52 protein-coding genes and 2 pseudogenes (1 of these 54 running past the window's edge) are annotated in these 57671 nt (G+C 61.4%); 31 read left to right on the top strand and 23 right to left on the bottom strand.

Features of this window, described 5'->3' with window-relative positions; all coding sequences use genetic code 11:
- The 8 genes in view from JMV54_RS05590 to JMV54_RS05555 are tightly spaced (at most 34 nt apart) and all read left to right on the top strand, a layout consistent with a single transcriptional unit that may run on beyond the window.
- A protein-coding gene (locus tag JMV54_RS05590; protein ID WP_230972833.1) for a head maturation protease, ClpP-related crosses the window boundary here: on the top strand, nt 1-592 show its 3' portion. Its footprint begins 167 nt before the window's first position; the window shows 592 of its 759 coding nt (coding positions 168-759); its start codon lies off the left edge, out of view; its stop codon occupies nt 590-592.
- 21 nt (nt 593-613) lie between these two features.
- Nucleotides 614-1834 carry a phage major capsid protein gene (locus JMV54_RS05585; protein WP_129288964.1) on the top strand — a complete coding sequence of 407 codons (1221 nt, stop codon included), beginning with the start codon at nt 614-616 and terminating at the stop codon, nt 1832-1834.
- Nucleotides 1835-1868: 34 nt separating this feature from the next.
- Entirely contained in the window at nt 1869-2183 is a 315-nt protein-coding gene (locus tag JMV54_RS05580; RefSeq protein WP_201517953.1) for a head-tail connector protein, read from the top strand.
- 3 nt (nt 2184-2186) lie between these two features.
- Entirely contained in the window at nt 2187-2546 is a 360-nt protein-coding gene (locus tag JMV54_RS05575) for a phage head completion protein (RefSeq protein WP_129288962.1), read from the top strand.
- Nucleotides 2518-2955 carry an HK97-gp10 family putative phage morphogenesis protein gene (locus JMV54_RS05570; RefSeq protein ID WP_129288961.1) on the top strand — a complete coding sequence of 146 codons (438 nt, stop codon included), beginning with the start codon at nt 2518-2520 and terminating at the stop codon, nt 2953-2955. The genes JMV54_RS05575 and JMV54_RS05570 overlap by 29 nt, the downstream gene beginning before the upstream one ends.
- Nucleotides 2952-3296, top strand: coding sequence for a hypothetical protein (locus tag JMV54_RS05565; RefSeq protein WP_129288960.1), 345 nt, complete (start codon nt 2952-2954; stop codon nt 3294-3296). Before JMV54_RS05570 ends, JMV54_RS05565 begins: the two co-directional genes overlap by 4 nt.
- 19 nt (nt 3297-3315) lie before the next feature.
- Nucleotides 3316-3912 (top strand): major tail protein, encoded by a 597-nt coding sequence (locus tag JMV54_RS05560; protein ID WP_201517952.1) that lies wholly within the window; start codon nt 3316-3318, stop codon nt 3910-3912.
- Nucleotides 3913-3924: 12 nt separating this feature from the next.
- A complete protein-coding gene (locus tag JMV54_RS05555; protein WP_070454622.1) occupies nt 3925-4335 on the top strand; it encodes a hypothetical protein in 411 nt (136 codons plus the stop codon).
- A gap of 174 nt (nt 4336-4509) precedes the next feature.
- On the opposite strand, the gene JMV54_RS05550 is transcribed toward JMV54_RS05555, so the two are convergent.
- Nucleotides 4510-4917, bottom strand: a complete 408-nt coding sequence (locus tag JMV54_RS05550) for a hypothetical protein (RefSeq protein WP_065415362.1) — start codon at nt 4915-4917, stop codon at nt 4510-4512.
- Between the two features lie 55 nt (nt 4918-4972).
- Between JMV54_RS05550 and JMV54_RS05545 the strand changes: the two genes are divergently transcribed.
- The 7 genes from JMV54_RS05545 to JMV54_RS05515 all read left to right on the top strand — a co-directional run bounded on the left by JMV54_RS05545 (nt 4973) and on the right by JMV54_RS05515 (nt 13427).
- Nucleotides 4973-7669, top strand: a complete 2697-nt coding sequence (locus JMV54_RS05545; protein ID WP_230972832.1) for a phage tail protein — start codon at nt 4973-4975, stop codon at nt 7667-7669.
- Entirely contained in the window at nt 7669-8355 is a 687-nt protein-coding gene (locus JMV54_RS05540; protein ID WP_201517951.1) for a hypothetical protein, read from the top strand. Before JMV54_RS05545 ends, JMV54_RS05540 begins: the two co-directional genes overlap by 1 nt.
- Before the next feature lie 84 nt (nt 8356-8439).
- Nucleotides 8440-11355 (top strand): phage tail spike protein, encoded by a 2916-nt coding sequence (locus tag JMV54_RS05535; RefSeq protein WP_201517950.1) that lies wholly within the window; start codon nt 8440-8442, stop codon nt 11353-11355.
- Between the two features lie 15 nt (nt 11356-11370).
- Nucleotides 11371-11832: a DUF1617 family protein gene (locus tag JMV54_RS05530; protein ID WP_013888243.1), complete on the top strand. Its 462-nt coding sequence runs from the start codon at nt 11371-11373 to the stop codon at nt 11830-11832.
- Nucleotides 11825-12022, top strand: coding sequence for a hypothetical protein (locus tag JMV54_RS05525; RefSeq protein ID WP_042379003.1), 198 nt, complete (start codon nt 11825-11827; stop codon nt 12020-12022). Before JMV54_RS05530 ends, JMV54_RS05525 begins: the two co-directional genes overlap by 8 nt.
- A gap of 92 nt (nt 12023-12114) precedes the next feature.
- Complete coding sequence (locus JMV54_RS05520; RefSeq protein ID WP_070454616.1) at nt 12115-12585, top strand: phage holin family protein; 471 nt, start codon at nt 12115-12117, stop codon at nt 12583-12585.
- Nucleotides 12585-13427: an N-acetylmuramoyl-L-alanine amidase gene (locus JMV54_RS05515; RefSeq protein ID WP_201517949.1), complete on the top strand. Its 843-nt coding sequence runs from the start codon at nt 12585-12587 to the stop codon at nt 13425-13427. Before JMV54_RS05520 ends, JMV54_RS05515 begins: the two co-directional genes overlap by 1 nt.
- A gap of 83 nt (nt 13428-13510) precedes the next feature.
- On the opposite strand, the gene JMV54_RS05510 is transcribed toward JMV54_RS05515, so the two are convergent.
- Complete coding sequence (locus JMV54_RS05510) at nt 13511-13699, bottom strand: hypothetical protein (RefSeq protein WP_070454610.1); 189 nt, start codon at nt 13697-13699, stop codon at nt 13511-13513.
- A 210-nt stretch (nt 13700-13909) separates the two neighbouring features.
- On the opposite strand from JMV54_RS05510, the gene JMV54_RS05505 reads away from it, so the two are divergent.
- From JMV54_RS05505 to JMV54_RS05485, 5 genes are all read left to right on the top strand, one after another.
- Nucleotides 13910-14317, top strand: a complete 408-nt coding sequence (locus tag JMV54_RS05505) for a hypothetical protein (protein WP_201517948.1) — start codon at nt 13910-13912, stop codon at nt 14315-14317.
- On the top strand, nt 14314-14532 hold the full coding sequence (locus tag JMV54_RS05500; RefSeq protein WP_230972831.1) for a dihydroorotase: 219 nt from the start codon (nt 14314-14316) through the stop codon (nt 14530-14532). Before JMV54_RS05505 ends, JMV54_RS05500 begins: the two co-directional genes overlap by 4 nt.
- A gap of 19 nt (nt 14533-14551) precedes the next feature.
- The gene (locus tag JMV54_RS05495) at nt 14552-15988 is read left to right on the top strand and encodes a recombinase family protein (RefSeq protein ID WP_201517947.1); all 1437 of its coding nucleotides are present in this window, start codon (nt 14552-14554) and stop codon (nt 15986-15988) included.
- A complete protein-coding gene (locus JMV54_RS05490; RefSeq protein WP_201517946.1) occupies nt 15989-17575 on the top strand; it encodes a recombinase family protein in 1587 nt (528 codons plus the stop codon). It abuts the gene before it with no gap.
- Between the two features lie 61 nt (nt 17576-17636).
- Nucleotides 17637-18098, top strand: coding sequence for a GCN5 family acetyltransferase (locus JMV54_RS05485; RefSeq protein WP_129288954.1), 462 nt, complete (start codon nt 17637-17639; stop codon nt 18096-18098).
- A 464-nt stretch (nt 18099-18562) separates the two neighbouring features.
- Here the strand turns inward: JMV54_RS05485 and JMV54_RS05480 are convergent.
- The 5 genes and pseudogenes from JMV54_RS05480 to JMV54_RS05460 all read right to left on the bottom strand — a co-directional run bounded on the left by JMV54_RS05480 (nt 18563) and on the right by JMV54_RS05460 (nt 26434).
- Nucleotides 18563-19790, bottom strand: a pseudogene (locus JMV54_RS05480) (IS256 family transposase).
- Nucleotides 19791-20063: 273 nt separating this feature from the next.
- The gene (locus tag JMV54_RS05475) at nt 20064-21806 is read right to left on the bottom strand and encodes an ABC transporter ATP-binding protein (protein WP_070491505.1); all 1743 of its coding nucleotides are present in this window, start codon (nt 21804-21806) and stop codon (nt 20064-20066) included.
- 14 nt (nt 21807-21820) lie between these two features.
- Nucleotides 21821-23563, bottom strand: a complete 1743-nt coding sequence (locus tag JMV54_RS05470; protein ID WP_201517944.1) for an ABC transporter ATP-binding protein — start codon at nt 23561-23563, stop codon at nt 21821-21823.
- A 35-nt stretch (nt 23564-23598) separates the two neighbouring features.
- Complete coding sequence (locus JMV54_RS05465; protein ID WP_230972830.1) at nt 23599-25809, bottom strand: ATP-binding cassette domain-containing protein; 2211 nt, start codon at nt 25807-25809, stop codon at nt 23599-23601.
- Nucleotides 25810-25918: 109 nt separating this feature from the next.
- Nucleotides 25919-26434, bottom strand: coding sequence for an ECF transporter S component (locus JMV54_RS05460; protein ID WP_230972829.1), 516 nt, complete (start codon nt 26432-26434; stop codon nt 25919-25921).
- Between the two features lie 185 nt (nt 26435-26619).
- Between JMV54_RS05460 and JMV54_RS10765 the strand changes: the two are divergent.
- The 3 genes and pseudogenes from JMV54_RS10765 to JMV54_RS05450 all read left to right on the top strand — a co-directional run.
- Nucleotides 26620-26886 (top strand): annotated as a pseudogene (locus JMV54_RS10765) (recombinase family protein); the annotation flags it as partial.
- On the top strand, nt 26863-27846 hold the full coding sequence (locus JMV54_RS05455; RefSeq protein ID WP_269144491.1) for a recombinase family protein: 984 nt from the start codon (nt 26863-26865) through the stop codon (nt 27844-27846). The pseudogene JMV54_RS10765 and the gene JMV54_RS05455, both read left to right, overlap by 24 nt.
- Nucleotides 27847-29430: a recombinase family protein gene (locus JMV54_RS05450; RefSeq protein ID WP_201517941.1), complete on the top strand. Its 1584-nt coding sequence runs from the start codon at nt 27847-27849 to the stop codon at nt 29428-29430. It begins immediately after the preceding gene.
- Nucleotides 29431-29438: 8 nt separating this feature from the next.
- On the opposite strand, the gene JMV54_RS05445 is transcribed toward JMV54_RS05450, so the two are convergent.
- From JMV54_RS05445 to nrdH, 7 genes are all read right to left on the bottom strand, one after another.
- Complete coding sequence (locus JMV54_RS05445; protein WP_201517940.1) at nt 29439-30158, bottom strand: hypothetical protein; 720 nt, start codon at nt 30156-30158, stop codon at nt 29439-29441.
- A 26-nt stretch (nt 30159-30184) separates the two neighbouring features.
- On the bottom strand, nt 30185-33022 hold the full coding sequence (locus JMV54_RS05440) for a restriction endonuclease (protein ID WP_201517939.1): 2838 nt from the start codon (nt 33020-33022) through the stop codon (nt 30185-30187).
- 121 nt (nt 33023-33143) lie between these two features.
- Complete coding sequence (nrdF, locus tag JMV54_RS05435; protein ID WP_201517938.1) at nt 33144-34112, bottom strand: class 1b ribonucleoside-diphosphate reductase subunit beta; 969 nt, start codon at nt 34110-34112, stop codon at nt 33144-33146.
- A 65-nt stretch (nt 34113-34177) separates the two neighbouring features.
- Entirely contained in the window at nt 34178-34984 is an 807-nt protein-coding gene (locus tag JMV54_RS05430) for a siderophore-interacting protein (RefSeq protein WP_201517937.1), read from the bottom strand.
- 66 nt (nt 34985-35050) lie between these two features.
- The gene (gene nrdE, locus JMV54_RS05425) at nt 35051-37183 is read right to left on the bottom strand and encodes a class 1b ribonucleoside-diphosphate reductase subunit alpha (protein WP_201517936.1); all 2133 of its coding nucleotides are present in this window, start codon (nt 37181-37183) and stop codon (nt 35051-35053) included.
- A complete protein-coding gene (nrdI, locus tag JMV54_RS05420; RefSeq protein WP_201517935.1) occupies nt 37183-37596 on the bottom strand; it encodes a class Ib ribonucleoside-diphosphate reductase assembly flavoprotein NrdI in 414 nt (137 codons plus the stop codon). Before nrdI ends, nrdE begins: the two co-directional genes overlap by 1 nt.
- An 8-nt stretch (nt 37597-37604) precedes the next feature.
- The gene (nrdH, locus tag JMV54_RS05415) at nt 37605-37841 is read right to left on the bottom strand and encodes a glutaredoxin-like protein NrdH (RefSeq protein WP_201517934.1); all 237 of its coding nucleotides are present in this window, start codon (nt 37839-37841) and stop codon (nt 37605-37607) included.
- Nucleotides 37842-38245: 404 nt separating this feature from the next.
- On the opposite strand from nrdH, the gene JMV54_RS05410 reads away from it, so the two are divergent.
- From JMV54_RS05410 to JMV54_RS05400, 3 genes are all read left to right on the top strand, one after another.
- Nucleotides 38246-39802 (top strand): Mur ligase family protein, encoded by a 1557-nt coding sequence (locus JMV54_RS05410; RefSeq protein ID WP_201517933.1) that lies wholly within the window; start codon nt 38246-38248, stop codon nt 39800-39802.
- A 99-nt stretch (nt 39803-39901) separates the two neighbouring features.
- Nucleotides 39902-41122 (top strand): MFS transporter, encoded by a 1221-nt coding sequence (locus JMV54_RS05405; protein WP_201517932.1) that lies wholly within the window; start codon nt 39902-39904, stop codon nt 41120-41122.
- Nucleotides 41123-41194: 72 nt separating this feature from the next.
- The gene (locus tag JMV54_RS05400; RefSeq protein WP_201517931.1) at nt 41195-42019 is read left to right on the top strand and encodes an aldo/keto reductase; all 825 of its coding nucleotides are present in this window, start codon (nt 41195-41197) and stop codon (nt 42017-42019) included.
- Between the two features lie 79 nt (nt 42020-42098).
- Here the strand turns inward: JMV54_RS05400 and JMV54_RS05395 are convergent, their stop codons facing one another.
- The 4 genes from JMV54_RS05395 to JMV54_RS05380 form a co-directional block, all read right to left on the bottom strand.
- Nucleotides 42099-43739, bottom strand: coding sequence for a dipeptide ABC transporter ATP-binding protein (locus JMV54_RS05395; RefSeq protein WP_201517930.1), 1641 nt, complete (start codon nt 43737-43739; stop codon nt 42099-42101).
- Nucleotides 43736-44728 (bottom strand): ABC transporter permease, encoded by a 993-nt coding sequence (locus JMV54_RS05390; protein ID WP_201517929.1) that lies wholly within the window; start codon nt 44726-44728, stop codon nt 43736-43738. The genes JMV54_RS05395 and JMV54_RS05390 overlap by 4 nt, the downstream gene beginning before the upstream one ends.
- Nucleotides 44729-44730: 2 nt before the next feature.
- The gene (locus JMV54_RS05385; protein ID WP_201517928.1) at nt 44731-45822 is read right to left on the bottom strand and encodes an ABC transporter permease; all 1092 of its coding nucleotides are present in this window, start codon (nt 45820-45822) and stop codon (nt 44731-44733) included.
- A gap of 74 nt (nt 45823-45896) precedes the next feature.
- Complete coding sequence (locus tag JMV54_RS05380; RefSeq protein ID WP_201517927.1) at nt 45897-47543, bottom strand: ABC transporter substrate-binding protein; 1647 nt, start codon at nt 47541-47543, stop codon at nt 45897-45899.
- Nucleotides 47544-47771: 228 nt separating this feature from the next.
- Here JMV54_RS05380 and JMV54_RS05375 point away from each other — a divergent pair, with 228 nt between their 5' ends.
- The 3 genes from JMV54_RS05375 (at nt 47772) to trxA (ending at nt 50376) form a co-directional block, all read left to right on the top strand.
- Nucleotides 47772-48809 (top strand): DUF4349 domain-containing protein, encoded by a 1038-nt coding sequence (locus tag JMV54_RS05375; protein ID WP_201517926.1) that lies wholly within the window; start codon nt 47772-47774, stop codon nt 48807-48809.
- 77 nt (nt 48810-48886) lie between these two features.
- Entirely contained in the window at nt 48887-49819 is a 933-nt protein-coding gene (locus tag JMV54_RS05370; RefSeq protein WP_201517925.1) for a PRC-barrel domain-containing protein, read from the top strand.
- A gap of 170 nt (nt 49820-49989) precedes the next feature.
- Nucleotides 49990-50376, top strand: a complete 387-nt coding sequence (gene trxA / locus JMV54_RS05365; RefSeq protein WP_201517924.1) for a thioredoxin — start codon at nt 49990-49992, stop codon at nt 50374-50376.
- 84 nt (nt 50377-50460) lie between these two features.
- Here the strand turns inward: trxA and JMV54_RS05360 are convergent, their stop codons facing one another.
- From JMV54_RS05360 to JMV54_RS05340, 5 genes are all read right to left on the bottom strand, one after another.
- Entirely contained in the window at nt 50461-50754 is a 294-nt protein-coding gene (locus JMV54_RS05360) for a hypothetical protein (protein WP_201517923.1), read from the bottom strand.
- Nucleotides 50755-50830: 76 nt separating this feature from the next.
- Nucleotides 50831-51148: an ArsR/SmtB family transcription factor gene (locus JMV54_RS05355; protein WP_201517922.1), complete on the bottom strand. Its 318-nt coding sequence runs from the start codon at nt 51146-51148 to the stop codon at nt 50831-50833.
- A gap of 104 nt (nt 51149-51252) precedes the next feature.
- Nucleotides 51253-54123 (bottom strand): FAD-binding and (Fe-S)-binding domain-containing protein, encoded by a 2871-nt coding sequence (locus tag JMV54_RS05350; RefSeq protein ID WP_201518000.1) that lies wholly within the window; start codon nt 54121-54123, stop codon nt 51253-51255.
- Nucleotides 54124-54189: 66 nt separating this feature from the next.
- Entirely contained in the window at nt 54190-55002 is an 813-nt protein-coding gene (locus JMV54_RS05345) for an oxygenase MpaB family protein (protein WP_201517921.1), read from the bottom strand.
- The gene (locus tag JMV54_RS05340; RefSeq protein ID WP_201517920.1) at nt 55002-56390 is read right to left on the bottom strand and encodes a DNA methyltransferase; all 1389 of its coding nucleotides are present in this window, start codon (nt 56388-56390) and stop codon (nt 55002-55004) included. Before JMV54_RS05340 ends, JMV54_RS05345 begins: the two co-directional genes overlap by 1 nt.
- Before the next feature lie 71 nt (nt 56391-56461).
- On the opposite strand from JMV54_RS05340, the gene JMV54_RS05335 reads away from it, so the two are divergent.
- Both JMV54_RS05335 and JMV54_RS05330 read left to right on the top strand, forming a co-directional pair.
- Nucleotides 56462-56971, top strand: coding sequence for a methylated-DNA--[protein]-cysteine S-methyltransferase (locus tag JMV54_RS05335; RefSeq protein ID WP_201517919.1), 510 nt, complete (start codon nt 56462-56464; stop codon nt 56969-56971).
- Nucleotides 56972-57243: 272 nt separating this feature from the next.
- Nucleotides 57244-57627 carry a hypothetical protein gene (locus tag JMV54_RS05330; RefSeq protein WP_201517918.1) on the top strand — a complete coding sequence of 128 codons (384 nt, stop codon included), beginning with the start codon at nt 57244-57246 and terminating at the stop codon, nt 57625-57627.
- Nucleotides 57628-57671 lie beyond the last annotated feature (44 nt).

The raw sequence follows: 57671 nt of genomic DNA, 5'->3' as shown, positions 1-57671 counted from the left end.
CTATCCCGGACACGTGCGGGTGTGCATCGACGGGATCGCGGCCAGTGCCGCCAGCGTGATCGCCATGGCAGGTGAGGTTGTGGCGATGAGCCCGGTGTCGATGCTTATGATCCACAACCCGGCCACCCTCGCCGTCGGTGACGCCGACGAGCTGGGGCGTGCCATCGACATGCTCGCAGCGGTCAAAGAATCCATCATCAACGCCTACGAGCTGAAAACCGGGATGAGCCGGGCCAAGCTCGCTCGCCTCATGGATCAAGAGACCTGGATGGACGCACGCGCCGCGATCGCGATGGGGTTTGCCGACGACTACCTCACCGGCAGCCGTGCCCCGGCTGACCCGGACGACAACGAGGACGAGGACGAGGAGCCGGACAAGCACGCACCGTGGCCGCCGAATACCAGAAACCCCGCCCCGCTTGCCGATACCGCCAGCGGGGTGTGTTTTGCCCGCAAGCCCACAGAGCAGCGACTCGTCGCACACCTGACCGACACGCCACCTGACACCCAGCCACCAGACCCAGCGCCCGTACGGCTCACGGGTCGAAAAGTGGTGGACCTGTACGCCGCCCTGATCAATCACACCCACTAACCAAGCAAGGAGAACCTTTTCATGTCCACGATGACGATTTCTGACCTGCGTACCCGCCGCGCCGACACCTGGGAGAAGGCCAAGGCCTTCCTCGACGAGCGCCGCGACACCACCACCGGCTGCCTGTCCGCCGAGGACGACCAGACTTACGCCCGCATGGAAGCCGATATCGACAAGCTCACCAACGAGATCGCCCGCGCCGAACGCGCCCAGCGCCTGGACGCTGACCTGGCCCGGGCCACGAATGCGCCGCTGACCTCGATGCCCGGCCAGACCGGCGAGGAGACCGAACCCACAACCGGCCGCGCCACCGCCACCTACAAGCGGGCCTTCTGGGACGCGATGCGGCTCAACGCCTCTCCCATGGAGGTGCGAAACGCCCTGTCCGAAGGGGTTGATTCCGAGGGCGGCTACCTAGTGCCCGATGAGTTCGAGCACACCCTCGTGCAGTCCCTGGCTGAGCAGAACATCATGCGCGGGCTTGCCAACGTCATCCAGACCACCAGCGGGGACCGCAAGATCCCGGTCGTGTCCACCCACGGCAGCGCCGGGTGGCTCGATGAGGGCAAGCCCTACACCGAATCCGACGAGACCTTCTCCCAGGTCACGCTCTCGGCATTCAAGCTCGGCACATTCCTCAAGATTAGCGAGGAACTGCTCGGCGATTCGGTCTTCGACGTCGAGGCCTACCTCGCGGCCGAGTTCGCCCGCCGCATCGGGGCCGCTGAAGAGGAGGCGTTCCTGGTCGGTGACGGCAAGGGCAAACCGACCGGCATCTTCGACGCCACCGGTGGCGGCATCTCGGATGTGACCACCGCGAAGGCCACCGACATCACCGCCGATGAGCTCATCGACCTGCACTACAGCCTGCGCGCCCCCTATCGGGCCCGGGCGGTGTGGCTGATGAACGATGCCACCGTCAAGACCGTGCGCAAGCTCAAGGACAACCAGGGCCAGTACCTGTGGCAGCCAGCACTCACAGCAGGTGCCCCGGACATGATCCTGGGCAAGCCGGTGCACACCTCCACGTTCGCACCCGAGATCAAGGCGGGCGCGAAGACCGTGGCGTTCGGTGACCTGTCCTACTACTGGATCGCTGACCGGCAGGGACGCTCCTTCAAGCGCCTGAACGAACTGTTCGCCACATCCGGCCAGGTCGGTTTCCTCGCCTCCCAGCGCCTGGACGGCAAGCTCGTCCTGCCCGAGGCCGTCAAGATCCTCACCCAGAAGACCGGAGCCTAAAACCCCCGCACGCAACCACTAGGAGGTGGCAGCTATGAACCAGGAGCTTGTTGGCCAGGTCAAAGCCAATCTCATCCTCGCCCACGACGCCGACGACGAGCTGATCGCCAACCTGGTGGCCGCTGCCACCTCCTATGCCACCGCCTACCAGCACCTACCCGGCGACTATTACGAGACTCGCGAGATGCCAGGGTCGACCCGGCAGGCGATTGTGATGCTGGCCAGTCACTTCTACGAGTCGCGTGACGGCTCCACGGCAGGGTTCTGGTCCGACAAGCCCGATGCCGCCAAAGCCATGTGGGCTGCGGTGAATACGTTGCTGCGTCTTGAGCGCGAATGGAAGGTGTAACCCATGGCAGGCATTGGCAGTATGCGAGAGACCATCGACCTCATCACCCCCGTAGCCCGCAGGGACGCTGCGGGTTTCACGGGCAGCAGCGAGCAGGTGGTCGCCACGGTGCGCGCCTACCGGGAGATCCGGCACGCCAGCTCAGCGTGGGTTAACCGTGCGGCTTACACGCAGGCCACCGTGTTGTTTCGCATCCGCGTGATCCCCGGGCTCACCGTCTCGGAGGTCATGCAGATCGCCGCTGCCGATGGCCGCTTTGTCATCGACACCGTCGAGGCCATCGGCGGCTACATCGAGATCCTTGCCCACCGTCTGCAACCGGAAGGAGCCCATCATGGCGCGCGTCCAGATCCGACTGCCTAATAAGTACATTGACGCACTCGAGGCCACCTCACGCCTGCTGGACACTGCAACCGACGAAGTGCTGACAGCTGGCGCGAACGTGGTCGAACCACGCATGAGAGCCAACCTCGCATCCGCGATCGGGCGGGCGACCACGCTGCCGTCTCGGTCGACCGGGCAGCTCCTCGGGGCGCTGGGTGTTACGAGCGTGAAGGTCAACTCACGAGGCGATCACAACGTCAAAGTCGGTTTCGCTGAAAACCGCCGCGACGGCAGGTCGAACGCGCTCATCGCCAGCGTGTTAGAACACGGCAGAAGCAACCAGCCCGCACGCCCGTTTCTGGCACCGACGCGGTCGCAGACCAGACGGGGCGCGGTGGAGGCGATGAAAGCGGTGCTTAAAGCCAAGCTCGACGGGATCACACCATGAACGCCCCGCTTTTGGAAACCCTCACCGAGATCGCTGACCGGCTTGATCTGCCGATCGCGGTGAGCCTGTTTAGCGCCTCACCCGCACCGGACACCTATCTGGTTGCCACCCCGATCGCCGACACGTTGGAGGTGTTCGCCGACAACACCCCGAGCGTCGACATCGAAGAAGTCCGCCTCGGCTTGTTCACAGCAGGCAACTACCTGCCCTGGCGCGACCGGATCACCCACGCACTCGTTGATGCGGGTCTTGGGGTCACCGCCAGGCGCTACATCGGCTTCGAGGACGACACCGGCTACCACCACTACAGCTTCGATATCAGCTGCCACCACCCGTTTTAACGAAAGGACACTAATCCCCATGGCCACGATTGGTCTTGACAAGCTCTACTACGCCACGATCACCGAAAACCCCACCACCGGCGAGGAAACCTACGCCAGCCCGAAACCACTGGCCAAAGCGATCTCAGCGGAGTTGTCCGTCGAGGTCGCCGAGGCGATTCTTTACGCCGACGACGGGCCGAGCGAGATTGTCAAGGAATTCAAATCCGGTACGCTCACCCTCGGCGTGGACGACCTAGGAACAGAAGCCGCAGCGGCACTGACCGGTGCCATCCTGGATGCCAACGGGGTGCTCATCTCGTCCTCCGAAGACGGCGGCACACCGGTGGCGATCGGGTTTCGTGCCGCCCGCTCCAACGGCACCTTCCAGTGCTTTTGGCTCTACCGCGTCAAGTTCGCCCTGCCAAGTACCACGCTTGCCACCAAGGCCGACTCGATCACGTTTTCCACCCCGAGCATCGAAGGCACCATCCTGCGTCGCAACAAGCCCGATGCGAAGGGCCGTCACCCGTGGAAAGCCGAAGCCACCGAAGGCGACCCCAAGGTCAAGGCCGAGATCATCACCGGCTGGTACCAGTCCGTCTACGAGCCCGCCGCCACCAGCCCCGGCAAGTAAAGGAGCCCGCTCATGACAAATACATCAACGCTTGATGCTGCCGCTCGCAGTGCGAGAGTGACCATCGGTGGCAGCGAGTACGAGCTGGTGCTCACCACCAAGGCCACCCGGCTGATCGCCGAACGCTACGGCGGGCTGGACAAGCTCGGAGCCGCGTTGGAGACCTCCGAGGACCTCGGCCAGACGCTGACCGAGGTGATCTGGCTGATCACGCTGCTGGCCAACCAGTCGGTGCAGATCCACAATCTCACCCACCGCGACAACCCGCGCCCGCAGTTGACGGAGGACGAGGTGGAGCTTCTGACGGTTCCTGCCGATATCGCCGACTACCGGGGTGCGATCGCTGAGGCGCTGCAGCGAGGCACCCGCCGCGACATTCTCACCGAGCCAGCCCCAAAAGCGAGCCCGGCAGCGGACGGGTAGTCGAATCCGACCGGGCAGTATTCACCCGCCTGACCTACATCGGTTTAGCCCACCTTGGCCTACGGCAGGACGAGGTGGGCCTGATGGTCTTTGGTGAGCTCCTCGACTTGGTGGACTGCTGGCGGATCGAGACAGGACGCGCGAAACCAGCACGGGTGTGGTTCATCGACGACATCATCCCAGCCGGGATTTAGCCAGCTGTGCGATCAGTTCCCACGGTAGGTGTGAGCGGACAAATGCGCTGCGGGAGCGTCTGGGAATAGTCAACGCTTCGTCAGCCACACGCTGGACCAGGTCGGTATCTGCTCCGAGCGCCTCAGCGATCCAGACCAGCCCTTCGGGGTGTTGAAGGCGGTTATAGGTCGTTTTCGCCGACACATTCGGTTCTTGCCGCGTGAACGCTCCGCTGCCGGTCGTCGCTTGCGATGCGAACCATCTCGACATGTGTTCACGCTGCGAGGACCACCAGCGCCCATTCTTTTGTGGATCGGCTTGTTCCATCGCATCCGAAATCGGCAAATGCGCATCCAGCTTTGCGAGCAGTTTCGCGAACCGACGCACATCAATATCGGTGTCACTCACGTTGTGCTCCCTCGCAGCGCGGACGATTCCCACGGCCTAATTCTACTTCGAGGAGGTGACCTTCACCGTGGCTGATAGCTCGTTTGGTCTCAAGATCGGTCTGGAAGGTGAACGCGAGTTCAAGCGGGCCATCACCGACATCAACCGTGAAATGCGGGTGCTGGGCTCGGAGATGAAACTGGTGTCCTCCCAGTTCGACAAGAACGACAAGTCCACCCAGGCACTGGCCTCCCGCAACCAGGTGCTGACCAAAGAGATCGAGACCCAAAAGGCCAAGATCGAAACACTCAAGGCCGCACTCGAGAACTCGGCCGCATCGTTCGGGGAGAACGATTCGCGCACGAAGAACTGGCAGATCCAGCTCAACAACGCCGGTGCCGAGCTCAACGAGCTGGAAAAAGAGCTCAAGGCCAACAACGATGCGCTCGGCGAGTTCGGTGACGAGGCCGACGGGGCAGGCGACGATGCGAAAGACGCTGCCAAGGACGCCGGACGCTTGGAGGACGCGGTCGATGATCTCGGCGACGAGATGGACGACACCGGGGATAAGACCAGTGTATTCGGGGACGTGCTCAAAGCGAACCTGGCCGCCGAGGCGATCGTCGCTGGTGTCAAGGGCATCGGCAAGGCGATCGCGAGTATCGGCAGGGGTATGGCCGATGCTTTGAAGGACGGGGTGGAGTACAACGCCCGGATGGAGCAGTACACCACCAGCTTTACCACGATGCTCGGCGATCAGGCCAAAGCCCAACAGCTGGTCAACGACCTGAAAGCTCAGGCTGCGAAGACCCCGTTCGGTATGGGCGATCTGGCGGGCAGTATGCAAACCCTGCTGGCTTTCGGCATCAGCCTGGAGGATGCGAAGAAGCACCTGACCCACATCGGTGACATCTCCCAAGGTGACGCGCAGAAGATGGAGTCACTGACCTTGGCGTTCGCCCAAATGTCCTCGACGGGCAAGCTGACCGGCCAGGACCTGATGCAGATGATCAACGCCGGGTTCAACCCGCTGGAGGAGATCTCCCGCAAGACGGGTAAGTCCATCGGCGAGCTGAAAGAGGAGATGGCCAAGGGCGCGATCAGTGCCGACATGGTCGCTGACGCGTTCGCTTCGGCAACGGAGGAAGGCGGCCGTTTCCATGGGGCGATGGAAGCCCAGTCGAAAACCTTCACCGGACAGCTCTCTACCATGCGCGACGGGATCGACAATCTTAAAGGTCTGCTTGCCCGAGGTTTGACCGATGCGCTGGCTGGCACGGTCATGCCGATGGTGGGCGGGTGGATCGATGAGCTCACGGCAGCCTTCGAACAAGGCGGAGCCCCGGCCCTGATCGGCAAGCTCGGCGAGATCCTGCAAGAAGCACTCGCGTTTATCGCTGAGCAGCTGCCAATGGTCGTCGAGACCGGCATGTCGATCCTGACCGCGCTGCTGGAAGGCATCATCGAGGTGTTGCCGTCGGTTGCCGAGACAGCGGTGATGCTCATCGTCGCGTTGGTCGAGGCGATCATCGAGGCGCTGCCGTCACTGTTGGAAGCAGCCCTCCAGATCATCACCACCTTGGTCACCGGGATCGGTGAGGCGCTCCCGGAGCTTATCCCGGCGGCCGTGGAGATGATCGTCGCCCTGGTCCAAGGGCTGGTCGATAGCCTGCCGATGATCCTAGAGGCGGCGTTGCAGCTCATCCTCGGGCTCGCCCAGGGCCTGCTGGAAGCAATCCCGGTGCTCATTGAGGCGCTGCCGCAGATCATCACCTCGATTGTGGAGTTCTTGGTCGGCGCGATCCCGCAGATCATCGAGACCGGTATCGCGTTGTTGACCTCCCTGGTCGAAGCGCTTCCGGAGATCATCACCGCGATCGTGACGGTGCTGCCACAAATCATCACCGGCATCATCACCACGCTGCTGTCGGCCCTGCCGCAGCTCATCGAAGCTGGCGTCAAGCTCCTCACCGCGCTGATTGGGGCGCTGCCGCAGATCATCAGCACGATCGTGGCCGCGCTGCCGCAGATTATCGCAGCGATCGTCTCGGCGATCGGTGGGGCGATCCCGCAACTGGTCATGGCAGGCGTTGAGCTGCTGACGGCGTTGATTACGAACCTGCCGCAGATCATCTCGACCATCGTGGCGGCGATCCCGCAGATCATCACCGGGATCGTGGGCGCGGTCGGTCAAGGGGTCGGCCAGATGGCCTCTGCTGGCGCGGACTTGGTGCGCGGGCTGTGGGAAGGTATCCAGTCGCTGGCAGGCTGGCTGTGGGACCAGGTTTCTAACTGGTGCTCCGACATTTGGGATGGCATCACGGGCTTTTTCGGCATCAACTCGCCGTCCAAGGAAATGGCGTGGGTCGGTGACATGCTCACCCGAGGCCTGGCCGGAGGTATCGAAGACACCGGAAGCCGCGCAGTTGCAGCTGCCGAGGATGTTGCCGCTGACACCCTGGCGGCTATGAGTGAGCTCACCGGCGGTATCGACGTGCCGATCACCACCAGCCTGGACCCGGTCGATCTGACCCCAACCCACCTGCAACCACCGCCTGTAACCACCAGCAGTAGCGCTGTCGGCCAGGAGGCAGGGCGCGCAGGAGAGGTGGCGGGCATCGTCGACCAGACCGCCCGGACACTGCTGGAGGCCATGGACATTAAGGTCGTGCTTAACGACGGCACACTGGTGGGCAAACTCGCCCCCGGCATCAACCGCCAGCTGGCACGTATCAACTCCCACCACACGGTGCTCGCCACAGGAGGTGTCTAATGCACGGTTTCACACTCGACAAAACTGTGTCCTCAACGTCGCTGGGCCTGAGGCTCACCGGCCCGGTCGACCTACCGGTCGCCGAGCGGGTCACAGACGATATTGAGGTGGCGGGCAGGGCCGGGACGCTGACCCGCCTGGGCGGCTGGCATGACACGTCGATCACGTTGCCGCTGGCGATCACAGGCGGCCTGGCCGCCTACCACAAGGCCGCACTGGCGCTGGAGCGGGCGGCGACCATTCACCTGTCCACCCAGCCCGGGGCGTTCCACAAGGTCAAACACGCCTCCATCAGCCCGCTGCGCACGGACATGTCCTCGTGGGGATTCTTCGAGGCGCACCTGGTGTGCGAGCCGTTTAGCTACCTCGACTCCGGGCTTGTCACCCACACGCTCACCTCCTCCGGGCAGATCACCAACCCCGGGCTCGTGGATGCGGCACCGATCATCACGATCAGGGGCACCGGGGCGTTGACGCTGACGATCAACGGAACTACCTACCGCGTCCAGTCACCGGCAGGACAGATCACCCTGGACTCGGCCCGCCTTGTCGCACACGTCGCGGGCCGGGTACAAACCGACGCCCTGACCGGCACGTTCCCGATCCTCACCCCAGGGGTCAACCGGGTCAGTCTCAGTAGTGGCATCTCCAGAGTCGAGATCACCGGGAACTGGCGAAACCCCTAACCTGGCCCATCTCTTTGCTTCCAGTGCGCCCGTAGCCGTTTTGCTCTTGGCTGCGGGCGCACGTCTGTGAAAGGAACCCCACCGATGCTCACCGTTCATGCCCCGACTGCCACCACGTTCACCGCCACCGGCGAGGGCGTCCTCGACCCTGAACTCATCGACGCCCGTGTCATTGAGGAGCTCGGCGGGGCCTACCAGCTGACCGTCACCTACCCAGCCGACGGGCCGCTGGCCTCGAAGCTCGCAGTCGAGGCGATCATCGCAGCCCCTGTTCCCGGTACCACCATCCGGCAAGGGTTTCGTATCCACGAGGTCACCACGAGCCTGGACAGGCTGTTGGAGGTCACTGCCTTCCACCTGTTCTACGACCTGGCAGGCAACTTCATCGCCGACACCTTCGTGGTCAACAAGACTCCGAAGGCGGCCCTCGACCAGCTCCTTAGGTCTGCGACCACGAAGCACCGGTTCACCGCGACCAGCTCCGATACGGCCACCAGGGCCTCTGCGCGTGTGGTGCGAATGAACCTGGCCGCCGCGATCATGAACCAGGGCTCGGACAACACGTTCGCCTCCCGGTGGGCCGGAGAGCTCACGCGCGATAACTGGCACATCCACCACGCCGCCACACGCGGCGCAGATCGTGGGGTCGTGATCCGCGATCGCAAGAACCTCACCGGCTACACCTCGACCATCGATCTGACGAGCGTGGTCACCCGGATCGTGCCGGTCGGATTTGACGGGATCACCCTGCCCGAGCTCTACGTCGACTCACCACACGTGGATCACTACGCGATCCCGCATATCAAGGTGATGCGCTACCCGGACATCAAAGCGATCGCCGACGCCGAGAACCCCCGCGAGGACGAAGTACCCCTGCCGCAGGCGCACGCGCTGCTTCGTCAAGCCGCCCGGGCCGAGTACGCCACCAACCACATCGATACCCCTGCCGCGAGCTACACCGTCTCCTTCGTTGACCTCGCCTCGACGACCGAGTACGCCGACCTTGCTGAGCTGGAGACCGTCCTGCTGGGAGACACGGTGACGGTGCAGCACGCCGACCTGGGCGTGTCCCTGTCAGCGCGGGTTGTCGGCTACGAGTACGACCCGCTCCGACAGACATATATTTCGGTGGAGTTGGGGTCGGTTGCAGGGAAGTTCACCTCGATCACCCGCACCATCACCACCGCGCAGACGGCAGCCCAGATGGCCGCTGATCTCGCTGGCGTGGCGCTGGCATCAGCGGACGGGAAATCCACCAACCATTACGGCCCTACGCAGCCCGCTGCCGCCCGCCTGGGGGATACGTGGTTTAAGGACAATGGCGAGAGCATCGAGATCTGGATCTACCAGGTCACCGACACCGGCAAGCCCGGATGGGTCACCCTTGCCACCGATCTCAACCATGCCCAGGTCAGCGCTGAGCTTGCCGAGGCCCGCGCCGAGGTCGAGGCAGCGAAAACTGCTGCTGACGATGCCCAAGCCGCCGCTGCCGCTGTCGGTGCTCGTCTCACCGAAGCCGAAGCCGAGATCGGTCAGGCACGCGAGGCGGCCAGCCAGGCCGAAGCCACAGCACGGCAGGCTGAGGCGGTAGCAGGTGAGGCTGGCGTGAAGGTTGCCGGGATTGAGAGTTCAGTTTCCCAAGCCCGGCACCGTGCCGATACGGCCTACGAGACGGCACGGCAGGTTCAAACCAGCAGCGAGGCCCGGTTCACCGAGCTGGCGAACGCGGATAACAGCCTCGCCTCGTCGCTTTCAATGATGGCCAGCGACCTGAACCTGCGCGTGCGCTCAGGCGAGATCATCTCCCAGATCAACATCTCACCCGAAACCATCCTGATTGACGGTAAACGCATACACATCACCGGCCGAACCAGCATCGATAACGCCACGATCACCACCGCAATGATCGCCAACGCGGCGATCACCGATGCGAAGATCGCCAACCTGTCGGCAGCCAAGATCACTACCGGCACCCTGTCTGCGGGGAGGATCGCGGCCGGATCGATCACCAGTGACAAGCTCACGATCGCTGATGGGTTCATTAAGACGGCGATGATCGCTAACGCGGCGATCACGGACGCGAAAATCGGCTCATTGTCAGCGTCGAAGATCACCACCGGCACCCTGTCTGCGGGAAGGATCGCGGCCGGATCGATCACCAGCGACAAACTCACCATCGCTAACGGCTTCATCAAAACCGCGATGATTGCTGAGGCCGCAATCACCTCCGCAAAGATCGCGGCGTTGGATGCCGGGAAAATCACCACCGGGACCTTGAACGCTGCCCGGATTGGTGCCAAGTCGATCACTGCTGACAAGCTCGCGACTAACGCGATCCAAGTAGGACTGGCGGGCTGGACGAGTTCGATCCGGATTACGCCAACACAAATCTCGTGGTACTCCGGATCCTCGTTGGAGGGGACGATCACGTCGTCTGGTCTGCGGTTTTGGTACGGGACGCGTTACATCGGTGAAATGGCCCGCCGGGCGAAAAAGGATGCCACCGATATCCAAGGCATCGTCAACCAGTTGGCCTACCGGGGGGACTACGTCGCTTGGACGTATCAGACGACCTCCACCGGCGACTATTTCACGTGTCTGACGTTGGATCCGAAGGGCAAGTTCTATGGGCGGGCAGGGATCCACCTGGGCGCTGACCTGCGGATCAACGGGAACAAGGTCTACACCTCTGACACCCGCTACGTCATGTTTCAAGACGTAGCCTTCAGCGGGAAAGGCACCTACGCCACTTTGTCGGGTTCCAGCGGGCTGGCACGGATCGGCTTCCACACCTACGACCTGCTTATCACCACGAACGGCACGTTCTACAACATGTCGCGGGCCTTCGACCGGCTCAAAGACCTGATGACAAGGGTCAACGAAATCATCCGCCGCCTGAACTACGGCTGGATCGTCTCCATCTCCGGCTCCGGGTCGAACATCACCTGGACCAACTACAACAACACCGGCTTGTCGGCCATGTCCACCACCCTCGTCTAGAAAGAACCTTCACGCATGCGTGTACTGATCGCTAACCGTCACCTCGGACCCATCCACGATCTTCTCGAAACGATGTCTCTCAAGCCTGCTCAATCGCGGGCGCGCTCCAAACTGCTCGAGTTGGTCAAGAACGCGCAGTTGCGGTTCGGCCAGGACGAATATGACCTCGTCACCACCCACGCCATCCTCGACGAGGAAGGCAAGCCCGTCATCAGCGAAGACGGCACCTTTCAACTCGCCGGTGGCACCGACCTCGCCGAATTCCTGACACTGCGCGAGCAGCTGTTGGACTCAGTGGCTGAGGTGGATGGCCCCACTTACGCCACCCACCTCACCGATATCGCACAGCTGCTAGCCGACTACGACGAGCCCTTAGCCGGTGAGCAGGCGGAGGCATACAACGTTCTGTTCGACGCTGTAGAAGCAGCCCAACATGACGCAGTGAGGACGGCGGAGGTCGATGACACCGATGAGTGAGAAAACCTCAGCCGAAGCAGTTGATGGTGAGGAAGTGGTGATTCACCCGATCGAACCAGCCCAGCCCGACCCGGTGCCTGTCCCACCAACCGAAAACAGCCCCGAACACGTCGAGGAAGTCGGTCCGTCGACCGGCAGCCTCGACCTAACCGACACAGTCTTGGACGTCCTCACTAGCCCCAACCTGTAAACCACATCTGGCTTACCCCGAAAGTCCGTACCCCGACCACCTGGGTACGGGCCTTTGTCGTGTGCCCACAAACGGGAAGGAACCCACTTTCTATGTCGCTCAAAGCTATCTGGGCCACGATCCAAACCGGCCTGGCCGGGGTCGGGGCCGTCATCGGCGCGTTCCTCGGAGGCCTCGACGGCCTGGTATACGCGCTCATCGCCTTCGTCGTATTCGACTACATCACCGGCGTGCTCGCCGCAATCGCCGAACGCCGCGTCTCCTCATCCATCGGTTTTCGAGGGATCAGCCGCAAAGTCGTGATCTTCACCCTGATCGGACTTGCCCACCTGCTCGACGTGCACGTCATCGGAACACCCGGGGCGCTACGCACCGCCACCGTCGTGTTCTACCTGTCCAACGAAGGCATCTCCCTGATCGAAAACGCCACCCGGCTCGGGCTGCCCGTACCCGATCAGATGCGCCGCGCCCTGGACCTGGTCACCCGTGATGTGACCGGCAAACCCGACCTCGAACACCACCCCAGCCAAACCACCACCCCAGCAGAAAAGGAGAACCTCTGATGAAGAACTGGGCCACCCTCGAAGCCGACGAAAACCGGCTGATGAACAAGCACTACAGCGCCGGACGAAGCGGCCGGAAGATCAACAAGGTCATCATCCACCACAACGCAGGCAACCTCACCATCAAGTCCATCTGGGACGTGTGGCAGACCCGCCAAGCATCCGCCCACTACCAGGTCGACTCCAACGGCCGGATCGGCCAGCTCGTGTGGGATCGCGACACCGCCTGGCATGCAGGCAACTGGGATGCCAACACCACCTCCATCGGTATCGAACACGCCGACATCTCCTCCAAGCCCTGGCGCATCTCCGAGGCCTGCCTTGACAACGGCGCCCACCTCGTCGCCGCCATCTGCCACTACTACAAGCTCGGCCGACCCGTGTGGGCAAAGAACGTGTTCGGCCACAAGCATTTCTCTTCCACCGAGTGCCCGGCCTCCCTGGCAGGAAGCCAGCATGCGGCCTACATGGCACGCGCCCAGTACTGGTACGACCGCATGAGCGGCACCAAGCCCGCCCCGACACCACCGGCAAAGCCCACACCGCCCGCACCCAAGCCCTCCGCCAACATCGACGCTCTGGCTGATGCGGTCATCCGTGGAGACTACGGCAACGGCGAGGAACGCAAGCGCCGACTGGGAAGCAACTACGCCGCCGTGCAGAAACGCGTCAACGAAAAGCTCGCCGGACGAAGCCCCGCCAAGCCCTCCGTCAACATCGATGCCCTCGCTGATGCGGTGATCCGTGGAGACTACGGCAACGGCGAGGAACGCAAGCGCCGACTCGGAGCCAACTACGCCGCCGTGCAGAAGCGCGTCAACGAGAAGCTCGGCATCGGCTAACCCACACGAGAACACTCTCTGGCCCCGTCATCACCTTCATCGAGGTGGTGGCGGGGCCTTTTCTGCGTTTGCGGAGCTGGTGTTTACCGCGTGTCTTCGAACGGGTCGATGACGGACTGCACTCCACAGCTCGGGCAGATGAACGCGACCTTGATGCCTTGACCTTCGCCTGCAATAAACGGGTCAGGGACACAGACTGAGGTGCATTCTGAACAGGTTCGGTACGACTGGTCGTCGAGAAATACCGGGAGTTCACCGTCGTCGTCAGTCATCCTCACCCGCCCTTGCTCTGTCACGGTTCACACGTCGATCGCTCCACATTGTGAATTGAGCAAAGAATAACCGCCTTTTCCGAATAGGGGCGCGAACCCAGCCACGGGCGCGAACGCGGCCGGGAGGCTTTGTTTCTGCTGTCCGGTTTCGTCTGGTGCAACCGGCGTATGGGCGACCACCTTTCGCCTCGTTGCCAGGAGGGCCTGCTCATGGCTCTGAACCAGACTGATCGCCATCACATCCAGATGATGCGCGCTGCAGGAGTTGCCTACTCTCGTATCGCCGCGCACCTGGATCTCAACGCCAACAGCGTCAAGACCTATTGTCTGCGACACGGCATCACCGTCGACCCTGCTGTTGAGCAGGTCACGGACCCAGTTGGAGTGTGGTGCTTGCACTGCTGCAAGCCAATCGAGCTCCGGCAAGGATCGAAGTTCTGTTCCACTTCCTGTCGACGAGCCTGGTGGGCCACCCACCGCAGAGTGGTCACCGAAGAACTGGTCTGCGCGAACTGCCACCGACAGGTCACTGTGGCTCGCACGAGCCAGGTGAAACGCAAGTACTGCTGCCACCCGTGCTACATCCAGCACCGTTTCAACACCCGTGGCGGCAAATGATGAACATGGCAGCCGAGCTGACGGCTCATCACCAGCTCACGCAGGTCAAGCAGCTTCTCGAACGCGGCATCCTCACCCCACGCGAAGCCATCACCGTCTGCCAGCGCCTCGACGCCCCAGATGCGCCCTTGGCCGCCCTACAAAGAGCCAGTTTCGTTGACTATCTCGAGGGTTTGAGTGATGTATGGATACAACCTGAAACCCTGTCTGACTAGGAGAAATACCTTGAAGAGAATGGAGCAAATCACCCCGCCACCGATCAGTGCTTCTCCGCTTGTGAAAGTGGCAGCGTATGCCCGCATCAGCATGGAAACCGAGCGCACACCGCTGAGTTTGTCCACCCAAGTTTCCTACTACCAGCAACTCATTCACGACACTCCTGGCTGGACGTTCGCCGGAGTGTTCGCCGATTCTGGAATCTCTGGAACCACCACGCATCGACCCCAGTTCCAAGAAATGCTGGCCCTTGCCCGGAAAGGAGCGATCGACCTGATCCTCACCAAGTCGATCTCGCGCTTCGCTCGCAACACCGTCGACCTGCTCGAAACCGTTCGCGAGCTGAAAGACCTCGGGGTGGAGGTGCGATTCGAAAAAGAGAACATCTCCTCAACCAGCGCTGACGGAGAACTCATGCTCACCCTGCTGGCGTCTTTCGCGCAGGCAGAATCAGAGCAAATCAGCCAAAACGTGAAGTGGCGCATTTGGAAAGGCTTCGAAGAAGGAAAAGCGAACGGCTTCCACTTGTACGGTTACACCGACTCCGCTGATGGCACCGACGTGCAGATCATCGAAGAAGAAGCAGCCGTGGTGCGTTGGATCTTCGCCCAGTACATGAAGGAGACCTCGTGCGAAAAGATGGCCGCGCAGCTCATCGCTGACGGTAGGGTTCCGCATCTGGCTGATAACAAATTGCCCGGGGAATGGGTCCGTCACATCCTGAAGAACCCGCACTACACCGGCGACCTCTTGTTAGGGCGATGGTCCACTCCGGAGGGTAGGCCTGGACGAGCAGTGCGCAACACCGGCCAGTTGCCGCAATACCTGGTGGAAAACGCGATCCCCGCGATCATCGACCGCGACACTTTCGTCGCGGTCCAAACCGAGATTGCACGCCGACGTGAACTCGGGGCCCGGGCGAACTGGTCCATAGAAACTGTGGCGTTGACGTCGAAGATCAAATGCGTGTCCTGCAACTGCTCGTTCGTGCGCAACGTGCGCAATCCGAAAACCCAAAACTCGATCTCCACCGAGCACTGGATCTGCACCGAACGGAAGAAAGGCCGCAAAACCGGATGCGACACCTGCGAGATCTCTGACACGGCACTCAAAGGCTTCATCGCCCAAGTCCTTGACATCGAGACCTTCGACCAAGAGGTGTTCAACGAGCGTATCGACCACATCGACGTGCAGGGAAAAGACCACTACACGTTTCATTACACCGATGGCACCAACAGCTCGCACACGTGGCGACCAAACCTGAAGAAGAACTCGTGGACCCCAGCAAGAAAAGCCGCCTGGAGTGAACTCGTGCGGGCCCGCTGGGCCGAAGCCAAAAGGCTCGGGCTAGACAACCCACGGCAAGCACCAACACCACCAGAAGCATTGGCGAAGTACCGGGCCGTGGCCAAGGCAGAGGCTGAGCGCCTGCGCGCCGAGCGAGGCGAACGCTAAATGGCCCGCACCGTCACAGCAATCCCCGCCACCAGAGCTCTCCACACTGGCGCTCCACTTGGACAAACGACTCTGCGCAGGGTCGCCGGGTACGCCCGCGTGTCCACCGACCACGACGATCAGGTCACGTCCTACGAAGCCCAAGTCAACTACTACACCCGCTACATCAGCGACCACGCGGGCTGGCAGTTCGTGAAGGTCTACACCGACGAAGGCATCACCGGCACCTCAACCAAACACCGCGCCGGATTCCAGCAGATGGTCACCGACGCGCTCGACGGCAAGATCGACCTGATCATCACCAAGAGTGTGTCCCGGTTCGCCCGCAATACCGTCGACTCGCTCACCACCGTTCGAGCCCTCAAAGACAAAGGCGTGGAGGTCTTCTTCGAAAAAGAAGGCATCTGGACCTTCGACGCCAAAGGCGAGCTCCTCATCACCATCATGAGTTCCCTCGCCCAAGAAGAAGCCCGCTCCATCTCAGAAAACGTCACCTGGGGACACCGCAAACGCTTCGCCGACGGCAAAGTCACCGTCCCATACTCTCGCTTCCTCGGATACGACAAGGGTGAAGACGGCAACCTCCTCGTCAACCCTGAGCAGGCAAAACTGGTGCGCCGCATCTACGGCATGTACCTGGAAGGCCACTCCATCAGGCATATCGCGCACACCCTGACAGACGAGCCAGCAACCTACACGGCAGCAGGGAATAAAACCTGGCATTACCAGTCCGTGCGCTCCATTCTCACCAACGAGAAATACAAAGGAGACGCACTCCTGCAAAAGAGCTACACCGCAGACTTCCTCACTAAGAAGCAAGTCATCAACGAGGGCGAAGTACCCCAGTACTACGTCACCGGAAACCACGAGGCCATCATCAGCCCCGCCGTGTGGGACTTTGTCCAAGCCGAAATCGCTAAAGGCGCTAGAGATCAGCGAACACAGCACCGCACCCGCCCCTTCTCATCCACCCTCATCTGCGGCCAATGCGGACACTTCTTCGGATCGAAAACCTGGCACGCGAGTAGTAAGTACGAAAAGGTCATCTGGCGGTGCGGCCACAAATACTCAGGCCAGGAAAAATGCGCCACCGGGCACATCAGCGATCAACGACTCAAGGACATGTTACTTAAGGCCATTCGCCTTCGATTCGGCTCACCGACCGACACAGGCGTCAACCAAGCCGTTCTCGACGCCCTCGACACGAGTGACCTGGAAGTTGAGGCCGCCGGGCTTCTCGCACAGATCGACCAGGTATCGAAAAAGCTCCAATCGATGATCGCCCGCAACGCACGAGTCGCTCAAGACCAGCAGGTTTACGAGAAGGCGTTCAACGCTAGCCACGAACAGCACCAGACGCTGTTAGCTGAACACGCTGCCGTGGTCGCCGAGATCCAGAACAAAAACAACCGACTGGCCGCCTACCACTACTACAGGCAGGAGACCGCCAACCTTGATCTTGAACAGTTGGCCTTCAGTCCATACCTCTGCGTAGCTTTGCTCGATAAAGGCGTCGTCGACGTCGACGGCAACGTCACCTTTCAATTCCGCGACGGCAGCACCCAAGTAGTCGCCATCAAGCAGTAACCCAGTATCCACATCTAAGCGCCCGCCAGAACCTGGTGGGCGCTCGCGTAGTCTTGGAGTGGTGGATCGCTTACAACTGAAAATTCTTCAGCAAGTTGAGGACTACGTGACGCCGTTCCAGGTGGTCGAGGGATTCGATGACCGCTGGTGGCACCGCATGGCTGGACGAGTCGGCGACGACACCCTGGGTGGCAAAGAGTACATCCAGTTTCTTGCCGATAGTGTGGAAGTCGGGCGCGCTGAGGTGACAGATTGGCCGCTCTCCGATAGCTACATCGGAGTTGACTCGACGGTGCCAACCAAAGAAATCTGGTTCTTCGAAATCCGCCATGACCTTCGCCGACAGCACTACGGGGGTGAGTTTGCAAGGCATCTGGTCAGCCACTACGCAGGCTACCCTTTGATCGCTTTCTCCGAAGGCGCTGACGAGTTCTGGGCAGGAATCGGTTGGCACTATTACCCACGTAAAGATGGGGATCCCCATTACCGTAAGCTGTTCGTTTCCCAGAAGATTGGCAAGTGATCTTCACCCGCCGGAAGTGAACCAGTCAGGCGGCCAAATCGTAGTCCGCGCGCTTTTGTATCCAGCGTGGCATGAAAGTTTCGCACAACTGGTCACGATGGATACAAGACCCCAGGGCGGAGCAGGGCCATCGAACAGCTTCGATACCGGCTATGAACTGGGATTTCCGGCTGCCGCGGACGTTTGGAGATTAGCCTGCTGTACCGCTGAGTATCTGGCACGTCACTACCCGGCTGGCGTCCGTAGAGGGGGTGAACCAGTCGGGATCTCGCGCGCAAGAATAGACGCGGGGTCTCGACAAATGATGCGGGTAGCACCTCTACCTGTAGACGATACCGCTTGCTATTCGTTCTTGCAGGTGGGCCGACGACCATCTGCACTCCTAGCCAACTACAAAGCTTTTAGCAAGTTGGGGGTCAAGTCCCTTGTAGTGGTGTAACGGTGTTTTCCTCTCGTTTGGGGTTTTAGCCTGCGAGTGCGGGCATGTCGGCATCGGTCGTGGTTGTGGGTGTGGTGATCAGGTTGAGGCGGCTCTTGGCGAGGACTTCCAGGCCGAGGTAGCGGCGGCCTTCTGCCCATTCATCGGTTTGCTCGGCCAGGACGGCGCCGACGAGCCGGACAATCGCTTCCCGGTTTGGGAAGATCCCAACCGCATCGGTGCGGCGCCGGATCTCGCGGTTCAGCCGTTCGGTGGGGTTGTTCGACCAGATCTGCTGCCAGACCTCGGTCGGGAAGCTGGTGAACGCGAGAATGTCAGCGCGGGCGGCATCGAGGTGGTCTGCGACGTCGGGGAGTTTCTCGGCGGTGTAGTCCAGTAGCCGGTCGAACTGGGCGTGAACAGCATCGGCGTCAGGCTGGTCATAGACGGAGTGGAGCATGGCCTTGACCGCCGGCCACAAGCTCTTGGGAGTGATGCTCATCAGGTTCGCGGCGTAGTGAGTGCGGCAACGCTGCCAGACGGCACCGGGCAGGTTCGCCGCGAACGCTTCCACGATGCCTTGGTGGGCGTCGGAGGTGACCAGCCGGACCCCGGACAGTCCTCGGGCGACCGGATCGGCGAAAAACTTGTTCCAGGCCGGGCCGGTCTCGCTCGTGGCGACCCGCATCCCTAAGACTTCGCGATGCCCGTCGGCGTTGACCCCGGTCGCGAGCATGACGACCGCGTTGACCACACGACCTCCCTCGCGAACTTTCATCGTCAACGCGTCGGCGGTCACGAACGTGAACGGCCCAGCATCGCCTAGTGGGCGGTGTCGAAGCTCGGCGACGTGCTCGTCCAACTCGGCGGCCATGCGAGAGACCTGGGACTTCGACAGCCGGTCGATTCCCAACGTCTTGACCAACTTGTCCATCCGGCGAGTACTGACTCCAGCGAGATAGCAGTCGGCAACAACAGTGATCAATGCGGACTCGGCGCGCTTGCGACGCTCCAGCAGCCACTCAGGGAAATAGGTGCCCTGGCGTAGTTTCGGGACCGCGATGTCCAAGGTCCCAACACGGGTATCGAGAGGCCGGTGGCGGTAGCCGTTGCGCTGGGCCCGTCGGTCAGGATCTGGGCGGCTGTACTCGGCACCTGCAACCGCATCAGCATTCGCAGACAGCAACTCGTTGATCGCAGTCTGCAACAGGTGACGCCTCGGCAAGCAGTTCGCCAAGCAGCCCGGCAGGGTCGACAATATGGGTAGCGGTCATCGTGTGGCCTTTCGCGAGTGAGTTGTAGGGGACGAAACTCGAGGATCACGCGGTGACCGCCCTGCTGTCCAGCACGACCACCCCGCTACACCACTATGAGGGACTCAACTCCCTTGGTGATTAGTAGCGCCCTCGCTCATCAGCGAGATGCTGTTCGCGCATGATCTCACTAGCGCCATGTTCGCGACAGCACCACGTGTGCCAAACGTGTCGAGGTACTCCGATTCGAGCTGTGGGTTTAGGGCTTGGCGCCTGGCACCGGGACCGCGTCCGCTAATCTGAGGTGTGTCTCAGCTGCCAACGAGACGACGCATCGGCGGCAGCCACGAAATCGTGGAACCGTCCGGGCCGACTAGACAATTCCTTAGGCGTGCCGGTTTCGGCGACGATAGCACCGTCCGCTAAGGGTTCGAGGAAGACCACCTGATCGGCGCTATCTATGGTGGATAGTCTGTGCGCTACCACGATCACAGTGCGGCCCTCAGATAGTTGACTGATGACGTCGCTAATCGCCGATTCATTCTCGCCGTCCAGCGCCGAGGTAATCTCGTCGAGCAGCAGTATCGGAGCATCCTTGATGAATGCCCGAGCGATTGCCACTCGTTGGCGCTCACCTCCAGACAGGCTCTGCCCGGCAGGCCCCACTTCGGTATCCCAACCGTGAGGCAGCGCCTCAATCACCCGATCAAGTCTCGCCTTGCGAGCTGCCTCTTCCAACTCGGCGTCCGTCGCATTGGGACGGGCAATCCGCAGATTCTCCCGGATCGTGGTGTCAAACAGGTAGGTGTCCTGGAACACCATCGAGGTCAGCTCCATGATCCGCGTGGTTGGAATCTCGCGCACGTCCACCCCGCCGATGGTCACGCTACCGGCGTCGACATCCCAAAACCTTGCGGTGAGACGCAAGATCGTCGACTTCCCGGCCCCTGACGGCCCCACTAGTGCGGTGACTGCTCCCTGCGGGGCGGTGAGCGAGACATCGTCTAGGACAGGCCGGCCTGACTCGTAGGAAAACGACACTCCTCGGAATTCAATCGACGTCCCACGCGGTTCCCGTGCCTGCTCGGAATCAGGTTCGGCAAGTGGCGCGGCATCAAGGATTATTCCCATCTGGCGCAACGCCACTGCGGCGTTATCGACCTCAGATGCGTAGAGCGCGGCTTTTGTGAGCGGCAGCAGCATGCGCGCACTGACCGCCGCGATCACCAGATACGCAATCGGGTCCAGACGCGCTCCGGTCACGAACGACAGCCCCAAGGCGAGCACCACCGCGAAAGTCACGTTAGCGATGAGGTTGAATCCTTGGGCAGGTCGGCCCTTGATCCGAAGCCCGGCCAACGTCGCCTCAGAGTCGGCTTGCAGAGTCTCTTGTACGGGGTCCCACGACGTCGCGGCACCCGTGGCTCGAAGCACCGGTTGTAGCCTGGCGAACTCAATCAACCGGCCGGCTGCGGCGGCCGAGGTACGGTCTTCCATGTCATTGGCTCTGGTTGTTGCCGCCGACATTTTCCGCCACGTGAGAATAAACGGCAAGATCGACACTGCCATGACCACAGCTAACGGCCACTCAATGAATGCGGTGGCAACGAGCATCACCAACGGCACGATGAAGGCGTTGCACAGGTTCGGGATCACCATTGATGCCAGATGCGACAGGGTGTTGATCTCCTTGGATGTCGCATTAGCCACATCCGCTTCGCGTTTGGCATTAAACCACCCAAGCGGCAGCTGCAAGACATGATCTGCTATGCGATCAATTAAGGTATCGCATACTTCATAGACGCTGATCCGATAGGAGCGGTACATCGCGAAGGTGTCGACCGTCACCGTGATCGCGCCGAGGATGGCAACGACGACGAGCCAGGTGCCAAGGGTTTCAGAGCGGGAGAATAATGCCCGAAGGAAGGGGATCATCAACGCCAGTGTGATGCCTTGTAGGACAGCGGAGAAGGCGAACCAGCCCACCAACGTACGCAACTCGGCCCTGTTGACGACCCTGATCATTAGTTTCCACATGAGCGTGTCTCTCCTTAGGCCATGTAATGGAGTTCTTGGGCCCGCCACATCTCGCTATAGGTCCCCGCTTGGTCGACCAAGTCCTCGTGCCTACCACGCTGAGTGATGTGGCCGTCCTCAATCACGAGGATCTGGTCGGCGTCTCGGATGGTGGCGAGTCGATGCGCGATGATGATCACCGTGCGCCCGGATGCCAGGGTGCTGAGCGCTTCGTGGATCGCACGCTCCGACTGGGGGTCTGCTTGCGCGGTGGCCTCGTCGAGAATCAAGATCGGCGCATCCTGCAAGTATGCTCGCGCCAGGGTGATGCGTTGCCGCTCACCGCCCGAGAGGAAGCCACCAACCTCGCCAAGCACGGTGTCATACCCCTCGGGCAGACGCATAATGCGATCGTGGATGCATGCCGCACGGGCTGCTGCCTCGACCTCGGCGCGCGTTGCCGACGGTTTCGACAGCGCGATATTGGTATGGACCGAATCGTTCGACAACGTTACGTCCTGTAGGACGATCGCGACGCGGGAAAGTAGCCACGAAAAACTCGCCTCGCGCACATCCACACCGCTGATGCGTACCACGCCATCATTGACGTCGTAAAAGCGCGCAATCAGCCGGGCCAGTGTGGACTTCCCTCCGCCCGACGGGCCCACCAGAGCCGTGACCGTTCCGGGCTCAGCCGTAAAGGAGACACCGTGCACAACGGGCACGTCAGGCTCGTAGGAGAAGGAAACCTCACAGACCTCAACTTGGCCGGGGTTTGGGCCCTCTTCTTGGGTGCGGCTGCCTTCGGGCATGGGTTTCTCGGAAAGCAGCTCTGCCGTGGTGCGAGCCGCCAGCTGCGACTCATAGATATGCTGCATCAGACCGACTAGCACCGTGAACCCCTCCGGGATGCCGGGAGCGATCAGGAAGAATGGCAGCGTCGCCGACAGCGTGCTCCAATCCTGCGCGACGAATAGCGCCGCCAGTAACGCGACCGTGACGAAGACCGTGGCTGGACGCAGTAGCGAACCGAGCAGACTAATCGCTCTGCCGGAGCGACGAACCCAGTCGAAGGAGATGGCAGAAAATTGCTGGCGGGCGGCGTTAAAGCGCGTTCGGGTCGCATCGGTGGCCTGGAAATTCTTGATCTCCTTAATGCCCTCAAGCATTTCGACGGTGGCTGCGGCCAGTGCGGTCTGGGCATGTCCGAATCGCTCGGTGATATCGCTATAGCCGCGCATGGTCGTGCTGACGATGATCACGATCGCTACGGCCCACGTTCCAAAGAGCGCGAGCGCCAGTCGCCAATCGACCCACACGAGATACCCGAGGCCTACGACCATCAAGACCACGGCGTTGGTGACATCACCGGGAACATGCGCAACGAGAGTATGGATGGCTGCGGTATCGTCACACACCATCTTGCGGATGGCCCCGTGCGGCACCTGCGAGACCCTACCCAAGGGCAAACTGCCCAGCGCTTGGACCACATTGCCGCGCAACCGATGTCGGAGCTTGGCTTCTGCCTCGTGGGTGACACCCAATCCAAACAGGTAGAGCAATTGGCCCACGAACAGCGAAAGCACCGCTATCACGGCCCAAACCCACGGCTTTCCGGTCCAGCCGGTGCGCACCTGCCCGTCAAGCCAGATCGCGGCCATGTTGTGTAAGGCGACGAACGGCACCAGCGTGACGATAGCGCCTAAGGCTGTGAGGACTGCGGAAAGGACCATCGCGCCCTTGGCCGGGCGGATTAGTGCGGCGACGGAAATACTCACATCGGGCTCCTGTCGAGTCGAGTCTTTCGAAACGTTCATTGGCGCCACCACCACAGCAACGCAGTAACGGCCCAAAGGAGGCCCACCAGGCACCAATCTCGCACCTGCCACGGCGTGTGTTGGAGTTCCGTGCGCCGCGGATAGGCGCTAAAGCCACGTGAATCCATCGACAGGGCAACCCGTTCGCCGTGCTGGACGGCGAGGATCGCCAGCGGCACGAGGGAACCCACCCATCGAATTGCGGGCGCTAACGGCCCCCATGATGCCCCAATACCCCGCAATGCCCGCGCTGTGCGCAACAGCTGGAAATCTCGCCGGAAACGAGTGACGAAGGCGACAGCCGCAGTTCCCGCCGCAGTGACCCGATAGGGAAGCTTGAACGTCGTCGTCAACGTGCGAAGCAGCGCTTCCGGATGAGTGCTGATGCCTGAAAGCAGCATGAGGGACAACAGTGCCCCGATACCGCTCGCTGCCGCAAGCTCGCCACCGTAATTGTAGAGTGGGCTGACCTCTTCAATGGTGTAGTTGTAGCGGAACACCGGCAGTAGCACAGCTGCGATGACCCAGGGTGCTAGCAGTGACATGACCGTTCGAGCACGACTCGCTCTCGCGGCTACCATGGCCAAGCTCGCTGCGATGAGCACTCCAACATTGACGGCCGGGTCCTTGCATACGAACACCATGACCATCGCCGGGATTAGCGCCAATAGCAACGTCACAGGATTGAACGATGAGAAGAGTCCACGGGGCACGGACGGCGAAGGCGGGTTCGCTGGTGCTGCGGATGCGGCGTTTTCACGAGTTTCGCTAACGGCAGCAGGTAGCGCGATGATGTGGCTGCAGCGTGATAGGGCAAGTTCTAGGTCGTGGGTGGCCATGATGACGGTTCTGCCCTCAGCGCGCAGTTCGTCGATGAAGGCCATGAGTTCGCAGGTATTCGCCCAATCCTGACCGTACGTGGGCTCGTCAATGACAATCACATCGCGGCTCTCGGCGACCATCGTAGCCACCGATAGTCTACGAATCTGGCCGCCTGAGAGAGTCAACGGGTGTTGGTCTCGATACTGGGAGAGATGGAATTGCTCCACGATAGCCTCGGCTTTAGACGCGGAAACATCCCCCGTGGAGATTTCGCCAGCCACGGTAGAACAAACCATCTGATGTTCCGGGTTTTGAAACACGTAGCCGACCTGGTGCCGCCCTCGCCGCACAACCTCTCCGCAGACCGTAGCGCGTTGTGCCTTTGATGGTATGAGACCCGCCAGCGCCGCGAGCAGGGATGTTTTGCCTGCGCCATTCGGCCCTATAAGCGCGATAAACTCGCCACCCCGTAGCCGCATAGAGATAGCTGGGGAACGTCCGGGAACACAGAAATCTGCCAGCTCTACCGTGGCGCTGCCTCCACCGTCGAGCGTGTCAATCGCATCGATGGTTTCCCATCCTGCTTCGGTGCGCCGCTGATATTGCACCGAATCACCACAGATCTCCGTGATGCGGGGAACTCGAATGCCCGCCTGCTCACAGGTCAAGGCGTGGTGCGGGGATTCGTCGCGTAACGCACGGGGCAGCCACACTCCGCACGCCTCAAGTTCCGCGGTATGGCCGAGAAAAACCTCATGTGGAGTTCCCTGCGCGATCACCGCGCCCTGCGCGTTGAGCGCTATGACGTGATCGCACAGGGGTAGGACCGGGTCGAGGTCATGGTCGATCACCACGATGCCCACGCCATCGCTAACCAGCTGTTGGATGACGCTGTAAAACTCGTCCGTGCCTTGCGTGTCAATCATCGATGTTGGCTCATCGAGGACTAGTAAGCGGGGCTGCATAGCCAGAGCTACCGCGATCGCTAGGCGCTGGCGTTGGCCGCCCGATAATCTCCATGGGCTCTCCCACAGCTTGGTCTCCAGACCAACCGCAGCCAATGCCTCGCGTACCCGTCGATCAATCTCAGGAACAGGCAGGCAGAGGTTCTGCAGCGCAAACGCGACATCGTCATACACCGTACGGGTAATGACTGCGGCATCCGGATTTTGTCCCACGTAGGCGACATTGGTAGCGATCAACTGGACCGTGGCGTCGGCGATTTCGGCGCCGGCAATTTGAACGCTGCCGGAGTATTCGGACGGCAGACAGTGGGGCACAAGGCCGCACACGGCTCGGACGAAGGTAGTTTTACCGCATCCAGAGGGCCCAATGACGGCCGTTACCTGACCGCTCAGGTGGACCAGGCTTGGACGTTGCAGCACCCACCGGTCCTGACCCAAGTAGTGAACGGAAAGATCCTCAACCGCCAGGAGCGCCCGCGCGGACTCGCTCACAGACCGTTGCTCGCTGCTCAAAGTGGAGGCCAGCCTTTCACTCACGATGGTCTACGCCTACGCCTGCATTGTTGAGCAAACGGGTTAGTCCGACGACGGCCAAACCGCCAATGACGGACGACGTGACTCCCACCAGCACGATCAGTCCCGATACCGAGATTCCCACCGCGTGCTTGAGCAGCGTGAGGTACAACAGGCTGTTAAAGGCCCCGAAGAATGCGGCGGAGATCAGATACGCCCACCACGTCCACTTCCGGTACAGCATCAACGCCATGGGAAACTCAACCAGGAGCCCGCCAATGACGTTACCGACAATCGCGGCAGGCCCAGTGGGAGTAGTAAATACGCTCACAACTCCGATGATCAGCGCGGCCAGCAGCGAAGCGCCCGGCCTTCGCACAACGGCCAGAGGAAGGAGGTAGGGAATGACCCAAAGTCCGAGAAGGGACACCCCGAGCCAGACTGCGCTCTGCGAAGCCGCACCCGCCGGCGCGATGTAGTTCAGTGGGATGAGGATGATGAGGCCGACCACCGACAGGGAGGCCACCATCATGAGATTTCGGGTACCTAGAATTGAGTCGGTTAATCCTCCGCGAGCTGAGCGTCGAACTGTACCGGATCGGTCTGTCACAGCAAACCCCCTTTTACTTAGGTTAGCCTAACCTAACTCCCGACTGGGGTCAATTCCCTTGAGCTAGACGTTGAGCCTACGCAGAGACGCAGCCCACGCATCGACCCCAGTTCCAAGAAATGCTGGCCCTTGCCCGGAAAGGAGCGGTCGACCTGATCCTCACCAAGTCGATCTCGCGCTTCGCTCGCAACACCGTCGACCTGCTCGAAACCGTTCGCGAGCTGAAAGACCTCGGGGTGGAGGTGCGATTCGAAAAGGAGAACATCTCCTCAACCAGCGCTGACGGTGAACTCATGCTCACCCTGCTGGCGTCTTTCGCGCAGGCAGAATCGGAGCAAATCAGCCAAAACGTGAAGTGGCGCGTTTGGAGAGGCTTCGAAGAAGGCAAAGCGAACGGCTTCCACCTGTACGGTTACACCGACTCCGCTGACGGCACCGACGTGCAGATCATCGAAGAAGAAGCAGCCGTGGTGCGTTGGATCTTCGCCCAGTACATGAAGAAGACCTCGTGTGAAAAGATGGCCGCACAGCTCATCGCTGACGGTAGGGTTCCGCACCTGGCTGATAACAAGTTGCCCGGGGAATGGGTCCGTCACATCCTGAAGAACCCGCACTACACCGGCGACCTCTTGTTAGGGCGATGGTCCACTCCGGAGGGCAGGCCTGGACGAGCAGTGCGCAACACCGGCCAGTTGCCGCAATACCTGGTGGAAAACGCGATCCCCGCGATCATCGACCGCGACACCTTCACCGCTGTACGAACCGAGATCACACGCCGCCGTGAACTCGGGGCCCGGGCGAACTGGTCCATCGAAACTGTGGCGTTGACGGCGAAGATCAAATGCGTGTCCTGCAACTGCTCGTTCGTGCGCAACGTACGCAATCCGAAAACCCAAAACTCGATCTCCACCGAGCACTGGATCTGCACCGAACGCAAGAAAGGCCGCAAAACCGGATGCGACACCTGCGAGATCTCTGACACGGCACTCAAAGGCTTCATCGCGCGAGTCCTGGGTATCGAGACCTTCGACCAAGAGGTGTTCAACGAGCGTATCGACCACATCGACGTGCAGGGAAAAGACCATTACACGTTTCATTACACCGATGGCACCAGCAGCTCGCACACGTGGCGACCAAACCTGAAGAAGAGCTCGTGGACCCCAGCAAGAAAAGCCGCCTGGGGTGAACTCGTGCGTGCCCGCTGGGCCGAAGCCAAAAGGCTCGGGTTGAACAACCCACGGCAAGCACCAACACCACCAGAAGCATTGGCGAAGTACCGGGCCGTGGCCAAGGCAGAGGCTGAGCGCCTGCGCGCCGAGCGAGGCGAACGCTAAATGGCCCGCACCGTCACAGCAATCCCCGCCACCCGAGCGCTCCACACTGGTGCTCCACTTGGACAAACAACCCTGCGCAGGGTCGCCGGGTATGCCCGCGTGTCCACCGACCACGACGATCAGGTCACGTCCTACGAAGCCCAAGTCGACTACTACACCCGCTACATTAGCGATCACGCGGGCTGGCAGTTCGTGAAGGTCTACACCGACGAAGGCATCACAGGCACCTCAACCAAACACCGCGCTGGATTCCAGCAGATGGTCACCGACGCGCTCGACGGCAAGATCGACCTGATCATCACCAAGAGTGTGTCCCGGTTCGCCCGCAACACCGTCGACTCGCTCACCACCGTTCGAACCCTCAAAGACAAAGGCGTGGAGGTCTTCTTCGAAAAAGAAGGCATCTGGACCTTCGACGCCAAAGGCGAGCTCCTCATCACCATCATGAGTTCCCTCGCCCAAGAAGAAGCCCGCTCCATCTCAGAAAACGTCACCTGGGGACACCGCAAACGCTTCGCCGACGGCAAAGTCACCGTCCCATACTCCCGCTTCCTCGGATACGACAAGGGTGAAGACGGCAACCTCGTCGTCAACCCTGAGCAGGCAAAACTGGTGCGCCGCATCTACGGCATGTACCTGCAAGGCCACTCCATCAGGCATATCGCGCACACCCTGACAGACGAGCCAGCAACCTACACGGCAGCAGGGAATAAAACCTGGCATTACCAGTCCGTGCGCTCCATTCTCACCAACGAGAAATACAAAGGAGACGCACTCCTGCAAAAGAGCTACACCGCAGACTTCCTCACTAAGAAGCAAGTCATCAACGAGGGCGAAGTACCCCAGTACTACGTCACCGGAAACCACGAGGCCATCATCAGCCCCGCCGTGTGGGACTTTGCCCAAGCCGAAATCGCTAAAGGCGCTAGAGATCAGCGAACACAGCACCGCACCCGCCCCTTCTCATCCACCCTCATCTGCGGCCAATGCGGACACTTCTTCGGATCGAAAACCTGGCACGCGGGCAGTAAGTACGAAAAGGTCATCTGGCGGTGCGGCCACAAATACTCAGGCCAGGAAAAATGCGCCACCGGGCACATCGACGATCAGCGCCTCAAAGACCTGTTCCTCGACGCCATCCAACTGCGCTTCGATAAGCCAGCCGATGACAGCACAAGCCAGGCGTTATTAGAGGTACTCGATACTAGCGACCTGGAAGTTCAAGCCGCAGGTCTAGTCGCCCAAATCGATGAGGTGGCCAAGAAAATCCAAGCGTTGATCGCCCACAACGCACGCGTCGCACAAGACCAACACGCCTATGAGCAGAAGTTCAACGCAGTCCACCAGCAGCACCAAGCACTCCTCGCGCGACATGCCGAGGTATACGCCCAGATCCAGAGCAAACAGAATAGCCTCGCCGCTTACCGCTACTACCGGCAAGAAACTACCAACCTCGAGATCAACAATCTAACCTTCAGTCCCTACCTGTGCGTGACTCTCCTCGACCACGCCACCGTCAGCCAGCATGGCACAGTGACGTTCATCTTCCGTGACGGAAGCCAACAAGACATCGCCAAGGACTGACCAGCTCATCAGCTATTCCAGTTGGGCTGCGGCTGCCCTCTCCAGAGATCCATTGCCTGCTGCAGCCCGCTGTTGACGGAAGCGTTTGGAAGTTGAAGCTGTGGGAGTTTATTAGCAGCTATCCAGGCATACAAATCAGCCATACTCTCCTCCCACGCCAGCAAATTGTTGCTACTATTGAGCTCTCTGTAGCGTTGAACAATATCCGCGGCTGGTGCTGGATGGTAGAGGGCGTAGCAAATATGATCCCCTGAGGGTGCAAGTAGGAACTCTGCGGTATTCAGGGGCTCACCAACTGCCGAGGCTGGCGAAGTCAGCGACTTCCACAGTCCGCACTGGTTCCCAACGAGTGGCATCAAGCCAGACGGGCCGCGACGCTCGACAACATCGTCGAACTGCAGAACCGAGGCGTCAATAAAGTCGTCCTCCTCGGTGATAACTACAACGTGTCCATTAATGTTTCCCGCGCTGTCAAGCGTTGGGCATCTGTTTCCTCTCTCGAAGCGGGACCAAGAGACGCGTACGACAGCTGGAACCGCGATTGCCGGTATCTCGAACCTAGTCAACGCCGTGAGCATGGCAGACGCGGCAGGTACGCAGACCGCGCCAGACGTACTGGGAGCTGCGGTCAAGAAGAAGCAAGCCAGTCCGGCAGTGTGAAGGAGGCGTGGGGGAATCTCGGTAATGAAGCTTTCAAGCCTCTGACGGGTAGTTTGATTCAATTCCATTAGTCAATTCCTTCGGCGTGAACCAATCAAGCGGCTAAATCGTAGTTGGCGCGCGTTTGTATCCGTTGTGGCATGAAAGTTTCGAGAATGCGCACCCCTTCGTCTGACAGCGACTTACCAAACGCCGCCCGCAGCAGCACCTCAGCCGAACGCACAATGTAATCGACCACCGGCACCGGGGTGAACACAATGCCCAACCGGTCGGCAAGCCGCGGAAACGCCTTCGAAAAGAACTTGTCGTACAGCGTCAACAGCATCTGCTGCTTCGCAGCCATCCCCTGCAGGCCGCGAATGCGTGTGGTCACCTTCGCATAAAACCCCTCAAGCGGTTCAAGCTCGCGCGCAAACCCGGCATTCTCGCCAAACTGCGCCACCACCTTCTCGAGTGCCGACGACACCGGGTTTTCGCGCGCAAAATCGCGGTCGGGGAACATCGCATCGAAAATCGGCAGCGTAATCATGTGCTGCGCCACCAGCTCGATAACCTCGTCGCGGGTAATCTCGGGATTCACCGTCTGCGACAGCGCCTTCATGAAGCCCTCAAACGGGCGCACATCGGTGCCCGGTGCATCCAGGTGTGTGGTGATCAGCGTGATGAAACTGCGCGCCAGCTTGTCAATATCTTTCGTCCAGTCGTCCCAGTACATCCGGTCGCCGACCTTCTGCACGATCTTCGCGTACACCGAGTCTTTCCACGCCGCATCAAAATCACCGCCGAGCCCCGGCAGCGCCACATCCACCGCCCGAGGCTGCGGCAATTCATCCACGCCCTCGGTGCCGATCTCGCGACCAGAACCGGTCTCGGTGCGGCGCGGCTTCGACAGATCGATCGCCTTGACCACGATTGTTTCGGGAGCGACCCCCGACACCGACATCTGGTTGATCTTCGCATCCAGCCGCTCATCGTGCGCCCGCAGCGCCTGCAGCACCTGCCACACCACCTGATAGCGGTCGTTCTCGTTCAGGGCTGCATCGGCCTCCACTCCCGCCGGAATCACCACCGGCAAAATAATGTAGCCATAGCGTTTACCCTCGGCGCGGCGCATCACACGCCCCACAGCCTGCACCACATCCACCTGCGACTTACGCGGGTTGAGGAAGAGCACCGCATCAAGACTCGGCACATCCACGCCCTCGCTGAGGCACCGCGCGTTCGAGAGCACCCGCGCCACCGGGCGGCCCAGCCGATCGGTGCCCGGTTCTTCTTTCAACCAGTCGAGCAGCTCTTCACGTTGCGTCGAGCGCATCGTGCCGTCAACATGCCGCACCTGCACCGTGAGGTCATCACTCGGATCATCATTGTCAATATCCGAAAGATGATCCTCTACCAGCGCCTGGAACTCACTCGCCACCCGCTGCGAAGTGCGAATATCCTTCGCGAAGGCCACCGCTCGACGCATCGGCTCAATATCGACTCCGAAGTCTTCGGCAAAACCTCCAACCTCACGCTTCGCCATCCCGTTCCAACAACCCACCAGCTTCGTCATGTCATCAAGCGGTAGCTCGTAGGTACTGTCGGCCACCTGCTGCTGGAACTCCTGTGCGATCTGGTCTTGCGACACCCCGAGCACCAGCACCTTGTAGTCGGTGAGGAGGTTCTCTTCAACGGCCTGCCCGAACGACAACCGGTACAGTTCTGGGCCGTACAGTGCCTCGTCGTCCATCGAAACAAGTTCGGCATCGTGCTGCGCCGCAGTGTTTTTCACTTGGTCGTTAAAAATGCGCGGCGTTGCGGTCATGTAGATACGCCGCGTTGCCTGAATGTAGTCATTATCGTGCACCCGCACGAACGAAGACTCATCCTCATCGCTCAGCGTCACGCCGGTGGTGCGGTGCGCCTCGTCGCAAATCACCAGGTCGAACGCTTCCACACCGAGTTGCTGCGCCTCGTGCACCGCCTGAATCGACTGGTACGTCGAAAACACCACCACCATGCCGTCGGCACCCGAAGCGAGATGGTCAAGCTTTTCAGCAAGCACGCGGCCGTCTGTTGTGGCCGGAGCCGCGAGCTCTTCAATCGCCACGCTGGTAATGTCACCAGTCTGTTTGCGACCGACCGTCGTATCCGAACCCACCACGAACGCCGTCAACGGCAGCTCGGGATCGTGCTGCTGCGACCACTCGTTGAGTGTCTGCTGCAGCAAAGCAAGCGACGGCACCATGAACAAAATCGTTGACCGGCCACCACCGGCAAACCGCTTGGTTACCCGCTCTGCGAGCTTCAGGGCGGTGAACGTCTTACCGGTACCACACGCCATGATCATCTTGCCGCGCTCGGTGCCGCGCTCAAACGCCGCCATCACCTGGCTCACCGCCTGGTGCTGGTGCGGCCGCAATTGCTTGAGTTCATGCATCCGCGGTGCCGTGCGCGGATCGAGCACGTTGTAGCTCGCCCAGTCAATATTCGAATGGCGCAACTGCTCGAGACCGATGCGTTTCACCGGTTTCGTGCGATTTTTCAGCGTCTCGAGCGCGTTCGCCGACCACGGCTGCGAAGTCGTGTCAACCCACAGCCCCTCAGCAAACTCATCACGCCCCACAAATTCAAGAAACGAATTGAGGTCGTCTTTGCGCACCCGATGCTCGGGCCGGAAAAACTTGGTTTGGATCGCCACAAGACGACCATCGCGACGCTGCGCCACAAGATCTGCGCCGGTGTCGGCACCGGTGCGATCCGGCCAGTCTTTCCACAGCCACACGTGAGCGAAGTCGCTCCCCCAGGTGCCGTCTTGCATCAGAAAGTGCCGCACCAACTCTTCGAAATAGTTGCCCTGCATCCGACGCGAATCGGCCAACTCCCGCAACTGGTCGAGAAGCTTGTCGAACTCAGTGTTTGGGGCGGCGGGGGTAAAAGCAACAGACAACGCGGCACTCCTTCATCGGATACCGCCTATTGTCACCCACAAACCGCTACCCGCACGAAGCAACGGGCCGGGACACGCACATACGCGCATCCCGGCCCCTGCCGCGAACAGAATCAATCCGTTAGAAGTCCCAGTCGTCATCCTCGGTCGACTCGGCCTTACCGATGACATACGACGAACCCGAGCCCGAGAAGAAGTCGTGGTTCTCGTCGGCACCGGGCGACAGCGAGGCGAGGATGGCCGGGTTCACATTGCACACCTCGGCCGGGAACATCGCCTCGTAGCCGAGGTTCATGAGCGCCTTGTTCGCGTTGTAGTGCAGGAAGCGCTTCACATCTTCCGACCAGCCCACACCGTCGTACAGGTCGTGGGTGTACTCGATCTCGTTGTCGTACAGCTCCATCAGCAGCTCAAAGGTGTAATCCTTGAGCTCCTGCTGACGCTCGGGCGACTGCTTTTCAACCTCGCGCTGGAACTTGTAGCCGATGTAATAGCCGTGCACCGCCTCGTCGCGAATGATCAGGCGAATGATGTCGGCTGTGTTCGTCAGCTTCGCCTGCGACGACCAGTACATCGGCAGGTAGAAGCCCGAGTAGAACAAGAACGACTCGAGAAGCGTCGATGCCACCTTCTTCTTGGCCGAATCATCACCGTGGTAGTAACCCATGATGATTTTCGCCTTCTTTTGCAGCTGCTCGTTCTCGCGGCCCCAGCGGAAAGCGGCGTCAATCTGCGGGGTGTTCGCCAGCGTCGAGAAGATCGACGAATAGCTCTTGGCGTGCACCGACTCCATAAACGCGATGTTCGTGTACACGGCCTCTTCGTGCTGCGTCACCGCGTCGGGGATCAGCGAGACCGCACCCACCGTGCCCTGCAGGGTGTCGAGCAGCGTCAGCCCGGTGAACACGCGCATCGTCAGCGTCTGCTCATCCTCGGTGAGCGTGTTCCACGACTGAATATCGTTCGACAGCGGCACCTTTTCGGGCAGCCAGAAGTTATTGGTCAGACGGTTCCAGACCTCGAGGTCTTTCGGGTCATCAATTCGGTTCCAGTTGATCGCCTCAACTGAGTCGAGCAGGTGGTCGCCCATGACGTGTAGTCCTCCGTGTGATTGCGTGCGAAATAAGTCTATGGCTCAGCGGTTCCACTGAATTTTTAGTTGGTAGGCGTAGGGAGATCGGCGTGGTGGTCGTACTCGGCAACACCAACTTGCCAATACCCGTTGAACTGTCCGAACAGCCCCTCGCGGGCAAGCTCGCCGGCACGGCCGCGCAGCTGCGCGACACCGTGCGCCTCACCGGCACCCCAGATGAGTACGCGCTCATCGGCGGGGATGCGTGCCACAACCTCGGCTGCCACGGCACCCCAGTCGTCGGCACGCTTGAGCTCGTGCTCAAACAGCTCGACACCCTCGGGCAAATCAAGCGCCGCCACATCGCGGATGCCAAGCAGGTGCAGCTCCCCCGGCAGCTGGAAATCATCCAGTCGCCGTTCGGCTGCGGGAAGCGCTGCCGCATCCACCACCGCGATAACGCGGTCGAGCGGTTCCACAACCTGACGTGAACCGCGCGGGCCCATGATGGCGCATTCGTCGCCGGGCTGGGCGCGGTTGAGCCACTGCCCCACGACGCCGCCGGCGTGCGCGACGATATCGATGCGTAGGCGCTGGTCGTCACGGTCGATGGCACGCGGTGTCATATCGCGCAGCCCGAGTTCGGCACGGTTGGTGATCCGACCGGTTTCAGGATCAGTCTGGGCCGCCACGAGCTCACCGGATGCGTTCGGCACCTGCAGCTTGATGTGGTCGCCACCCGCGGGCGAAACGAAATCGTGTAGCTCGGCACCGGTGAACCAGCAGCTCACGAGGTTGTCGGCACGCCAGTGCATCGATTCGAGCCGAACCTGGCGGGCATGCGGCTCGAATCGCGTGAGTTCAGTGGCGGGGCTTGCAAGTTTGGTCATCTGAGTTAGCTCCTAGCAGCGGCGGGGCCGTCGCTGCTGCAACGACCCCGCTTCGGGTGCTTCATGCTAGAGCATGCAGCTCACGCACTGGTCAACTTCGGTTCCCTCCAGCGCCATCTGACGCAGGCGGATGTAGTAGATCGTCTTAATGCCCTTGGTCCAGGCGTAGATCTGCGCGCGGTTAATATCGCGCGTGGTCGCCGTGTCTTTGAAGAACAGCGTCAGCGACAGTCCCTGGTCGACGTGCTGGGTGGCCGCCGCGTAGGTGTCGATGATCTTTTCGTAGCCGATCTCGTATGCATCCTCGAAATACTCGAGGTTGTCGTTGGTGAGGAATGGTGCCGGGTAGTACACGCGCCCGAGCTTGCCTTCCTTACGGATCTCGATCTTCGAGGCGATCGGGTGAATCGACGAGGTCGAGTTGTTGATGTACGAAATCGACCCGGTGGGCGGCACCGCCTGCAGGTTGCGGTTGTACATGCCGTACTGCTGCACATCGGCCTTGAGCTGACGCCAGTCGTCCTGCGTGGGAATATCGTGCCCCTCAAACAGTTCACGCACACGCTCAGTGGCGGGAGCCCACTCCTGGTCGATGTATTTGTCAAAAAACTCACCGGTGGCGTACTTCGACTCTTCAAACCCGTCGAAGCGCTCGCCGCGCTCACGGGCGATGGTCATCGACGCGCGAATTGCGTGGAACAGCACGGCGTAGAAGTAGATGTTCGTGAAATCGAGACCCTCTTCCGAACCGTAGTGCACGCGCTCACGACCGAGGTAGCCGTGCAGGTTCATCTGGCCGAGGCCGATGGCGTGCGACTTCGCGTTACCGTCACGGATCGACGGCACCGAGTCGATCGAGCTCATGTCACTCACCGCGGTGAGGCCGCGAATCGCCACTTCAACCGTTTCGCCGAGGTTTTTGCTGTCCATTGCCATGGCAATGTTCATCGAGCCAAGGTTGCACGAAATATCGTCACCGATGTGCTCGTAGCTGAGGTCGGCGTTGTAGGTGGAGGGCGAGTTCACCTGCAGAATCTCACTGCAGAGGTTCGACATGTTGATCCGGCCGGCAATCGGGTTGGCCCGGTTGGCGGTGTCTTCGAACAGGATGTAGGGGTAACCCGATTCGAACTGAATCTCGGCAACGGTCTGGAAGAACTGACGGGCATCGATGCGGGTTTTGCGGATGCGGTCGTCATCAACCATGTCGTAGTAGTGCTCGGTGATCGAAATGTCACCGAACGGCTTGCCGTACACGCGCTCGACATCGTAGGGCGAGAACAGGTACATCGGCTCGTTCTTTTTCGCCAGGTGGAAGGTGATGTCGGGGATGACGATGCCGAGTGAGAGGGTCTTGATGCGGATCTTCTCGTCGGCATTTTCACGCTTGGTGTCGAGGAAGCTGAGGATGTCGGGGTGGTGTGCCGAAAGGTAGACGGCACCGGCACCCTGACGAGCACCGAGCTGGTTCGCATACGAGAACGAGTCTTCGAGCAGCTTCATAACCGGGATGATGCCCGACGACTGGTTTTCGATCTGCTTGATCGGAGCGCCCGCCTCGCGGATATTCGAGAGGTTGAATGCAACACCGCCGCCACGCTTCGACAGCTGCAGCGCCGAGTTAATCGAGCGACCGATCGACTCCATGTTGTCTTCGATGCGCAGCAGGAAGCAGCTGACGAACTCGCCGCGCTGCCGCTTACCAACGTTGAGGAAGGTGGGGGTTGCCGGCTGGAAACGTCCCGAGAGCATCTCATCGACGAGCTTGCGAGCAAGTTTTTCATCGCCCCGTGCGAGCCCGAGCGCAACCATCAGCACGCGGTCTTCGAAGCGTTCGAGGTAGCGGCCACCGTCGAAGGTTTTCAGCGCGTACGAGGTGTAGAACTTGAACGCACCCAGGAAGGTGGGGAAACGGAACTTCTGCTTGAAGGCATGGTCGCGCAGTTCGGCGATAAATTCGCGCGAGTACTGGTCGATAACCTCGGCCTCGTAATACTCGTTGTCAATGAGGTAGCGCAGCCGCTCGTCGAGGTCGTGGAAAAACACGGTGTTCTGGTTAACGTGCTGCAGGAAGTACGCGCGTGCGGCCTCGCGGTCTTTATCGAACTGAATCTGGCCGTTCGCGTCGTAAAGGTTGAGCATCGCGTTGAGCGCGTGAAAATCGAGCTCGCTGTGAGTGTTCTGATCTGTACTGGCCATTACGCCACTGCCTCCATTTGTTGCCAAAACTGGTCGAGCCCCCGGTTCACTTTTTCGGCATCTTCCGGGGTGCCAAAGAGTTCGAATCGATAGAGCACCGGCACATTGCACTTGCGGGCGATGATGTCGCCCGCAAGGCAGTAGCCGACGCCGAAGTTAGTGTTGCCGCCAACGATCACCCCGCGCAGGAGTGCCCGATTGTCTGGCACGTTGAGAAACTTGATCACCTGCTTGGGGACGGCGCCCTTGGTGGTGCCGCCACCGTAGGTGGGCACGATGAGCACGAAGGGCTCATCGGCGAGAATCGTGTCGTCGCTCGTGCGCAACGGGATGCGACGAGCTTCGCGACCAAGTTTCTCTACGAATCGTTGCGTGTTTCCAGACACGCTCGAAAAGTAGATCAGCCTGGCCATTGCGATTCCTAGGCCGAGAGCAGGTTTTTGAGCTCGTTGATCTTGTCGGGGCGGAATCCCGACCACGAGTCGTCGCCGGCAACAACCACCGGAGCCTGCAGGTAGCCGAGCTCCTTCACCGTCTGCAGCGCCTTCTCGTCTTCCGACAGGTCGAACACTTCGTACTCGATGCCCTGCTTATCGAGGGCACGGTAGGTGGCAGTGCACTGGACGCAGGAGGGCTTGCTGTACACAGAAATAGTCATTTGAGGGGCCTCGATTTAGTGATTTGATCTGGAAATTACCGGCGGGATGCGGAGCTGATACTGGATCGGCTCGTGCCCGTTAGCGAATGGGTTGCGACCGCCGCTACAACTCTCGTCAGCCACAACATCTTGTGCCTGATGAGGCTAACACCACTAGATGCTGTATTACAAGCGTGTAGTTCTCCACATGAAATTCCACAGCAAATCGGCGTGTCGGCGAGCTTTTCCACCAACTATCAACAAGCAATTCACACCTCCCATCAGTTGCTGTGCACAACTCCATCACCAGCCACCGACATTTCCGTCGCTTCGCCCGCATCCGGCCCGCCGCATCCTCACCCACCGACGAATGCGAGAGAATAAACCGTCACCGCACTGCATCCCCGCCAGATTGAGGACCAACCATGACCGAACCCGCCGAGACCCGCGGCCGCACCCTGCAAGAACTCGTTGAGCTACTGCCCGGTGCCCAACTCGTTTCGGCCGCAAGCGGACAGCTGCGCGTAACCGGCGTCTCAAGCTCAACCAACTCGGTCAGCGCCGGCGATCTTTTTGTTGGCGTTCCCGGAGCCCGTCGACACGGCGCCGAATTCGCCGCCGCCGCCCAGCGCGCCGGCGCTCTCGCCGTGCTCACCGACGCGCCGGGTGTCGAATACGCGCGGCCCACCGGGCTGCCAATCATCGTGGTGGATGCGCCGCGCGAACTCCTCGGCAAAACTGCGGCGCTGGTCTACGGCACCGAGGCAGGAAACCCCACGCTGATCGGTGTCACCGGCACCGATGGCAAAACCACCACCTGCTACCTGCTGCTCGCGCTGCTTGATGCGCTGCACGTCCGCAGCGGCCTGTCGAGCACCGTCGAACAGCGCATCGGCGAGCGGATCGTATCCACCGAACGCAGCGGCGGACTCACCACCCCCGAAAGCGACTACCTGCACGCACTCGTAGCCGAGATGCGCGCCGAGCAGGTTGCAGTGGCCGCTCTTGAGGTGTCTGCCCACGCCCTCACCCGCCACCGCGTCGACGGGTTCGTGTTCGACTCGGCCATCTTCACGAACCTCTCACAGGACCACCTCGACGACTACGCCGATATGCGCGAATATTTCGCCGCTAAGGCCGAACTCTTCACTCCTGAGCGCGCCCACCGCGGCGTGATCTCCATCGATGATGACTGGGGCCGTGAACTCGCCTCGATCGCCTCGGTGCCGGTAGAAACGGTCACCACCCGCGCCGACCTCGACGCCGATTGGCATTTCAACGCCGAACAGGTCTCCCTCACCCGCACCGACTTCACGCTCACCCACCGCGAGGGCCGCACCCTCAATAGCAGCGTCAGCCAGCCCGGCTGGTTCGTCGCCTTCGATGCCGCGCTCGCAATTGTGGCGCTCACCCAAACCGGCACCCCGCTCGAAGAGATTGCCGCGGCCCTCGAAGCCATCGGAGGGCTGCAAGTCACTCTGCCGGGCCGACTCGACGTGGTCAACCCCGACGGCCCCGGCCCGCGCATCTACACCGACTACGGCCACACTCCCGGCTCGATGCGCACCGTGCTGTCGAGCCTGCGTCAGCTCACCCCCGGCAAGCTTTTCGCTGTGTTTGGTGCCGACGGCGACCGCGACACCACAAAGCGCCCCGATATGGCCCGCGCCGCAGCCATCGCCGATGTGGTGGTCATCACCGACTACAACCCGCGATTTGAAGACCCGGCCGCCATTCGCGCGGCTTTGCTCGACACTCTCCACAAAGAGTTCCCCGAACACGAGGTGCATGAGGTCGCCGACCCGGCCGCGGGCATCGCCAAGGCGGTATCAATCGCCACCGAAAACGACGTGATTTTTATCGGCGGTAACGGCCACGAACTCGCCCGCGAAGTGCGCGGCGAACACATCCCCTACTCGGTGAAAGACGCCGCGCGCGCCGCGCTGCGCGAAGCGGGTTGGCAGGTGCCCGACCCCCGCTAGTATTTCCTCACGTCGAACTCGCCGGGGGCGCGCATCCAATTGCAGCCCCTGGCGGGTTCAGTCATCCGCAGAGCCGCATCGACCAATGAGAGGAGCCCCGTGCGCATCTATCTCGAAGCACTCCGCATCCGCTATGTCGCGCGGCTGCTGTTCTCGCAGCTACTGGCCCGCTTTCCCGCCGGGATGCTGTCGGTGGCGCTACTCATCCACATCGAACAAACCTACGGCGACTTCACCGCCGCCGGGTTCACGATCGCCGCATTCGCAATCGGTCAGGGAATCGCCGGACCCCTTGGCGGCCGGCTGCTCTCACGCTTCGGGATGCGCACCGTGCTCGTGCCCACCATCGCGCTGAGCTCGATCACCCTCGCCATCCTGGGGCTCACCACTCCCCCGATGCAGCTGCTGTTCCCGCTCGTGTTCATCACCGGGCTCACCATCCCGCCAATTCCGCCGGCGGTGCGCACTGTCTACCCCAAGATCACCGATAGCTCGCGTATCAACACCGTGTTCGCCATCGACGCGACACTGCAAGAGATCATCTGGATTCTCGGGCCGCTACTCACCACCATCATCGCGGCGACGCTCGGTCCGCGCACCGGGATTTTGCTGTGCTCGGCAGTGTTGCTTGTCGGCGGTATCTGGTTCGTGACTTCCAAGCCAATCGGGCAGGTGCGCATCCCCAACTCGCCACGAAAAATGGGGGCCGTACTGCGCGAGCCAGTCGTGCTGATCATGACCGTCGTCTTCATGTTTGGAATCGGCACCTGGGGCGCACTGGATGCGGCAGCGATCGCCCACTTCGGTCACGAAGACCCGTTCGTGGGGGTCGTGCTCGGTCTTTCGGCGGTGGGATCGCTCATTGGCGGGCTCGGCGCCGGACTACTGGCGATGCCACGCTGGTCGCTGGCCGCGCGCGTTGGCCTGGGCGTTATTGGCACCACACTGGCACTGTTTTCGCTCGGCAGCCCGCTGATGTTCATCCTCGCGTTTTTTATTACCGGGATGTCGTCGTCCCCGATGATCGCGCTCGCCAACTCGGCCGTCAGCGCCACCGTGCGCTTCAGCGACACCGCCGAAGCGTTCGGGTGGCTCGGCACGGCACAGCTCGTTGGTGTGGCAATCGCCAGCGCCTTCGCCGGCATCGCCATCGATGCGATGGGCGCCCTGGGCGGCCTGCTTATCGGCGCGGGATTTTCGGCCGCAGCGCTTATCGTGTCGCTCGTGGCGATCCCCTGGCTGCCCGACCTGAGCGACGGCACCGCGCTTCCCCGCGCCGACACCGCCCCGATTGTGCTTCCCGACACCGACCAGGCCTAGTCGTCTCACGATTTCAACAAACCTACCCCCGCGGGATGCGCCAAGTGCCGCCAGCGACTACGGTGGCAGTCTGTGACCAACTCACTCGATATTCGGCTCAACGACGGACACACGATCCCGCAACTCGGGCTCGGCACCTACAAGATGGATCCGGCCGCCACGGCAGAACTTGTGGCGCAGGCGATCGACATCGGCTACCGCCACATCGACACCGCCACGCTCTACAACAACGAAACCGGAGTCGGTGAGGGCCTGCGTCGTTCTGGTATCGACCGCGACGAGGTATTCATCACCACCAAGGTGTGGCAAGACATGCAGGGCTACGACGCCACACTGCGCGCCTTCGACGAGTCGCTCGAACGGCTCGGGCTTGAAGAAGTCGACCTCTACCTCATTCACTGGCCGGCCCCCGCACTCGACCGCTATCTCGAAACCTGGGATGCACTTGAGCGGCTTCACGACGAGGGCCGGGCGCGCTCGATCGGTGTCGCCAACTTCAAAACGCACCACCTCGAGCGACTGATCAAAGAGGCTGATGTGGTGCCCGCAGTGAACCAGGTGGAGCTGCACCCGGCATTCCAGCAGCCCGAACTGCGGCAATTTCACATGCAGCACGGTATCGCCACCGAAGCGTGGGCGCCGCTGCGGCGCGGGGATGCGCTTGCCAAGCCGCTCGTACAGGAGCTCGCCGAAAAATACGGCCGCACCCCGGCCCAGATCGTGCTGCGCTGGCACCTCGAAATCGGCAATATCGCGATCCCGAAGTCGTCGCGTCCCGAGCGGATGCGCGAAAACCTCGGCGCCGCCGAATTCGCGCTCGACGCTGACGATCTGGCACGGCTCGCGCAGCTCGACACCGACACTCGCACCGGCAAAGACCCGGACGACTTCAACTAGGCAGCTACACAGGTGGGTCGGGCACCCCTTCACTGGGTGCCCGACCCACTCACCACGCTGGCGCTAACACTGCCGGCTACTAGACGCGAGCCAGCCGACGTTCGGCCTGCTGCTCAGGATCGGGCACTGGCAGCGATGCGAGCAATCGCTTCGTGTAGTCATGCTGTGGGCGATCAAGCACCGACTCGGTGTCGCCGATCTCGACTATTTCGCCGCGGTAAAGCACCGCCACTCGATGTGAAACGGCACGCACCACCGCGAGGTCGTGCGAAATAAACAGGCAGGCGAACCCGAACTGCTCTTGCAATTCAGCGAATAGTTCCAGCACGCGCGCCTGCACTGACACATCGAGCGCCGACGTGGGTTCGTCGGCAATGAGCAGTTTCGGACCGAGCGCCAGAGCACGGGCGAGCGATGCGCGCTGACGCTGACCGCCCGACAATTCATGCGGATAGCGACTGACAAAATCTCCCGGGAGTTGCACGGCCTCGAGTAGCTCGCGCACCCGCCCCTCGGCGGCCTTCCCTGAACGTGCCTCGCCGTGCACCACGATGGGTTCGGCAATGCACTCCCCGATGGTCAATAGCGGATTAAAGCTCGTGGCCGGATCTTGAAACACGAACCCCAGTTCGCGTCGATTTGCCCGCACATCGAGAGTTCCACCGGTGACCTTCACCAGCCCGGCGATAGCCCGGCCAATCGTCGACTTGCCCGATCCCGACTCCCCCACGAGCCCCAACACCTCACCGGGTGCCAGGTCAAAATCAACTCCCTGCACGGCACGGAAGGGTGCTTTGCCGAGTCGTCCCGGGTAGGTGATCTCGAGCTCCTTGGCGCAAACCACGGGTGGTGCAGCCACCGCAGTCGGTTGCGGGGGTGCATCCTCGGTATCGATCCGCGGCACCGAGTCGAGGAGTTTTTTCGTGTAGTCATGCTGTGGCGAGGCGAACAGGTCTCGCACACCGGCCTGCTCAACCACTTCGCCGCGGTACATCACAGCGACACGGTCAGCCAGGTCGGCCACGACCCCCATATTGTGAGTGATCACAATGATGGCGGTTCCGAACTCGTCTTTGATACCGCGCAGTAGGTCAAGAATCTCAGCCTGCACGGTCACATCGAGCGCGGTGGTCGGTTCATCAGCCACCAGGATGCGTGAGCCAAGCGCAAGCGCCATCGCAATTACGATGCGCTGCTTTTGCCCTCCCGAAAACTCGTGCGGGTAGGCATCCACCCGGGTTTCTGCATCCGGGATGCCGACGCGATCCAGCATGGCCACCGCTTCGGCACGAGCCTCGGCCCTAGTGAGTTTGCGGTGCGCGCGCAGACCCTCAATGAGCTGCCACCCAACCGTAAACACCGGGTTGAGTGCGGTGGAAGGCTCTTGGAACACCATTGCGATTTCCGAACCGCGCACCTGGCGCAGCGCCTCGCCTCGCAGCTCGGTGATTTCCCTGCTGCCCGATTCGGTGAGCAGCTCGGCTTGACCGGTCACCCGCGCATTCTCGGGAATCAACCCGAGCAGTGTGCGCGCCGTCACGGTCTTCCCCGAACCAGACTCCCCAACAATCGCGAGCACTTCGCCTCGACGCACGTCAAGAGTGACCCCGTTGACCGCACGCACTTCGCCGCCGTCGGTGTCAAATATGACCCGCAAATCGCGCAGCCGTGCTGCAACGCCGCTCGCAGCACTGCGCGATGTTTCGGTGCTGTTGCTCATTGTTTATTCCCTTCAGCTGCGACAGTGGTGGCTACCACGAGGGCTTCAGTTCGTTCAGCAGGCTTCCGCCGCCCCGCACCACCGAGTCGCGCGCGGGTGCGCAAACGCGGGTCGGCGAGATCGTTCAAACTCTCGCCAACGAGCGTGAGACCGAGCACCACAATGACGATCGCAACACCGGGGAAGATGGCTGTCCACCACACCCCACTCGAAACATCCGCCACTGCGCGGTTGAGGTCGTAACCCCATTCCGCTGCCGAACTCGGCTCGATACCGAACCCGATGAAACCAAGGCCAGCGAGCGTCAAAATAGCTTCGGCAGCGTTCAGAGTCAGGATCAGCGGCAAGGTGCGCGTGGAGTTGCGCAGCACATGCGTAAGCAGGATGCGCCAGGTTGGCGTACCGATCACGCGAGCCGCTTCAACAAACGCTTCCGAACGAACCCTCGCGGCTTCGGCTCGCACTACCCGGAAATATTGCGGGATGAACACCACGGTGATCGAAGCGGCCGCCGCAAACACGCCACCCACGAGGTCTGATCGCCCGCCCGAAATCACGATCGACATCACGATCGCGAGCAGCAGGGTCGGGAATGCATAAATCGCATCGGCAATAACCACCAGGATGCGGTCAATCCACCCGCCGAAATAGCCCGAGATCAATCCGAGCAGCACTCCGAGGAAGATCGACATGGCCACTGCCACCACGATCACGATGAGCGCCGTTTGTGAACCCCAAATCATGCGTGAGAGCACATCGTAACCACCCACCGTCGTACCGAATGGGTGCGCTGCGGATGGCGGCTGCGTGGTTCCGAAGGCACCGCTTTCGTCGCGCAGCTGCGAAAAACCGTAGGGCGCCAGTATGGGGGCAAAAATCGCGGTCACAACAAACAGACCGGTCAAGACCAGGCCAGCGATGAGCATCCCGCGCTGCAGCCCAACGCTTTGCCGTAGCTGCGAAATAATCGGTAGTCGTTTCCAGCTCATGCTTAGAACCTCACTCGCGGGTCAATGATCGCCGCGATGGCGTCGACAACGAAGTTCGTGACCGCGACGATTACCGCCAGCATTGCCACAATGCCCTGCACCGCTACAAAGTCGCGGGCCTTAATGAACTCGACCAGTTGGAAGCCGAGCCCGCGCCATTCGAAGGTGGTTTCTGTCAGCACTGCTCCGCCAAGCAGCATCGCTACTTGCAGCCCTACGACGGTGATAATCGGCACCAGCGCCGGCCGCCAGGCGTGGATGCGCACCAGCCGGCCCTCTTTCACACCCCGAGAGCGGGCCGCGGTGATGTAGTCCTGGCTGAGCGTACCGATCATGTTGGTGCGCACCAGTCGCAGGAAGATACCGCCGGTAAGCAGCCCCAGCGCAATAGCGGGCAGTACCGCGTGCGAGAGCACGTCGGCAATCGCCGCACCGTTCCCCGCGCGAATCGCATCGATCAGCAGGATCCCGGTGCCGCCGTCGAGCGTGCGCAGCTGCAACTCAGTCATGGTCGAAGACCGCCCCGAAACGGGAAGCCAGCCGAGCCACAGGCCAAAAATGAGTTTGAGCACGAGACCCGCAAAGAACACCGGAGTGGCGTAGGCGAGAATGGCCCCGACACGCAGCGTCGCATCCTGCCACTTGTCGCGACGGGCGGCGGCAATACGGCCCAGCGGGATACCAACCGCGAACGCAACAATGAGCGCGTACACGGTGAGTTCGAGCGTTGCCGGACCGTAGCGCGCCAACACCGCGATCACCGGCTCACGCGTGGATGCGGTGGTGCCGAAATCGCCGGTGAACACACCACCGAGATACTCGAGGTACTGCACGATCAGCGGTCGGTCATAACCAGCTTCGTGGATGCGGGCCGCGAGTTGATCGGGCGGCAGCCGGTCGCCCAGTGCGGCACTAATGGGGTCGCCGGTGGTGCGCATCAAAATGAACACCAGCGTCACCAGGATAAATACGGTGGGGATGATGAGCAGGGCTCGTACCAGCAAATAGCGACCCAGGGATGCACCGCCACCCCTGCGCTTTTGACGAGCATCCTGCTCGGCGTCTTCGACCGCAGCAGTTGCGTTGATAGTCATAGATTCCTCAACGAGGGGTTGGGGATTCCGCTACGCCTCGTAGTGAATCCCCAACCTCTCCTATTGCAGATGCGTTAACCCTGTTTACGTTCGAGCAGAGCGAAACGGAAGGTGTACGACGAGTCGAGCGTTTTATCGATCCCCTCGATATCGGTCTTCGCCACAGCAATCTGTGAGCCCTGCAGGTATGGCAGCGTCGACAGGTCTTCAGCCGCAATCTTCTGAATGTCACCGAGTAGCTTCTCGCGCTCACCCTCATCGGCAGTGACGGCCTGCTTCAAAATGAGTTCGTCCATCTTCGGGTTTGCGTAGTGGTTGCCGAGGAAGTTTTCGGTGAGGAAGAACGGTGTGAGGTAGCTGTCAGCATCCGAATAGTCGGGGAACCAGCCGAGCTGGTACACCGGGTACAGGTCTTCGGTACGGTCCTTCGAGTACTGGCCCCATTCGGTGGTCTGCAGGTTCACTTTGAACAGCCCCGAAGCTTCGAGCTGATTTTTAATCAGTGCGTATTCGTCAGCCGAGCTCGGCCCGTAGTGGTCGTTTGAGTACTGCAGATCGAGCGTCACAGTCTCAGTGATGCCGGCGTCAGCGAGCACCTGCTTCGCCTTATCGAGACTCGATTTACCCTGTCCGTCGCCATACATCGACTTGAGTTCCTCCGTGGCGCCGGTCAGCCCAGCAGGAACGTGAGAGTAGAGCGGCGTGTAGGTACCCTGGTACACCTGCTCGGCGAGCTCATCGCGATCAATCAGATGAGCGATCGCCTGGCGTACAGCCAATGCCTTGTCAGCATCGGCACCATCGGCTTTGGCACCGTACGGCATGGTGTTGAAGTTAAAGACCAGATAGCGGATCTCACCGCCCGGGCCCTCATGCACCTTCAATGTGTCAACACCGCGAAGGTCACTGATGTCGGTTGCTGACAGACTCCGCCAAGCCACGTCGATGCTGCCATTCTGGATCTCGAGCTTGAGGTTCGAAGCGTCAGCGTAGTACTTGGTGATGATGTTCTCGGTCTTTGCGCCACCCTCGATCACACCCTGATAGTCGGGGTTTTTCTTGTACGAGACGAGCGAATTCTTTTCGTAGGTATCGATTCGGTATGGGCCCGCGAACGCGTCGCCGGCAACGATTTCTTCATCCGGTGTGATCGCATCAGGCGAGAACACGTCTTCGTCAACAATTGGACCGACCGGGCTCGACAGGATTTGCGGGAAGATCACGTCGTTTTCCTGCTTGAGGTGGAACTCGACGGTGAGGTCGTCAACTGCCACTACCTCGTCGAGGTTGTAAAGCAGCGATGCCGGACCGTTAGGGTCGTTGATCTTTACCTGGCGGTCGAAGCTGAACTTGACGTCCGAGCTTGTCAGCTCATTCCCGTTCGTGAATTTCAGACCCTCACGAAGCTTGACGGTGTACACGTTCGGTGAGGTGAACTCTGCAGATTCCGCCAGGTCGGGCGACACTTCAGGGCTGCCAGGCTCTGACCGCATCAGTGAACCGTACACCTGCGTCATGACTGCAAATGAACCATTGTCATACGATCCGGCGGGGTCGATCGAAACGACCTTGTCAGTGGTGCCGACGGTGATCACACCGCCGCCTTCGCCACCGCCACCGGCCGCGCCACCACCGGCACATCCGGCGAGCACGAGGGCCGAAACAGAAAGAGCAGAAAGAGTAAGCATGCGGCGACGCGCATGTGCAGTTTGAGCTGCCATGGAATAACTCCTGTGTCGTAAGGCGTCACCAGAGAGCACTCAGAAATAGCCACGTTGCCAAAACCGAGCCAGTCGCAATCTGGTGGTTCGGTATTTTAGCGGTTATGTGATGACGTATTGCCACATCGGCGTGGCGCAGCGAGAATGAGGCGTTCTCATTCAGTCGGATGACCAGGAGTGTCCGTTCAGCCGACGCGCTCCGCACCGCTTTGTTGCCAGGCTGTATGCATGGCAAAGAATCGGTGGCTGAAGCAGGCCCTCACAACCGTCACTATTGCGCTCGCAGCGATCGGGCTGCTGTCGGGATGCGCCGCGACTTCGAGCGACTCGCGCAGTGCGGTAAGCGAGCCACACTCGCGAGACTCGCAAGCATACCCGGAGCAGCCTGAGCCTGACGCTGGCGGCAACGCCAGCGCCGATCAAGAGAGCGCCGACTCTGGCTCGGGTGCAAGCGTGCAGCGCGAACCCGCCATGGTGGTGACGACCACCACCGAAATTGAAGCCGAATCGGTTGCCGAAGCCACGGGCGAACTCGAAAGCCTCGCCCACAAATACCAGGGCCGCATCGAGCACCGTCACGAACAGCTCGACCGCAAATACCCAAGTGCCGATTTCACGGTGCGCATCCCCGCCGACCAGCACGACGCGTTCATTGGCGAATTAAAAGCGCTCGGCGACACAAAATATCTCACCACCGAAGCGAGCGATGTTTCGCTGCAAAAAGTGGATCTCGACGCGCGCATCGACAGCCTAAAAAGCTCAATCGAATCGCTGCGCAAAATGCTCGCCGCAGCATCGAATGTGGCCGACATGCTCGAAATTGAACGTGAGCTCGACAGCCGCCAATCAGAGCTGCAGAGCCTCGAAGCCCAGCGCACTGAACTCGGCGACCGCATCAGCATGTCGACAGTAGAGCTGCGCATCACCCAGACGCAGGCCGATGCCGAGGCCGACGATGAGGGCCCGATGTTCTTGGGGCCGCTCGGTGAGGGATGGCACGACCTGATGGCCGCGTTCGCCGGGTTCATCAACCTGCTCGGCTATGCGCTGCCGGGGCTCATCCTGTGCGCGGTGTTGTTCGCGGCGCTGTGGTTCGGGCTGCTCCGCCCGCGCTATCGCAAGGCGCGCGCCAGCCAGCAAGCAAGCGCCACTGCCGCAGACGAGGCCATGAGTGATCGGCTGCCACCACTACCCGATCTGACGGCCGCGCAGCCTGACGCATCCAACAGCTCCGTCACATCCGAATCGGCAGGCACCCACAGCTGAGCCACTCCGTAAGCCTGCGTCAAGGAACGGCCCGATAAACTTCGGGTACTGACCGCGAACAAAGGAACTCGTCTTCGATGGCTGCTGAGCAAGACCGCACTGACTTCGACGAGAATGTCGATCTGCCCGATGAGCACCTGGCCGATGACCACAGTGATGACCTCACCGAGACCGCTCTCGATACTGACTCGGGTGAGGTAACCGGTGATGACGCTGCCGACTCGGATGCATCGGAATCGGACACCACCGAGGATGCGGCTCACGACACTACCGAGGCTGGCGAAGATGGCAAGGTAGACAAGGCCGACGAGCCCGCTGCCGAAACACCCGAAGAAGCAGCTCAGCGCGAGGCCGAGGAGCGACTGCTGGAGCTTTTCCAGTCGACCGTCTACGGCACTGACGGGCAAAAACTCGGCCGAGTTGGTCAGGTATACCTCGACGACCAGACTCAGGAACCCAATTGGGTGACCGTCAAAACCGGTTTTTTTGGCATCAAAGAATATTTCGTGCCACTCGACCTCGCTGAGCGCGACGGCAAACGATTGACCGTTCCCTACAGCAAAGAGCAGGTCACCAGCGCCCCGCGCACCGAAATCGACCAGAACCTTTCGCCAGCCGAAGAGGACGACCTGTACGCGCACTACCAGGTGCCTGGCAAGCTTCCCGAGCACGATCCGCTGCTGGTCGAATCAGCCGATGCCGCCGAAGAAGCAGACGCCGTTAGCGTCAACGCCGACCCGATCGAGGCTGACGACGCGAGCCCTCTCGAGGCCGGGGAAGCTGCGGCAGACGAGTCGCTCGACGATGTGCCGGCTGCTAAGCCGGCAGCGGCCGACGAGGCGTTTGCGCCGGCAGCTGTTGAAGGCGACGAAGATGCAACGGTCGCCGGGGCCGACGAGGATGCGGTAGGCGACAGAGCCGACGAGCCGGTACCATCGGCAGACGACGAGCTCGACGCCACCGCACTCGACCTCGAAACCGATCCCGAGGTCGAAAAACCCGAAGCCTAGGTTTCGCGTCCCAATTCATTGCGGCCGCATCCCACCGCCGAGTTCGCGGCCGCAATGGAATATTCGACCTAACCAAATCGTTGGCCCCATACCAACCACGGCGAACCCGCCCGCCATCCGACGCTGACCGATCTCATCGACCGGTACACACGATTTGAAAGGACTCTGGCATGGCCACCGTCGACCTCAACAACGAAAACTTTCTCGAAACCGTCACCGGCGAAGGCATCCACTTCGTCGATTTTTGGGCCGGCTGGTGCGGTCCCTGCCAGATGTTTGCCCCAATTTATGAGGAGGCAAGCAACAAGCATGATGACATCACTTTCGCCAAGGTCGACACCGAAGCGAACCAGGAGATCTCGGCTCAGCTGGGCATCCAATCGATCCCGACCCTGATGGCTTTCCGCGACGGGGTGCTGCTCTTCCGCGAGGCTGGCGCACTGCCCGCACAGGCGCTCGAGCAGGTCATCGAGGCGGTCAAAAACGTCGACATTGATGAGGTGCGCAAGCAGATTGAACAGGAGCAGCAGGCCTCCAAGGGCGAAAGCAGCAACTAAAGCTGCGCAATCGCACGTGCTTCGTCACAAAAATGGCCCCACCTCTGTGGGGCCATTTTGCTGTTCGGAAGCAGCCGCTACGACTTAGTGTTCGTCGAAGTGGTCACCGTGCGCTGCGTGCCGGTGACCGTCGTGAATGTAATCGACGTGGTCACCGTGTTCGACCGCTTCGTGGCCACAGTTTTCACCGTGCTGGTGCTCAGCAGCGGTGTGCTCAGCAACGTGGTGGTGTTCGTCGTAGTGGTCGCCGTGGAGCGTGTGAACGTGACCGTCGTGCAGGTAGTCAACGTGGTCGCCGCGATCAATTGCTTCGTGCCCGCAGTTTGCACCGTGCTCATGCTCGGCGACGGTGTGCTCGGCAGTCTTGTGTTCGGTCATAGTTTTCTCCTTGGTGCTTGGTCGAATGGGCCATTGTTGTTGGTAAGGGCTTTTAGTGCCATTGATGACCAACCTGTCAGTTGGTTTTTGCGCCCGAGTCTGGATGTTCGAGATGCTCCGCAGAGTGGGTGAGCGCGTCCCCCACCACGTGTCGGACATGCTCATCGGCGATCTCGTAGATCCGGTTGCGGCCACTAGCTGTGACGGCCACCAGTCCCACATCCCGCAGCGTACGCAGGTGCTGCGAGACCAGCGGTTGGGTCATCTGCAATTGTTCGGCAAGCTCGCTCACGCTTCGACCGCCGTCGAATAGCGTGACAACGATTTCCAGCCTGCCAGCGTGCCCAAGCACGCGGAAGATGCTGGCTGCGCGATCAATCGCGAGGTTGTTCATGCATCCATCATCGCAGCCATATGCAAGTATTGCAATATGCGCATACGTTAATGCGATTGATTGCCAATAGCGGCCACGACCGCGTTCACCAGCCCGCGCGAAAACTATCCGAGCCGCTGCGCGATCAACGTCGCTAGATGCACACCCTCACGCCCCGCGAGCTGGTCGGCCTGCGTGCGACACGAAAAACCGTCGGCCAAAAACACCGCGTCATCCGAAGCCTTCCGCAGCGCCGGCAACAGCGAATTGCCCGCCACTGCCACCGACATCTCGTAGTGACCGCGCTCGAGACCGAAGTTACCCGCCAGCCCACAGCATCCCGAAAGCTGCGTCAGCTCGGCACCCATTTGCTGCAAGAGCTTCCGGTCGGCATCAAAACCAATAACGGCGTGCTGGTGGCAGTGTGGCTGCACCACAATTTCGGTGCCCGCAAGGCTCGGCAGCGTAAACGTATCGCTCGGTTTCACCGGGGCGCGTCCACCGAGCACCTCCGATAGCGTGAACGTGGCGTCGGCGATCAGCTGCGCGCGAGGATCATCCGCAAATAGCTCCAGCAGGTCGCTGCGCAACACTGCGGTGCAGCTCGGCTCGACACCAATAATCGGGATACCGTCCTCGACCAGCGGCGTGAACACATCCAGCAGCTGCGCCAACCGTTTACGAGCACCATCAAGCTGACCGGTTGAAATCCAGGTGAGCCCGCAGCACACCTGCTGCGGCGGGGTCACCACTTCGAATCCGGCAGCTTCGAGCACCCGCACCACATCGTGGTCGATACCCGGTGCGAAACCGTTTGAAAACGAGTCGGCCCACACCATCACCCGGACGCGCTCCCCCCGTGGCGCCGTCGCCGCAACCGCTTCACCTGAGCGCTCGGCGCGTCGCCGATCGCCATAGAAGGTGCTGGCCGACACCTTCGGAATCGAGCGGCGCCGATCAACCCCGGCAAGCGGCAGCATGAGCCGACGCAGCCAACCCACCGAAAACATCCCGTTCACGATCGGCGCAAGCGGCGACATGAGTTTTTGCCAGCGCGGCAGGTGCCCCAGCACATAGTGGCTCATGGGACGCAGCCGACCGCGATATTTGCGATACAGCGTTTCCGATTTCATCGCCGCCATATCCACCCCCGCCGGGCAGTCGGTGGAGCATGCCTTACACGACAGGCACATATCGAGCGAATCGGCCACCTCTTGCGAACGCCAGCCACCGTCGACGAGCTCGCCGTTGATCATTTCTTGCAGCACGCGAGCGCGCCCACGCGTCGAATGCGTTTCGTCGCGGCTGGCCATATAGCTCGGGCACATGAACCCGCCTGCCGCGCGGTTGTCGGCCCGACACTTCGCCATGCCCACACAGCGGTGCGTTGCCTTCGTAAAATCGCCGCCGTCGTGCGCCCACGCAAAACCGCCGCGCACCTTCGGCATCGGCAGCGCCTGCGGGCGGCGCAGATCCTGATCGAGGGGGGCCGGATGCACGAGCACCTCGGGGTTGAGCAGGTTACGCGGGTCGAACAGCGACTTGAGTTCACCAAACGCGGCGATCGCCTCGTCGCTATACATGAGCGGCAATAGCTCGCTTCGCGCCCGGCCATCACCGTGCTCACCCGACATTGAGCCACCAAAATCGGCAACCAAGCGGCCCGCATCCAGCATGAATCGGCGCATCGCGGCACCGTCACGCTCAAGCGGAATCGACAGTCGAATGTGGATGCATCCGTCACCAAAGTGCCCGTAAGGCATCCCCTCGATACCGTGGCTGGCGGTGAGCTTATCGAATTCGCGCAGATAGGCGCCAAGCTGCTCGGGCGGCACCGCAGCGTCTTCAAAACCCGGCCAGCACTGTTCACCATCGAGGGTGCGGCTGGCAAGCCCCACCCCGTCGGCTCGCACCCGCCACAGGCGCGCCGCCGCGGCCGCATCGTCGACGACCGTGTGCGAAATAGCCGCTGAATCGGCAACGAGCGCCTTCGCGCGAGCGAGGGCATCGCCCGCATCCGCACCCGGCATCTCAATCAGCAGCCAGCCGCCACCGTCGGGGAGCGATTCGATCGCCGCCGCACCGTAGTGACGTCGCACGGCTTCGGTGAGCCGCGCATCCAGACCCTCAATAGCGCCCGGTTTGTGGGCCAGCAGCGCGGGAATATCATCGGCCGCCTCAAACATCGACGGGTAGCCGAGCGCCACGGTAACCGGCGCCGACGGCACCTCCACCAGGCGCACGGTCGCACCCAACACCGTGGCGAGCGTGCCCTCCGAACCCACCAGCAGCTCTGCCAGCGAATGCCCTCGCTCGGGCAGCAGCGCCTCGAGCGCATAACCCGACACCTGCCGACCAAAGCGCCCAAACTCGGTGCGGATCGTGGCCAGATGCCGCAGCGTAAATTCATCCAGACCCGGCACCACCGACAGATCATCGGCGGCCGTGTATCGCCGACCGAGACCATCGATGACATCAAGGTCGATGATGTTGTCGGCGGTGCGGCCGAACGCCAGCGAGTGCGAGCCGCAGGCGTTGTTGCCGATCATGCCGCCGACCGTGCAGCGAGTCCACGTCGACGGGTCGGGGCCGAAGCGCAGCCCATAGGGTTTAGCGGCGTTTTGCAGCTGCGCAACCACCACTCCCGGATCAATTTTGGCGGTGCGGGCTTCGGGATCGAGGCTGTGGATGCGGTTGAGGTGACGAGAAGTGTCAACCACAATGCCGCGCCCGATCGCGTTACCCGCGATCGATGTGCCCGCGCCGCGCAGATGCAGCGGGGTGCCGGTTTCGCGCGAGACCTCGGTGATGGCGATGAGATCTTCAGCGCTGCGCGGGAAGGTGACCACCTCTGGCACGATGCGATAGTTCGAGGCGTCGCTCGAATACTCGGCGCGGCGCAGCGTCGAAGTATCCACCTCACCCTCGATACGCTCACGCAGCACCTCGGCGAGATCACGCTGATCCGCGGTGGGTTGGGGCGCACTCGCCTGCATCGTCACGGGGAATCCTTCCGTCAAGACCGTGACTTCGATGGTAGCCCGCCCGCGAACTGTCGGCGGCTACCCCGCTGCCGCTGCCGCCCGGCGAACTCGAGCCAGGATGCATCGCGCCGGCAGCGAGCGAACAGCTGGCGGCAGCAGGTGCCCGGCAATAATTAGCGGAACCCAGGCAAGTGCCGCAATGAACCGGCGGATGCGTGTGGCCGGATGCCCGTATGCGGCGGCAATTTTTGGCGGCAGCAGGTCGACCGCCAGCGTGGTGGCGTATGGCATCGCGGCACGCAGCCACAGCGGCGCATTGCGGGCGGCGAACAGTTCTCGTTTGGCGCGCATCGCCTCATCGGTGATGTGCAGCTCGTTAAGCGCGGCAGCGAAGCGGCGGTCAAATTCGGCGGCGGTGGCGGGCCAGGTTTCGGGCGGCAGCCGCAGCCCGGTGCCGAGTCTGCCGAAATCACGCACGATGCGGTCGGCAGTGTGCCGGTTCACCACCCGCCGACCGTACACGCGGCGATGCGCCCGAATCGCCGACCAGCACAGTGTCGCGGCAACCCACCACTGCAGATCGGCATCATCGGCGCGGTAGGGCTCGCCGGTACCGGTCGTGCCGGTAACTGCCATATGCCGCCGGTTCACACGCTCACGTACAAACCGCCACTCGGCGTCGTTACCGAAAGCGGCGGCGGTGACATACTCGAGCGTGCCCCACAGCCGCCGCATCGGCGCATCCGCAAAATTAGAATGCTGCGCGACCCCGGCGACCACCGATGGATGCGCGAGCTGCAGCAAAATCGCCGTGCCACCGCCGGCAAGCACCGCAGCCTCGGATGCGAGCGCGCGGAACGGCGACTGGGCAGTCTTGGCGCGGTCGCTCATCACTGTGAACCCGCCTCTGCCGAGTTCTCGATGGTTGCGCTCGCATCAAACCGATGCTCCGTCACCCGTCCCGCGAGATCAAACACTTCTACCACCATCGGGTCCGCGGCCTCGAGCGTGGTCGCCGGCGCCTGCCGCGACGATCGCCAGCTCGACACATAACTGCCGTCTGCACCCGTCACCGCCCATCCCGCCAACGCAGCCAGCTCGGTCAACGGTCCCGCATCCTGACCAACCAGCAGCTCGTCAAGCCCGTCCGCAGGCGTGTAGTCGCCAAGTGCCAATCGACCATCCCGCTGTTGTAGAACGATCTCTGCCGGCGCATCCTGCACCTCGCGCCACACACGATAACGGCACCCCTGCGCATCCAGCCGTGCTCGGGTAATCACCTCGGCCCGCGGGCTCGAATCAATCGAAACAAACCGCCGTCCAAGCCGCGCCGCCACCGCAGCGGTCGTACCCGAACCGGCAAACGCATCCACAACGAGATCCCCCGCATCGGTACACCAGCGCAGCAATAATTCGAGCAGCCCCTCGGGTTTTTGGGTGGCATAACCGGTGCGCTCGGCCGAAACATTCAACACCGGGCGCACCGAAACCGGACACACCCGGTCGCCCTCCACCAGATTTATCACGCCCTCGAGCACATCGCGCAAGATCGTATCCACGTAGTGATTGCCCGCCGCATCCTTTTTCGAGCCGATAAACGGCTTATCGAGCAGCTGCCGTTCACGTAGCGTGCGGATGCGGAAGTTCGGAGTGCGCCGATACAGCAGCAGCTCGTCGTGTTTGCGCGGCACCGAACTCGTGCGCGAAGCGCCGCCGCTGCGATAGGCCCACACGAGCTGATTCACAAAATTTTCGCGACCAAACAGTTCATCAAGCACGATGCGCACCAAATGGGAGGCGTGCCAATCAAGATGCACAATGAGGGCGCCATCGTCACACAGCAGTTCGCGGGCAAGCACCAGCCGGGGAATGAGCATCCGCAAATAACCTGCGGTGCCGTCCAGCCAGCGGTCACGATAGGCAAGCTGCGTGAACGCGACCGTGTTGCCATCGATGCTGGTTTCGATGCGATTGCGGTAGTCGGTGCCCGAATCATAGGGCGGATCAAGATAGACAAGCTTTGCGCGCGTGGCTGGCTCGACCTCAGCCGTCGCCACCAGGGATGCGAGCGCGGTGAGATTGTCGCCACGGTAGATGAGATTGTGTTCGACGCTTCGGTCGGTGGATGCGGCGCGGGTTTCGCGGGCCTCGCTGGTTTCTCGGGTGGCGCGGGTTTCGCGGGCTTCGCGGGCTTCACGGGCTTCGGCCAGCATGGCAGCAGCATCGGCGCGCCCCTGCTCGATGAGCTGCGGCAGCTGGACAAGAAGCGATGCGGTCACTCCCCCAGTGTGCCGCATTCGGTGCATTCATCTTTGCACTGCGTATTCGGTTGGTGTGGCACTCTCGTGTCATGACCGAATTGACCTGGCAAACGCATCCAACCCCGATCGGTGAACTCGAAATCGCGGCAACCGACCGGGGAATCGCGCTGGTCGCGTTCGGGCGCGCCGAAGCCGAGCGCAAGTTGCGAATGCATCCCGAACTGCGGCTGGCAACTGATGCGGATGCGCGAGCGCAGGCACACCTACAGCTCGCGGCCCGGCAAATCGACGAGTATTTTGCCCGCGAGCGCCGCGAGTTCTCGGTGCCGCTTGATCTGCTCGGCGCCACCGGATTTCTAGCGCTGGCGCAGCAGACACTCGCCCGCATCCCCTATGGCGAAACCGTCAGCTATGGCGAACTTGCCGAGATGACTGGGCATCCACGCGCAGCTCGCGCGGCCGGCACCGCCTGCGCCACTAACCCGCTGCCGATTCTGCGACCGTGCCACCGCGTGGTACGCGCTGACGGATCACTTGGGCAGTACGGCGGCACACCCGCGGTGAAGCGGTTCTTGATCGAGCTTGAGGGCAGCGCTTAGCGGGGTCGGCTCCCTTCTCCCCGCTCGCACGCTGGTGCCTCGTTTCGCCACTTCTTGTGTACCTCGCACGCCTCCCTTTCCCGCGCCCACCGGCTCACATCTCGCCTTGTGTGTGTTTTCGCGTCATCTGTATGTGGTCTGCCACACACAAATGACGCGAACCCACACAGATCCCGCGGCGCATCGCAAGCGCGACGTGCGCAGCACAAGCGTGGAGTGCGCGGCGCATCCTCGTTAATTTGCTTCCGAGTGGAATCTGTTAGGCATAGTCCATGAGCTGGATTGATGATGACTTCGTTCCCGACCCGAAACGCACCACGCAGTATCGGGGTGTGGTGTTTAATCCCTGGGTCAATATTTCGGTCTGCGTCCTGCTCACTATCGTCGCCGGTGCGGCCACGATCTGGATGACCGGAATCTTCCTCGACCTGAGTGAAAAACCCGACTACCCAGATCAGGGATTGGACATCATCGGAGCATTAATCGGATTGCTCGCGGCAGCGGCAACCACCGTGTGCATGGTGATTGCGACCATTGTTACGATTCGCTGGTGGCGGCGAAACGCAAAAGAGCACAAAAAGCTACAAGCGCAGTCGCCGAATCGACCGGGCTGGCAGAGCCAACAAGACGGGCCGCACCCGCGGCAAGGACGCTAGCGTCGGGGCACAGGGCGCGGCGCCTCATACCCCCCCCCCCGTCT

It is taken from the genome of Gulosibacter hominis (genome assembly GCF_904842695.1).
GTDB classification, from domain to species: Bacteria; Actinomycetota; Actinomycetes; order Actinomycetales; family Microbacteriaceae; genus Gulosibacter; species Gulosibacter hominis.
This window is presented reverse-complemented; position numbering and strand designations above follow the sequence as displayed.

Bases quoted from the DNA above. Each gene is read 5' to 3' on its own strand.
- JMV54_RS05445 (WP_201517940.1), bottom strand. From the start codon at position 30,158: ATGGAATTGAATCAAACTACCCGTCAGAGGCTTGAAAGCTTCATTACC.
- JMV54_RS05335 (WP_201517919.1), top strand. From the start codon at position 56,462: ATGACCGAATTGACCTGGCAAACGCATCCAACCCCGATCGGTGAACTC.
- JMV54_RS05540 (WP_201517951.1), top strand. From the start codon at position 7,669: ATGCACGGTTTCACACTCGACAAAACTGTGTCCTCAACGTCGCTGGGC.
- JMV54_RS05505 (WP_201517948.1), top strand. From the start codon at position 13,910: ATGGCTCTGAACCAGACTGATCGCCATCACATCCAGATGATGCGCGCT.
- JMV54_RS05375 (WP_201517926.1), top strand. From the start codon at position 47,772: ATGGCAAAGAATCGGTGGCTGAAGCAGGCCCTCACAACCGTCACTATT.
- JMV54_RS05580 (WP_201517953.1), top strand. From the start codon at position 1,869: ATGAACCAGGAGCTTGTTGGCCAGGTCAAAGCCAATCTCATCCTCGCC.
- JMV54_RS05330 (WP_201517918.1), top strand. From the start codon at position 57,244: ATGAGCTGGATTGATGATGACTTCGTTCCCGACCCGAAACGCACCACG.
- nrdH (WP_201517934.1), bottom strand. From the start codon at position 37,841: ATGACTATTTCTGTGTACAGCAAGCCCTCCTGCGTCCAGTGCACTGCC.
- JMV54_RS05370 (WP_201517925.1), top strand. From the start codon at position 48,887: ATGGCTGCTGAGCAAGACCGCACTGACTTCGACGAGAATGTCGATCTG.
- JMV54_RS05570 (WP_129288961.1), top strand. From the start codon at position 2,518: ATGGCGCGCGTCCAGATCCGACTGCCTAATAAGTACATTGACGCACTC.
- JMV54_RS05500 (WP_230972831.1), top strand. From the start codon at position 14,314: ATGATGAACATGGCAGCCGAGCTGACGGCTCATCACCAGCTCACGCAG.
- nrdF (WP_201517938.1), bottom strand. From the start codon at position 34,112: ATGGGCGACCACCTGCTCGACTCAGTTGAGGCGATCAACTGGAACCGA.
- nrdE (WP_201517936.1), bottom strand. From the start codon at position 37,183: ATGGCCAGTACAGATCAGAACACTCACAGCGAGCTCGATTTTCACGCG.
- JMV54_RS05430 (WP_201517937.1), bottom strand. From the start codon at position 34,984: ATGACCAAACTTGCAAGCCCCGCCACTGAACTCACGCGATTCGAGCCG.
- JMV54_RS05560 (WP_201517952.1), top strand. From the start codon at position 3,316: ATGGCCACGATTGGTCTTGACAAGCTCTACTACGCCACGATCACCGAA.
- JMV54_RS05495 (WP_201517947.1), top strand. From the start codon at position 14,552: ATGGAGCAAATCACCCCGCCACCGATCAGTGCTTCTCCGCTTGTGAAA.
- JMV54_RS05510 (WP_070454610.1), bottom strand. From the start codon at position 13,699: ATGACTGACGACGACGGTGAACTCCCGGTATTTCTCGACGACCAGTCG.
- JMV54_RS05395 (WP_201517930.1), bottom strand. From the start codon at position 43,739: ATGAGCAACAGCACCGAAACATCGCGCAGTGCTGCGAGCGGCGTTGCA.
- JMV54_RS05520 (WP_070454616.1), top strand. From the start codon at position 12,115: ATGTCGCTCAAAGCTATCTGGGCCACGATCCAAACCGGCCTGGCCGGG.
- JMV54_RS05350 (WP_201518000.1), bottom strand. From the start codon at position 54,123: ATGCAGGCGAGTGCGCCCCAACCCACCGCGGATCAGCGTGATCTCGCC.
- JMV54_RS05475 (WP_070491505.1), bottom strand. From the start codon at position 21,806: ATGTGGAAACTAATGATCAGGGTCGTCAACAGGGCCGAGTTGCGTACG.
- JMV54_RS05555 (WP_070454622.1), top strand. From the start codon at position 3,925: ATGACAAATACATCAACGCTTGATGCTGCCGCTCGCAGTGCGAGAGTG.
- JMV54_RS05360 (WP_201517923.1), bottom strand. From the start codon at position 50,754: ATGACCGAACACAAGACTGCCGAGCACACCGTCGCCGAGCATGAGCAC.
- JMV54_RS05490 (WP_201517946.1), top strand. From the start codon at position 15,989: ATGGCCCGCACCGTCACAGCAATCCCCGCCACCAGAGCTCTCCACACT.
- JMV54_RS05575 (WP_129288962.1), top strand. From the start codon at position 2,187: ATGGCAGGCATTGGCAGTATGCGAGAGACCATCGACCTCATCACCCCC.
- JMV54_RS05460 (WP_230972829.1), bottom strand. From the start codon at position 26,434: ATGATGGTGGCCTCCCTGTCGGTGGTCGGCCTCATCATCCTCATCCCA.
- JMV54_RS05535 (WP_201517950.1), top strand. From the start codon at position 8,440: ATGCTCACCGTTCATGCCCCGACTGCCACCACGTTCACCGCCACCGGC.
- JMV54_RS05565 (WP_129288960.1), top strand. From the start codon at position 2,952: ATGAACGCCCCGCTTTTGGAAACCCTCACCGAGATCGCTGACCGGCTT.
- trxA (WP_201517924.1), top strand. From the start codon at position 49,990: ATGGCCACCGTCGACCTCAACAACGAAAACTTTCTCGAAACCGTCACC.
- JMV54_RS05450 (WP_201517941.1), top strand. From the start codon at position 27,847: ATGGCCCGCACCGTCACAGCAATCCCCGCCACCCGAGCGCTCCACACT.
- JMV54_RS05345 (WP_201517921.1), bottom strand. From the start codon at position 55,002: ATGAGCGACCGCGCCAAGACTGCCCAGTCGCCGTTCCGCGCGCTCGCA.
- JMV54_RS05530 (WP_013888243.1), top strand. From the start codon at position 11,371: ATGCGTGTACTGATCGCTAACCGTCACCTCGGACCCATCCACGATCTT.
- JMV54_RS05410 (WP_201517933.1), top strand. From the start codon at position 38,246: ATGACCGAACCCGCCGAGACCCGCGGCCGCACCCTGCAAGAACTCGTT.
- JMV54_RS05390 (WP_201517929.1), bottom strand. From the start codon at position 44,728: ATGAGCTGGAAACGACTACCGATTATTTCGCAGCTACGGCAAAGCGTT.
- JMV54_RS05385 (WP_201517928.1), bottom strand. From the start codon at position 45,822: ATGACTATCAACGCAACTGCTGCGGTCGAAGACGCCGAGCAGGATGCT.
- JMV54_RS05380 (WP_201517927.1), bottom strand. From the start codon at position 47,543: ATGGCAGCTCAAACTGCACATGCGCGTCGCCGCATGCTTACTCTTTCT.
- JMV54_RS05515 (WP_201517949.1), top strand. From the start codon at position 12,585: ATGAAGAACTGGGCCACCCTCGAAGCCGACGAAAACCGGCTGATGAAC.
- JMV54_RS05525 (WP_042379003.1), top strand. From the start codon at position 11,825: ATGAGTGAGAAAACCTCAGCCGAAGCAGTTGATGGTGAGGAAGTGGTG.
- JMV54_RS05355 (WP_201517922.1), bottom strand. From the start codon at position 51,148: ATGAACAACCTCGCGATTGATCGCGCAGCCAGCATCTTCCGCGTGCTT.
- nrdI (WP_201517935.1), bottom strand. From the start codon at position 37,596: ATGGCCAGGCTGATCTACTTTTCGAGCGTGTCTGGAAACACGCAACGA.
- JMV54_RS05585 (WP_129288964.1), top strand. From the start codon at position 614: ATGTCCACGATGACGATTTCTGACCTGCGTACCCGCCGCGCCGACACC.